We start from the raw sequence: 56,768 nt of genomic DNA, 5'->3' as shown, positions 1-56,768 counted from the left end.
CGCGGAGACCAGCGAGCGCCGCCGTTCCATCTCGTCCACGACCCCGGCCCACACCTGTGACAACTCGAAGCCGCCGGGCCGTTCGAAGGGCTGCTCCGTGACCTCCGCCTCGATGATGCGCTCCACCCGGAACGTGCGCTGCCCCCGTTCGGTCCCGGCCACGAGATACCAGATGTCGTCCTTGTCCACGAGCCCCCAGGGGTCGACCAGCCGCCGGGTGCGCTCGCCGGGGCGGCCCTCGTACACGAGGGTGACCCTGCGCCGGCGTACGGTGGCGTCCTGCAGCAGCCGCACCAGCTCGGGCCGCTCAGGATCGCGCGCTCCCCACCCGGCGGGATCGATCACCACGGCGTCGGCGGCCGCCTCGGCGTCGGCCCGGAACGTCTGAGGCAGGGCCCGCACCAGCTTCCGCAGCGCGGACCTCACCTCGGGCGCCGCGCCGGACGCCGCACCCGACGCAGCGCCCACCGCTGGGCCCACCAGCAGGAACAGCGCGCGGGCCTCGTTCGCGGTGAGCCCGCTGAGGTCGGTCCGCGCGCCGCCCACCAGCGACCAGCCACCACCCCGTCCCGCCTGCGGATACACCGGTATGCCCGCCGCGGACAGCGCTTCGAGGTCGCGGCGCGCGGTGGCCACGGAGACCTCAAGCTCCTTGGCCAGCTCGGCCGCCGTCACCTGGCCCCGGGACTGCATGAGCAACAGCGCGGCCACAAGACGATCGGCTCTCATGAGGCGATTGTCCCCGCATAAGTGCTCATTCAGTGAGCACTTCAACCAGCGGAATCGCCGCCAGAACAGAAAGGCCGCTTCCGGTCATCGGAAGCGGCCTGTCAGAATTGTTTGTGGAGCTATGGGGATTCGAACCCCAGACCTCCTCCATGCCATGGAGGCGCGCTACCAACTGCGCCATAGCCCCTTGCGATCACCAAGTGTATCGGAGTCCGGGAGCCCTTGTGTCACACCGCGGACCCTGTGATACGTCTATGGGTTCATGTCGACCTTTGAGGAGCATCGGAGCCTGCTGGTCGGGGTCGCCTACCGGATTCTCGGCAGCGTCGCCGACTCGGAGGACGTCGTCCAGGAGGCGTGGCTGCGCTGGTCGACGGTGGACGAGGCGGGTGTCACGGATCCGAAGGCGTACCTGATCAGGGTGACCTCGCGGCTGGCGATCGATCGGCTGCGGTGGGCGAAGTCGCGGCGGGAGTCGTACATGGGACCGTGGCTGCCCGAGCCGATCAGCACCGCGCCCGACCTCGCCGAGCACGCCGCGCTGGCCGACTCGGTGGAGATGGCGCTGCTGGTGGTGCTGGAGACGTTGTCGCCGCTGGAGCGGGCCGTGTTCGTGTTACGGGAGGCGTTCGACCTGCCGTTCGCCGAGATCGCGGAGGTCATCGGGCGGGCCGAGCCGGCGACCAGGCAGCTCGCGCGCCGGGCCAGGGAGCACGTGCAGGAGAAGCGGCCGCGGTTCGACGTGGACAGGGGCGAGCGGCGGCGGATCACTGAGCGGTTCGTCAACGCCTCCGCGAACGGGGATCTCGATGGGCTGATCGAGTTGTTCGCCGGCGAGGTGACGATGGTGAGCGACGGCGGCGGCAAGGCCAGGGCCGCGCTGCGGGAGATCACCGGGGCCGCCAACGTGAGCCGCTATCTGGTGTCGCTCAATACGCCGCTGAACATCGGGCGGTTCATGGCTTCGATCGGTCTGGCGGAAATTTCGGATCTGTCGATCGGGATGGCCGTGGTCAACAACGCTCCGGCGATGGTCCTGTCCGTGGAAGGACGGGTGGTCACCGTGGTGACGCTGCTGATCGCGAACGGCAAGATCGAGACGATCTATCTCATCGCCAACCCGGAGAAGATCGCGCATCTCACCCCCTGAGCCGCCGGACCGCTCAAGCCACCGGAGCCACCGGACCGCCGGATGCGAGCGGACCGCCCGATACAGGCGGGGCGGCGGCTCCGGGGATGTCGTCAGGCGGTGCGGCGGCTGGGGATGCCGGCCTCGTGCACCAGCGCGGGCAGGTTCACCCCGGCCCCCCGCAGGATCCCGGCGGCGCCGTTGGCGGGGTCGGCGAGCAGGCCCCACAGCAGCCGCTCCCCCGTGACGGGCCCGGGCCGCCACATCGCCACCTCGATCACCTTCCTGGCGTGCATGGCCAGCGGGATCTCCCCCAGCGGCCCGTACAGGACGACCCGCAGCGGCCGGATCCGCGAGCGGCGCAGGCTCCACAGGCCGGGGACGCCGGCGCCGGGCAGGGTGCGGCGGCGCACCTGGTCGAGGTCGATGCCCAGCGTGGCGAGCAGCGACCGCGCGTCGGGGACGTCCACCCGGGCGCGTACGTCGGCCTCGGAGGCGGTGAACGACGACAACGCGAAGGGCCGCACCTCGGCCAGCCCCAGCAACAGCAGATCGGCGTCCAGCGCGGGCCGCCCGGCGTCGAGCGCGCGGATCCCCGCCGCGACCACGGCCCGCCGGGCGCCTTCGGTGAATCTGGCGAACACGCGCTACCTCCCCGTCCTTCGAGCGTGCTTACGATGCGCGGACTGCCGCCGAACCCCCAGCGCGTCGGCGATCTGCTCCCACGACCACCCTTGCGCGCGGGCGTTAGAGACGTGCACCGCCTCCAGCTCCTCCAGCAGCGCCCTGAGCGCGGCCACGGCCCCGAGCCCCACGCCGGGGTCGCGGTCGGCGGCCGCCTCGGCCAGTTCGGTGACTTCCATGGCGTCAGCATGTGCTGACAAGCACCCGCTTGTCAACATCTGCTGACACAGTTCAGGGCGAGCCGCAGCTCGTGCGCATGGTGAGGGCCGCGTCCTCCGGCACGAGCTCGACCTCCACCAGGCCCAGCTCCGCCGTGTTCGCCACGTGGGTGCCGCCGCACGGGATGGCGGCCTCGCCCTCCGGCAGCGCGCAGTGCCACATGCGGCGGGCCGTCAGCCCCGGCCCCGGTACCTCCAGCCGGACCGGCGCACCGGCCGCCACCCACGCCGCCAGCCGGTCGTTGACCTCCCGCGCGACCACCGGCCAGTCGAGCCCTTCCGCGCTGAACCCCTTCTTGCGCAGCGACTTGCCCAGCCGGTAGACGTCCACGCTGCCGCGCGGCTCGATCCGGGAGGAGGTGATCGCCGCCTGATCGAAGTCGGGATGACCGAGCTGATCGGACGGCGCCTCCTTGCGCCACCGGCCGGCCAGGGCGGCGTTGAGGGCCAGCGCCGCCAGATGACAGGCGGTGTGGCCCGCCGAGAGCGCCGTGCGGAACGCGGCGTCCACGTCGAGGTCCACCTCGGCCCCCACCGGCAGCGGCGCCTCGGTCACGTGGACGACCAGCCACTCCCAGCCCTCGGTCCCGCGCCGCACCGGAACGGCGTCGCCGAGGAAGACCTCGCCGGAGTTCGACTGTGCCCCTGTCACGCAGTCGACGACCGGCAGGCCCCCGATGGCGCCCCGGTCGGCGGGCTGGTCGGGCCAGGTGTGGTCGAGGGGATGGAACGGCGTCTCGGCGACGACGAGACCATGCCGGTCCCCCACCGGCACGGCCCCGACGATCGGGGAACGACCGCGCACGCGGCCGTCGGGGAAGGTGACTACGGTGGATCTCACCCGGCCATTGTCTCGTCTTCCAGGAAACGCTCACGGCCGGCGTACAGGCCGGTGAAGAGCTGCACGGCCAGCACCACGAAGATCAGCGTGTACGGCAGCGCCCACCCGCCGGTCATCTCGTGCAGCACGCCGACCAGCAGCGGCCCGGCCCCGGCGATGAGATAGCCGGCGCTCTGCCCGAACGCCGACAGCGCGGCCGTGGACTCGGCCGTGCGGGTGCGCAGCGCCAGCATCATCAGCGCCAGCGGGAACGACCCCATCCCCACGGCCACGAACACGATCCAGACCATCGCCAGCGAAAGGGGCCCCGCCCAGAGCCCGAGGAAGCCGACCGCGTAGAACGCGACGAGCCCGACCACCACGGGACGCTGGTCGCGGAAGCGGGAGGCGACGATGGGCACCAGGATGGAGACGGGGATGTTCAGCGCGGTGAAGACGCCGAGCACCAGCCCGGCCTGCCCGGTGGTGAAACCCCCGTCGGTCAGGATCGTGGCGAGCCAGCCGAACATGATGTAGGCGATCATCGACTGGGTGCCGAAGTAGACCGCCACCATCCAGGCCAGCTTGCTCCTGACGAGCCCGCGCAGGCCCATGCCCCGGCCCGCCGTCTCCCGCTCCGGCTCACTGCGCAGCAGCGCAAGCCACGGAATGGCGGCGACGGCGGCCAGGGCCGCCCACACGCCGAGCGCGATGTGCCAGTCGCCTGACGCGCGCTCGATGGGCACGGTCGCGGCGGCGGCCAGCATGGTGCCGGTCGCCAGCGCCGTGGTGTAGACGGTGGTCATGATCCCGGTGCGGGCCGGGAAGTGACGCTTGATCAGCGTCGGGATGAGCACGTTGCCGACGGCGCCGCCGGACAGCGCGACCGCGCTGCTCAGCAGGAACACCGGCGCCGATCCGACCAGCGACCGGACCAGCAGCCCGGTGCCCAGCGTGACGAGCGCCAGCAGCACCAGCCGGTGCTCGCCGATCCGCCTGGACAACGTCGGCGTGATCGCGCCGACGCCGGCGAAGGCCAGCACGGGTAGCGTGGTGAGCAGGCCGGTGCCGACGCTCGACATGCCGAGCCCGGCGGCGAGCTGGTCGAGCAGCGGGCCGACGCTGGTGACGGCGGTGCGCAGGTTCAGCGCGGCGAGAACGATTCCCAGCACGAGAAGCCAGGCGAGAGGCGCGGTCCTGCGTCCGGTACCGGCGGTCCGGGACCCTTGGGCGAGCACGCTCATGCTGGGGTGGTCCTCCACTCATCAAATCATGGGATGAATCACCACCCTAACAGGACCGAAACAAGGATTTATTCCTGCACTTCGCGCCCGAGCGAAAGCCCTCGGCCATCGCGGCCGAGGGCTTTCGCTTCCGCTCACAGGACGGGACTGGGGCCCTCCGGGGGGTCGCTACGCGGGGGAACCGGTCCGGGCGGGGGAAGCGTCGCGCCGGGGCCGGGGTCGTTCCCGCCGATCGTGCCGGGCGGCACGTTCCTGGCGCTGTCGCCGTAGGTGGAGCCATGCTCGTGCCGGCCCCGGGTGCTCTGGTCTTCGGGATCGCGCCGGAGCCCGCCGTCGGCGGGGCGCTGCGGCGCGCCTTCGGTGTCGTGCTGGTGCGCGCCTTCGGCGTCGTGCTGGTGCGCGCCTTCGGTGTCGTGCTGGTGCGGGCCGGGCACCTCGCCGCGCCAGCCGCCCGTCTCGCCGCCGCGCGACTCGATGAACTGCTTGAACCGCTTCATGTCGCCGACGACACGCATGCGGACGATCTGCAGCCAGTCGCCCGCGGTCTCGAGGAGGCCCTCGGGGTCGTACTCCATCTGGAGGGTGACCCGGGTCGTCTCCGCGTCGATGCGGTGGAAGGTCACCACACCCGCCTGGTGCGGCCTGTCGGTGGTGCGCCAGGCCACGCGCTCGTCCGGATGCTGCTCGGTGATCTCCGCCTCGAACTCGCGCCTGACTCCGGCGATCTCGGCAACCCAGGCGGTACGCGTGTCACCTAGCTGCTTGACCGACTCCACGCCTTCCATGAATTCGGGGAAGCTCTCGAACTGCGTCCACTGGTTGTAGGCCACCCTGACGGGGACCCTCACGTCTTCTGAGTGCTCGATCGTGCTCATGGGAGGTGCCACTGCCCGGCCCCGCCGGACGTTAACGCCTGCGCAGCAGCCAGTAGAGGCCCACGACGGGCAGCACGAGGGGGATGAACAGGTAACCCTTGCCGTACGCGGACCACACGGTCTCGTCGGGGAAGGCGGCCGGATCGAGCACGCTGAGGGTGCCGACGACGAGCACGCCGGCCAGCTCGATGCCGAGCGCGACCAGCGCGAGGCGGCGCGCCCCACGCCAGAGCGCGACGGTGAGCAGGATGTAGACGAGCGCCGCGAAGGCCGACAACGAGTACGCCAGCGGCGCCTCGCCGAACTTGCCGGCGATCTGGACCGCCGCCCGCGCGCCCGCGGCCAGCGAGAACAGCCCGTAGACGGCGATGAGCGCCCGCCCGGGACCGGCGCCGATCGAGGTGGTCACGCGACCCCCTGCCAGATCTGCAGCAGCCGCGCCGTCATCACCGCGATCGCGAACCCGGCCACGGCCAGGATCGCCGGGCCCCACCGGCTCCGCTCGGCCAGCGCCAGGAACACCCCGGCGGGCGGGATCAGCACCTGACCCCCGATATAGCCGAACAGCGTGCCCTTGCTGCCGGGCCCCGCACCGCCGCTCACCGCCGCGATCACGAAGCCCGCCTGCACCAGCACGGCCAGTTCGAGGAGGGCGAAGCCGACCAGCAGCACCATGCCCATCGGCCGGTTCCGGACGGCTACGACCAGGCTCGCCAGCATCAGCAGCAGCGAGCCGGCGATGACGATCGTGGAGACGGTGGTGTTCATCGGGGGTAAGGCTATCGCCAGGGCCGGTCGCCCCTCGGACGACCTCACCCTGAGGACAACTCGCCCGCGATCCCGTCCAGCATCCAGTTGAGCCCGCGCTCGAAGTTGTCGTCCGCGCCCCGCACGCCGTCCTCGATCAGCGGCGCCAGCCGGGGGAACTCCCCGCCGCCGACCAGCTCCTTGACGTACGGCTCCGCCACGGCCGCCCGCTCGGCGTCGTTGACCCCGTCCCGCCTGGGGACCGCGCGTTCCAGCGACTCCCTGATCACGAACCCGGTCATGTAGTCGTTGAACGCCGCCAGGAACCGCCAGGCCGTCAGCCGGTCGATCCCCAGCCCGTCGAACGCCGACAACTTCTGCTCCACATGCCGCAGCCCGCCCGGCCCCACGGCCACCGGCTGCGAGATCAGCTCGATCCGCCACGGATGGCGGCGCACCAGCTCGCGCTCGCGCCCGGCCAGCAGCAGCAGCGCCTCCCGCCAGCCCGCCGGCAGCGGCTCGTCGACCAGCACCTCGGCGGCGATCTCGTCGAGCATCAGCGCGAGCAGGTCCTCCTTGCGCTCGATGTAGGAGTAGAGCGTCATGGCCCGCGCGCCCAGCTCGGCGGCCACCCGCCGGATCGAGACGGCGGCCAGCCCCTCGGCGTCGGCGATCGCGATGGCCGTCGCCACGATCGCCTCCCGGCTCAGCACGGGGCGGCGGGGCGGCGTCGGACGCGTCCAGATCGAGCTCACCGTCCGATTCTAGACACCGTACGAAAGTGTTACGGTGTACGGCATGCGATACGGCGTACGAAACCCACTCCGGGCCACGGGCCTGGTGGTCCTCCTGGGCGTCGTCATGACGATGCTCGACACCACGATCGTCAACGTCGCGCTCGGCACCCTGGCCCGCGACTTCGGCACGACGCTCGCCACCATGCAGGGCGCGGTCACCGGCTACCTGCTGGCCCTGTCGATGGCGGTCCCCATCACGGGCTGGGCGGCGGGCAGGTTCGGCGGCAGGAACGTCTGGCTGGTCTCGCTCGCGCTCTTCATCGCGGGCTCCGCGCTCAGCGCCGCCGCCTGGTCGGCGGGCAGCCTCGTCGCCTTCCGCGCGGTGCAGGGGCTGGGCGCGGGCCTGCTCCTGCCCGTGGGCCAGATGATGCTGGCCGGGGCGGCGGGCAAGGAGCGGATGGGCCGGGCGATGGCCCTGATCTCCGTGCCCGCGATGCTCGCGCCCGTGCTCGGGCCACCGCTCGGCGGGGTGATCGTGGCGGGGCCGGGCTGGCGGTGGCTCTTCCTGGTGAACGTGCCGATCTGCGCGGTGGCACTGGTGGCCGCGTTCCTGCTGCTGCCCCGCGAGCCCGGCGCGCGGCCGCGGCGCCTCGACGTGCTGGGGCTCGCGCTGCTCTCCCCCGGCCTGGCCGCCGTGGTCTACGGCCTGACCGAGGTGGGCAACGGGGCCTCCCCGCTGCGGCCCGCGCTGTGGGCCGGGCTCGTGCTGCTCGCCGCGTTCGTGCTGCGGGCGCTGCGGGTTCCGGGGGCGCTGGTGGATCTGCGCCTGTTCGGCGATCGGACGTTCGCCGCGGCGGTGGCGGCGCTGGCGTGCTACTCGGCCGCGACGTTCGGCGTCACCGTGCTCGTGCCCCTCCACAGCCAGCTCGTACGGGGCGGGAGCGCGCTGGAGGCGGGGCTGCTGCTGGCCCCGATGGGGATCGGCGCGGCGATCACCATGCCGGTCGCGGGCAAACTCACCGACAGCAGGGGGCCGCGCGGCGTGGGCGCGGCGGGCATCGTGATCGCGGTGGCGGGAGTGGCCGCGTTCGTGGCGTTCGGCGGCCCGGTGCCGATCTTCGTGCTCGGGCTGGGGCACGGGCTCGTGTCGGCGTCGGTGATGGCCGCCGCGTTCAGGACGCTCGCGCCGGCCGCCGTCCCGGGCGCGACCACGCTCGCCACGATCGCGGTACGCGTGGCAGCGCCGCTCGGGGTCGCGCTGCTCACCGTGCTGTTGCAGGCGTTCACCAGGGCCGGTGCGGCGCAGCCGTTCACGTACGCGTTCTGGTGCGCGGCCGTCCTGGCGGCCGGTGCGCTGGTCCCGATCGCACTCATAGGATCGAAGCCGTGGAACGCATCCTCGTCAGCGCCTGCCTGATGGGCCGCAAAGTGCGCTACGACGGCGGCGCCAAGACCAGCTCCGACGCCTGGCTCGCCGCGTGGCGCGCGGAGGGGCGGCTGGTGCCGTTCTGCCCCGAGGTGGAAGGCGGGCTGCGGATCCCCCGGCCGGCCGCCGAGATCGAGGGCGGCGCGGGCGGGGCGGCCGTCCTCGCGGGGGCCGCCCGCGTGCTGGCGGCGGACGGCTCCGACGTGACGGCCGAGTTCCTGGCGGGCGCCCGGTCGGCGCTCGCGGCCGCGCGGGCGGCGGGCATCCGGCTGGCGGTGCTCAAGGAGGGCAGCCCGTCGTGCGGCGCCCTGTCGATCTACGACGGCACGTTCGAGGGCGGCCGGGTCGCCGGGCAGGGTGTGACGACGGCGCTGCTGGAGCGGCACGGAATCCGCGTCTTCAACGAGGACCACGTCTCCCAGGCGGCCGACTACCTCCGGGTCCTGGAGACGTAGAAGGAGCCCGCGAGCCCGGCGGCGAGCACGGCCGCCATCACGCTGTGATACCAGCTCAGCAGCGTGGTCGTCGTGTCAGCCGCCCCCAGCGCCACCGCCAGGATCCCCATCAGCACCCCGGCCAGCGCAGCGGCGTGGGTGTAGAGCAGCCCGTCCCACGCCCACCCCCGGCCGGCCAGCGCCCCGTACGCCCCGGTGAGCAGCGCCGCGCCGCACAACGTCTCCACGATCGCGGCCGACACGATCACGGGCTCGCGCAGCGGGCCGGCCACGACCCCGGCGTGCGCCAGCGCGAACACGACGAAGATCAGCGCGTAGAGCAGCGAGAGCGCGCCCAGAGTACGGCGGAGTGCGTCCATGCCCTCACGGTCGCATCCTGGCGCGCCGGCGCAATCGTCCGCAGGAAGGCGGTGCCGCTACACCGCCGGCGGTAGGGAGCGACTGATCGGGAAATCGAACCGGCCGGAATTCGGGAAACTTTCTCGCCTTCTCAGGAGTCGTACTGATGGGGCGCGCCGGAAAACAGGGGACTCATGGAGTCCCCTCCCCTGCGGCGCGTTAGGGGGCCCGATTTCATTTCGGGAACGGGGAAGGGACTCGACAATGCCTGTCGACCTGAACAACGCACTACCCCTGGCCTGGGACTCGCCCGCGCTCGACGCGGACACCAAGGCCATGCTCGACAATCTCCAGCCGAACATTCTCCGCGCCCACGTGCGCGAGTATCTGTCCGTGCTGTTCGTCCGGTTCAACGACGTGGCCGAGGGCAAGGCGTTCCTGCGTCACGTCGCGACCACCAAGATGAAGTCCGCCCGCAAGCACCTGGAAGAGGTACGCGACTTCGCGGCGAGCCGCCGCCGCGGCACGGCGTACGTGGGCATCGGCATCAGCAAGGCCGGATACCGCGATCTCGGCCACTCGGTCGAGGACGTGCGCAAGTTCGACGACCAGGTGTTCCGCGACGGCATGAAGCGCCGGATCGCCGAGGTCGACGACCCGCCGGTGGACCAGTGGGAGTGGACCTTCCAGCGGGAGATCCACGCCGTCATCCTGATCGGCGACTCCGAGCCCGGCCCGGTCGCCGCGCTGCGCGAGGAGATCCTCGGTGAGCTGCCGGAGAGCGCCAGGCTGCTGGGCGAGGAGATCGGCCAGGGCATGCGCAACCCGGCCGGCGACGGCATCGAGCACTTCGGATACGTCGACGGCCGCAGCCAGCCGCTGTTCGTGAAGGACGAGGTGGACAAGGAGCCGAAAGAGCACTGGGACCCGGCGTTCCCGCTGAGCAACGTCCTGGTGCCCGACCCGTTCTCGCCGAACCCCAAGCGTCACCACGGCAGCTACCTGGTCTTCAGGAAGCTGGAGCAGAACGTGCGGGCCTTCAAGGAGATCGAGGCGGAGCTGGCCGACGACCTCGGCCTGGCCGGCGCCGACCGCGACCGGGCGGGGGCCCTGCTCGTCGGCCGGTTCAAGGACGGCACGCCCGTGACCAGCAAGGCCAAGGCGGGCGGTGGACCGGTGGCCAACGACTTCACCTTCGACGGTGACGACGAGGGCACCAAGTGCCCGTTCTCCGGCCACATCAGGAAGACCAACCCGCGCTCGTTCGGGCGCGAGGTGCTGATGGCCAGGCGCGGGCAGACCTACGGCGAGCGGACCGACCGGCCATGGGACGACGCCCCGCCCGAGGACCGGCCGAGCGGGGAGGTCGGGCTGCTGTTCATGGCGTTCAACGGCAGCCTGCTGAGCCAGTTCGAGTTCACCCAGCAGAGCTGGGCGAACAACGCGAACTTCGAGAACCCGTCGACCGGCCACGATCCGGTCATCGGTCAGGGCGATCGGGACATCAAGGTCACCTTCCCCAAGACCTGGGGCAAGCCTGGACTGTCGGCTCCGCAGGCCCAGGTGACGCAGACGGTCACGATGAAGGGCGGCGAGTACTTCTTCGCGCCGTCCCTGGCCTACCTGCGCAACCTGTAAACCCGGGCGGCACGCCCGCACTGACGCACACCGCCTCGCCGGCGCCCGGGTGGGCGCCGGCGAGGCGGTGTGCCGCCGACCAGGGTTCAGCAGGTGATGACGACCTTGCCGGCGGCGTGCCCCTCCTCCTGATACCTGACGGCGGACGGGATCTCCTCGAACGGGTAGCTCCGGTCGAGCACCGGGGTGACCTTGCCGCTCTCGATGAGCTCGGTCAGCGTGATCAGGTTGCGCCGGTTGTCCTGGCACCTGACCACGTCGGCCCGGGCGATGCGCTGGGAGACGAACGGCCCCGCCGCGATCGTCGCGATCATCCGGCCGATGGGCTTCAGCCACCGGCTGGACGGCCCGCCGACGATGACGTGCACGCCGTCGGCGGTCAGCACCCGGCGGCAGGCCGACCCCGAGCGGCTGCCCGCGCTGTCCACGACCACGTCGTAGCGCTGCCCGGCGCGGGTGAAGTCCTCCTTGGTGTAGTCGACGACCTCGTCCGCGCCGATCGAGCGGACCAGGTCCACGTTCTTGGGGCCGCAGACGCCGGTGACATGTGCGCCGAACGCCTTGGCGAGCTGCACGGCGAACGTCCCCACGCCACCGGAAGCGCCGTTGACCAGCACTCTGTGCCCCGGCCGCACCTGTCCTTCGTCACGCACGGCCAGCAGGGCGGTGTTGGCCGCCATCGGCACCGCGGCCGCCTCCTCGAACGTCAGGTTCGCCGGCTTCGGCGCCAGCTCGGCGGCCGGGACGCAGGCGTACTCGGCGAAGCCGCCCTGCTTGGACATCGCGTACACCTCGTCGCCCGGCCCGAACCCGGTCACCCCCTTGCCCACCGCCTCGACGACGCCGGCGAGGTCGGCGCCGAGGATGGCGATCGAGGGCCTGCGCAGGCCGGGGCCGCCGCTCATCATGCGGGCGACGTACGGCTCGCCTCTCATGAGATGCCAGTCGTAGGGCTGGACGGAGGTGGCGCGTACCCGGACCAGCACCTCGTCGTCGCGGGGGACGGGCTTGGGCAGGTCGGTGAGGTCGAGGGCGCTGGGCGGGCCGTACCTGTGCAGAACGAACGCCTTCATCACAATGTCCTCATCCATGAGGGGAGCGGCTGATGCCATCAGTGTGGGCGTGAGCCGCACCGTCGCTCAACGGGCGAAAGTACGACCTTCGCCCCGGCTGATCGGCCACCCGAGCGGGGCCGTTGTGCCGATGAGCCGTGGCCGGTCAGCTCTTGACGCGCTTGGTCTCGTAGGCCCACATCGCGATCTCGACGCGGTTGCGTACCCCGATCTTGGTCATCAGGCTGGCGATGTGGCTCTTGACGGTGCTGAGCGAGATGTGCAGCTCGTCGGCGATCTCGCTGTTGGTGCGCCCGCGCGCCACGGTGACCAGGATCTCCTCCTCCCGCACCGTCAGCGCCTCGATGGGCTGCGCCGGGCGCGCCGGATGGCCGGCGCCGGCGAAGGCCTCCAGCAGCCGCGCGGTGACGCTGGGCGCGATGAGGGCGTCGCCGCCCGCGGCGGCGCGCACGGCCTGGGCGAGCAGGTCGGGGCCGGCGTCCTTGAGCAGGAAGCCGCGGGCGCCGGCCCGGAGGGCGGCGTAGACGTACTCGTCGAGGTCGAACGTGGTGATGACGACGACGGCGACCGGATCCTCGACGTCCGGCCCGGCCAGGGAGCGGGTGGCCTCGATGCCGTCGAGTCGCGGCATGCGGATGTCGAACAGGCACACGTCGGGGCGCAGGCGCCGGGCGAGCTCGACCGCCCGGCGTCCGTCGCCCGCCTCGCCGATGACCTCGATGCCCGGCTGGGCGTCGAGGATCATCCTCAGCCCGGTGCGGGCGATCTCCTGGTCGTCGGCGACGATCACGCGGATGGTCATGTGGCGGCTCCGGTCCTGGGCAGCACGGCGGTCACGGTCCAGCCCCGGCCCGGATTCGGGCCGGCCTCACAGGTGCCGCCGAGCAGGCCGGCCCGCTCCATCATGCCGAGGAGCCCGTAGCCGGGCGCGGCGACCGGGCGCGCGGCGGTGCTGTCGCCGTCGTCGCTCACCGATAAGCGCACCACCGTGTCGTCGGCGGCGACCCGCACCTCGACGCGGGTGGCGTGGCGGGCGTGCCGCCGGGCGTTGGTCACCGACTCCTGCGCGATGCGGTAGATCGCCGCGCCGAGCGAGGGCGCCAGGTCGTCGAGGTCGCCGATGATCCGCACGTCGACGCTCGGGCCCACGCGGCCCGTGGCGGCGAGCTCTTCGAGATCGGCGATGTGCCGGCCGGGCGTCAGCTCCACGGGCCGGCCGCGGCGCAGGACGCGGACCATGGCCCGCATCTCGGTGAGGGTGCGCGACGCCTCGGCCTCGATCACGCGCAGCGCGTCGGTGGCGGCGTCCGGATGCGTCGCCGCGGTGGCCAGCCCCGCCTGGGCGCGGATGGCCATCGCCGAGACGTGATGGGCGACGGTGTCGTGCAGGTCTCGGGCCAGTTGCTCGCGTTCGAGCAGCTTGACCTGGTCGAGCTCGCGCAGCCGCGCCCTGGCCCGGTAGCGGAACGCCACCGCCAGGGCGATGCCCGTCGACATGACGATCAGCGCGGCGCCCGCGTCGCCCAGCACCAGGTCGTAAAAGGCCAGCGAGAGGCCGACCGCGGCGATCATGGTCGCCAGCCCGATCGCGGCCTCCCGCCCGGACCCCCACCGGAACAGCGCGTAGACCAGGATCAGCAGGAAGGCCTGCGTGTACGTCTCCGTGCGGACGCCGCCCGTCAGCAGCGGCGCCAGGGACGTCGTGCCGAAGACGAGCAGGATCATCTGCAGCGGCCTGGTGCGCCGCCAGAGCAGCGTGGGGATCAGCACGAGGGTGACGGTCACCGAGAGGGCCCGCCACGGAAGGTCCGGCCGCGACACTGCTTCGAGCAGCACGATCGGCACGAGCACACCGGCGAGCGCCCAGTCCCGCCACGACCGGGCCGGTGCGCCGGGGGGACGCGGCTCGTTCCACACGGAGTTGAGAACAGCGCGCACCCTGACATCGTACGAGAGCACGTGCCGCCCCGTACCCGCGAGATCGCGCACCCTAAGATCGATCTTTCGGGGGGAGTCACGAGATGTTGCGAGCGTTCCTGAGGACCGAGGCGGGCAGCACGAGCATGCTGCTGGCCGCCACCGTGCTGGCCCTGCTGTGGGCGAACTCGCCGTGGGCCGGCACCTACGAGACCTTCTGGCACACGCCGATGGGCCTCTCCTTCGCCGACGCCTCCTTCTCCCTGGACCTGCGCCACTGGGTCAACGACGGCCTCATGAGCGTGTTCTTCTTCCTCATCGGGCTCGAAGTCTCCTACGAGGTCCGGCTCGGGCAACTCCGGGACCGGCGGCTGATCGCGGTGCCCGCCGTCGCGGCGCTCGGCGGCATGCTCGTGCCGGCCGCCGTCTACCTGCTGCTCAACGCCGGCGGGCCCGGCGCCGGCGGGTGGGGGGTGCCGATCGCCACCGACACCGCCTTCGTGCTGGGCCTGCTCGCCGTGGTCGGGGCCCGGTGCCCCGATCCGCTGCGGGCGTTCCTGCTGACGCTGGCCATCGTGGACGACGTGCTGGCGATCATCATCATCGCGCTCTTCTACACGGCGAGCCTGTCCGTGCCCGCGCTGGTCATCGCCGCCGTGCTGCTCGCGGCCATCGTGACGCTGCGGTGGCTGAAGATCTGGCGGGCGCCGGCGTACATGCTGCTCGGGTTCGCGCTCTGGGTGGCCACGCTGGAGAGCGGGATCCATCCGACGCTGGTCGGCATCGCGCTCGGCGTCCTGGTGTTCGTCTACGCCCCCACCGACCAGAAGCTGCTGCTCGCCGGGGAGGCCGTGCAGGAGTTCACCAGCGAGCCGAGCGCGCAGGCCGCCAGGGAGGCCACGCGGCGGGTCCAGCGGGCCGTCTCGGTGAACGAGCGGCTGCAACTGCGGCTGCAGCCCTGGAGCGCCTACGTCATCGTGCCGGTGTTCGCCCTGGCCAACGCCGGGGTGCGGCTCGACGGCGAGAGCCTGCGCGCGGCGATCACCTCGCCGGTGTCGATCGGCGTCGCGCTGGGGCTGCTGGCCGGGAAGTTCATCGGCATCTCGCTCGGCACGTGGTTGCCGCTGCGCCTGCGGTGGGGCATCCTGCCGGGCAACCTGGTCTGGGGCCAGCTGCTGGGCGGGGCCGCCGTGTCCGGGATCGGGTTCACGGTGGCACTGTTCATCGTGGAGCTGGCGTTCGACGACCGGGCGATCCAGGAGCAGGCGAAGATCGGCATCCTGGCGGGGTCGCTGATGGCGGCCCTGCTGGGCTGGGTGATCTTCAAGCTGGCCTGGGACCGGGGCGGGGTGTGCGCACCGCCCGACGCCGAGCCCGAGGAGGTGCTGCCCGAGCTGCTGACCGTGCCGGTCGGGCCCGGCGACCACGTGCGGGGGCCCGGCGACGCCAAGGTGACGCTCATCGAGTACGGCGACTTCGAGTGCCCCTACTGCGGCCGTCTCCATCCGGTCCTGGAGGAGCTGCGCAGGAAACATCCGAAGGACCTGCGGGTGGTCTTCCGGCACTTCCCGCTGCGCACCCTGCATCCCCGGGCCGGCTCCGCCGCGCTCGTGTCCGAGGCGGCGGCCGACCAGGGCAAATTCTGGGAGATGCACGACATCCTCTACGACAACCAGCGCTTCCTCACCGACTCCGACCTGGAGCACTACGCCGCCGAGCTGGACGTCGACCCGTGGACGAACCTGCCGGACCACGCCGCCAGGATCGCCCTCGACGAGACCTCGGGCCACGACAGCGGCGTGCGCGGCACCCCGACCCTCTTCCTGAACGGCCGGCGCTACCAGGGCTCCCTGGATGCGAGGTCGATCGAGCGCGCACTGGAGAAGATCCGCGATACCCCGTAACGTCAACTAGTCCCCGCTAACCGCCGGAGTTGCCGCTGATGATCCAGACCTCCATATCCATCGCCAACATCATCACGCTCCTCGTGATGGCCGTCCTGTTGATCACCGGCATCGTGCTGATGGCGAGGGGCCGGCGCATCCATGGCTCCGCCGCCATGATCGGCCTGGCGGGCTGCGTCCTGCTCCTGCTCGGCGTGGCGTTCAACGCCGTACAGGGCCTGCTGTACGAGTTCTTGGCCGAGACGCTCGGTATAAGGCTGAGCCTGGTCTTCTTGATCGCAGCCGTGATCTCCCTGCTCTTCAGCGTGAGCGGCACGGCGCTGCTGATCTGGGCCGTGGTCGCCCGGCGCCAGCCCGCCCAGCCGCAGCAGCAGCAGCAGCAGCAAGGCTGGCAGCAGCCGGCGGCGAACTGGCAGCAGCCGCAACCCGGGTGGAACCAGCCTGCGCAGCCCGGGTGGCAGCCCCCGCAACAATCACCACCCGGATGGCAGCCCCCGCAACAACCGCCCGGATGGCAGCCCTCGCATCAACCGCCGCCGCCCGGGGGGCAGCCCCCGCAACAGCCGCCGCCCGGGGGACAGCAGCCCCAGCCCCAGCCTCCGCCCTCCGGCGAAGGCCAGGGCTGAGCTCAGCGCTCGCGCAGGTAGCGCCGCCAGGTGCTCAGGTCCGCCACCACCCATCGCACGCTCCCGGCCGGGGGCCTGGCGGCACGGCCGGCCGCCCGCACCTCCAACCCGGCTTCGACCAGTCTTTTGAGCACGGCTCTGCCGAGCCGCCCGCTGCCGCCTGTCACGAGTACCGATGTCATGCATCCTCGACGGGACAGCGGGCAGAGATGTGACAATGTCCGCGTAAGCGACACTCCGCAGCAGCGCCTGAGGGGATCATGACGCAAGAGCAGCCCGGCCGGCCCGAACCTGATCCCCATCAGACGATCAGGCACCGCTTCCCCCATCCCGAGCAGCCACGGGATCAGGGACAGCCGGAGGCGCACCTGACGCAGCGGCTGCCGTACACGCCGGACATGCTCCCCGACGTGCCCCTCTACGAGACCAAGCCGCCCAGGTCGGCCTGGTGGTGGGTGATCGTGGCCGGCGGGCTGGTGTTGCTGATCGCGGCCGTGGCGGTGGCGGCGCTCCTGTGGGCGCGCGGCAACGCCGATGGCGCGTCCCGGGCGCTCCCGGCCGGGAGTGTCGTCACGCTCGCGTGAGGTCCATGGTCCAGTTCGTCTCCCAGGTCAGGCCCTCGTCGGTGGAGAACGCCTGCTCCCACCGGGCCGCGTCCGGCCCGGCGACGGTCCACAGGAACCGGCACCGCACCGGCGTGCCCTCGTGGTGGTCGTCTCCGTAGAACTCGCCCTGGCCGCCCGTCCACGCGCCCACCATGGGGGTGGGGTCGAGCACGCCCCGGGTGCTGCTGGCCCAGTAGATCGCCCACTGGCTCGTCTCGTGGTTGAACACGCGGACGGTCAGCCCGCTGAACCCTTTCGTGGGGAAGGTGATCTCGTCGAAGTTCGCGCCCCCGTCGAAGTGCCGGGTGGCGACCGAGTGGCCGGGGAACTCGTCCCATTCGTCACTGCCGGCGAGAGCCTTCACGAGGCGCCGGTTGACGACGTTCCAGTGGCCGGACAAGAAGTCGAAGTCGTTCATGCGGACGAACATAAGCCGTGACCACTGACAGGTAGTGTCAGCGATTGTGCGCGCTTCCCGCCTGGTCTCGATCCTGCTGCTGCTGCAGACGCGCGGCCGGATGACGGCGCGGGAGTTGTCGGAGCGCCTGGAGGTCTCGGTCCGCACCATCTACCGCGACGTCGAGTCGCTGCACGCCGCCGGCATCCCCCTGTACGGCGACGCGGGCCCCAAGGGCGGCTACCAGCTCCTCGACGGCTACCGCACCCGGCTCACCGGCCTGACCACGGACGAGGCCGAGTCCCTGTTCCTCGCCGGCCTGCCGGGACCGGCCGCCGAGCTGGGCCTGGGCGCGGTCGTCACGGCGGCCCAGCTCAAGCTGATGGCCGCACTCCCCGTCGAGCTGCGCGACCGCGCCGGCCGCATCCAGGAGCGCTTCCACCTCGACGCGCCCACCTGGTTCCGCGACCGGGAGCCGGTGACCTATCTGCCCGCCGTGGCGGACGCCGTCTGGAACGAGCGCCGTGTCCAGGTCCGCTACCGCCGCTGGCAGGCGCCGCAGGAGGTGGAGCGGCGGCTGGACCCGTACGGGCTGGTCGTGAAGGCCGGACGGTGGTATCTGGTCGCGCGGGCCGGCGAGCGCGTGCGCACCTACCGCGTCTCGCAGATCCTCGGCCTGCACCCGCTCGCCGAGGGCTTCACCAGGCCCGATGACTTCGACCTGGCGACCTACTGGCAGGGTTACCTGGCCGAGTTCGAGGCCCGGCTGCGGTGGGGCGAGGCGGTGGTCCGGCTGTCGCCGCGCGGGCTGGAGCGCCTGACCGACCTCATGACGCCGGGCGTCGTGGCGGCGGCGGCGGAGAGCGCGCAGCCGCCCGACGCGGCGGGCTGGACGCGGGTCACGGTGCCGATCGAGTCGGTGGAGCACGCGGTGGCCGAGTTCCTGCGGCTGGGCACGGACGCCGAGGTGATCGCGCCCGGCGAGCTGCGCGAGCGGCTGCGGGACACGGTGAACACCCTCGCCGACCGCTACCGCACAGCCTGAACCCGTCCCGCACGAACCGTGCGGGACACCCCGGTCTCACTCAAATCGTCTGGGACACCCCAGACCCGCTCAAACCGGGTGGGACGCCTCGGCCTGCCAGCAGTGCGTCCAGCGGCCCTCCCCCAGCTCGGTACGCCCCGGCGCCTCGCTGGAGCACACCGGCAACGCCACCGGGCAGCGCGGATGGAACCGGCACCCGCCCGGCGGATCGATCAGGCTGGGCGGCTCGCCGTGCCGCGTCGCCTCGGGCGGTGTCAGCCGGTCGGGGTCGGGCGCGGAGTCCAGCAGCAGTTGCGTGTACGGATGCCGGGCCGCCTGCGTGAGCTCCTCGCCGGGCCCGCTCTCGATCAGCCGCCCCGCGTACATCACGGTGATGTCCTCGGCGAAGTAGCGCGCGCTGGCGATGTCGTGCGTGATGTACAGCAGCGCCAGCCCGCTCTCCTCGGTCAGCCGCTCCAGCAGCCGCAACACGCCGAGCCTGATCGACACGTCGAGCATCGACACGGGCTCGTCGGCGATCAGCGCGACCGGCCGGACCGCCAGCGCCCGCGCGATCGCCACCCGCTGCCGCTGCCCGCCGGACAACTCGTGCGGCAGCTTGTCCATGAACTGCTCGACCGGCGTGAGGCTGACGCGTTCGAGCAGCTCGGCGACCAGCTCCTGTTCGTGCGCGTCCGAGCGCACATGTCCGTGGATGCGCAGCGGCCTGGCCAGGTGATAGCGCACCCGGTGGAAGGGGTTCAGGGACGCGAACGGGTCCTGGAAGATGAGCTGCACCTGCCGGCGGTAGTCCTTGAAGCCCGCCCCGCGATGCGCCCGCACCGGCTCGCCGCGCAGCAGCACCTCCCCTGACGTCGGCGGATACACCTGCGCGAGGAGCCGCGCGACCGTGCTCTTGCCGCAGCCGCTCTCCCCGACGAGCGCCGTCACCGAGCCCGCCCGCAGCGCGAGCGACACGTCCTCCACCGCCCGCACCGGCGGCCGCCTGCCGAACCGGCCCCGGGGGCCGCGCGCGGCGGTGAAGTGCTTGGTGAGGTTCCGGCCCTCAAGAACGATCATGACTCTCCAAACCGTGGCCGCCGTTCAGCAGGCACGCCACCCCGTCGTCGAACACGGGCGGCTCCGTGGAGCAGGCCGTCATGGATCGCGCGCAACGCGGATGGAAGGCGCAGCCGGCGGGCAACGACCGCAGGTCGGGCGGCGTGCCGGGAATGCCGGGCAGCTCCGCACGCGGCCCGCGCAGGCGGGGGAACGAGCGGAGCAGACCCAGCGTGTACGGGTGGCGCGGCGCGTGGTGCAGCCCCTTGGCGGTGCCGGTCTCGACGACCCGGCCCGCGTACATGATGGCGATCCGGTCGGAGATCTCCATGAGCAACGACAGGTCGTGCGTGATGAAGACGACCGCGAAGCCGTACTCCTCCCGCAACTCCCTGATCTCGTGGAGGATGTCGCGCTGGACCACCACGTCGAGCGCGGTCGTCGGCTCGTCCATGATGATGATCTCGGGGTTGAGCGCGAGCGCGATGGCGATGGCGGCGCGCTGCCGCATGCCGCCGGACAGCTCGTGCGGGTAGGAGCGCCGCCGGTCGGCGCTGATGCCGACGCGTCGCAACAACTCCACCGTCCGCTCCGCGCGCTCCTTGCGCGGCATCGCGGGCAGGTGCGCGCGCAGGACGTCGTCGATCTGGGCGCCGACCGTGCTGACCGGGTTGAGCGCGTTCATGGCGCTCTGGAAGACGACGGCCAGCTCCTTCCAGCGGAAGGCTCGTAGCTCCTTGGCGCGCAGCCCCAGCACGTCCACGGCGGAGCCGTCCCTGCGGTGGCAGACGACCGAGCCGGAGGTGATCGCGGCCGGCGGGCGCAGCAGCCGGGCCACCGCGTTGGCGAGCGTGGACTTGCCGCTGCCGCTCTCCCCCGCCAGGCCGAGGATCTCGCCGCGCCGCAGGTCGAGCGAGACGCCGTCGACCGCGTGCACGTCGCCGGAGCCCGCCAGGTAGTCGACGGACAGGCCGCGGATCTCCAGGACGTTCTCGCGCGTGTCCTCCGACGAGCCTTGGACGCTCCCACTAGAGCCTTGGACGTTCTCGCGGGTATCCTCCGGCGAGCCTTGGACGTTCATGCGCGTGCCTTCCGGCGAGGTTTGATCGTGCGCAGCCGGGGGTTGGCGATCTCGTCGATGCCGAAGTTCACCAGCGCGAGGCCGGTGCCGATGAGCGCGATGCACAAGCCCGGCGGGACGAACCACCACCAGGCCCCGATGAGCAGGGCCTGCCCGTTCTGCGCGAAATACAGCATGCTGCCCCAGCTCACGGTGGACAGGTCGGCCAGCCCGAGGAACGACAACCCCGCCTCGGCCAGGATCGCGCCGACGACGGTCGCCAGGAAGCTGGTGGCGATGACGGGCAGCAGCACCGGCAGGATCTCGAAGAACACGATGCGCAGCGGCCCCTCCCCGGCGGCCCGCGCGGCCTGGACGAAGTCGCGCCGCCGTACGGACAGGGTCTGGGCGCGCAGCACCCGGGCGCCCCACGCCCAGCCGGTGACCGCGATCACCACGGCCACGGAGGCCACGCCGCGCTGCGGCAGGTAACCGGCCAGCACGATGATCAGCGGCAGCGCGGGCAGCACCAGGAAGATGTTGGTCAGCACGGAGAGCGCCTCGTCCACGGCTCCGCCGGCATAGCCGCCGACCAGCCCCACCGCGACGGCGACCACGGTGGCGATCACCGCCGACAGCAGGCCGACGCCCATCGAGACGCGGGAGCCGTACACGATCTGGACGAGGATGTCCTGCCCGGTCTGCGTGGTGCCGAGCCAGTGCGCCGCCGACGGGCCCTGGAGGCCGTCGGCGCTGGTCGCGGCCGGGTCCGCGCCGATGAGCAGCGGGCCGAGCAGCGCCGTCAGCGTGAAGAAGGCCAGGATCCCGATCCCGATTTTGATCTTCATTCGGACTCCTGCCTGGTGCGCGGGTCGAGCAGCACGTACGCCAGGTCGGCCAGGAAGTTGGCGACGAGCACGGCCAGCGAGATGACGAGGAAGATGCCCTGCATGAGCGGGAAGTCCTCGTTCTCCACCCCTTTGAGGAGCATCGACCCGATCCCCGGATAGGAGAAGACGATCTCCGTCAGCACCGAGCCGCCCACCACGAAGCCGAGGGACAGGGCGAAGCTGGTGATGTTCGGCAGGATCGCGTTGCGGGCGGCGTACGCCCACATGACCCTCCGGCTGGTCAGCCCCTTGGCCTCGGCCATCACCACGTAGTCCTCGCCCAGCGTGGTGACCATGACGTTGCGCATGCCGAGGATCCGGTCGGCCATGGAGGCGATCACGATCGTCACGGCGGGCAGCACCGCGTGGTAGAGCACGCTGCCCGCGAACTCCCCGGTGAAGCCGGGCATCACGTCCAGCCCGTAGGCCCGGCTGACCGGGAACCACTGGAGCGTCACCCCGAAGACGAACACGAGCGCCAGCGCGACCCAGAAGTACGGCACCGCGTGCATGAACGTGGCGGCCGGCAACACGCCGTCGAGCCAGGTGCCCCGCTTCCACGCCATCAGCACGCCGAGCGACGTGCCCACCAGGTAGCTGATCAGCGTGGCGATCCCGACGACCCCGACCGTCCACGGCAGGCTGCCGGCGATCACCGTGGTCACCTCGGCGGGAAAGAAGGTGATCGAGCGCCCCAGCTCCCCATGAGCGAGATTGCCCAGATAATCCAGATACTGCTGCCACATTCCCGCGTCGCTGATGCCGAACGCCCGCCGCATCGCCTCGATGGCGGCCGGCTCGACGTTCCCCTTCATCCGGGCCACCAGCAGCTCCACCGGATCCCCCGGCATGAGCCGGGGGATCAGGAAGTTGAGCGTGACGGCGGCCCAGGCCGTCAGCAGGTAGAAGCCGAGCCGCCGGGCCAGGAACCTCATGCGGCCTTGAGGTGCAGCAGCACCACGGCGGCGTCGGGTGAGGTGTACGGCGACGGCATCGCGTACGGGTCCTGCTCGGAGGGCCAGCCGACGTACTTGTCGGTCCTGAACTGCGACCAGGCCGGGCTGTAGAACAGCGGCAACACCGGCAGCTTCTCCACCATGATCTTGCTGAGGCCCTGTGTGGCCCGCTGCTGCTCGGTCTCGTCCTCGGTGGCCGCGTAGGCGTCGATCAGCCGGTCGGTCTCGGCGTCCTTCCACCGCTGGTAGTTGCCGGTGGCGGCCTCGCCGACGGGCTTGACCAGGGCGCCGTAGAGCAGCGAGCGGAACTGGAAGTAGGGGGTCGGCCCGGCGGGGGTGGCCCTGATGGACAGGTCGAAGTCGCCCTTGCCGACCTTGGACACCCAGTCCGCGAAGGCCACGCCCCTGGTCTCGACCGTGATGCCGACCTTGGCCAGGTCCTCGCGGATGAGCTGGGCGGCGTTCACCCAGTCGGTGAACGGCGACGGCACCAGCAGCGTGAACTTCAGCTTCGCCGGATCGATCCCCTTCAGCAGCTCCTTGGCCGCCGCCACGTCCACCTTGAACGCCGCGCTCTGGTGTTCCTGCGGCACGTACGCCGCCCCGCCCGGCATCGCCACGCCGCTCGGATGCGCGACCTTGGTGTAGCCCCGCTCGGCCACCTGGACGATCTTGTCCCGGTCGACGGCGAGGCTGATGGCCTGCCGCACCTCCGGCTTGCCCAGGATGGGGTCGGTGAGGTTCGGCAGCAGCGACACCACGCCCTCGGGCGGGAAGAAGAACTTGTTCTGCTCCGGCTTGTCGCGCACGAAGATCTTCTGGATGTCCGGCACGAACGCGCCCGCCCAGTCCACCTCACCCTGCTGGAGCGCCGTCTGCAGGGCGTTGGCCGTGTAGGCGGGGAACCGCAACACCGGCACCTCCGGCTTGCCCGGCTGCCAGTAGGACGGGTTCTTCGCCATCTCGTAGAGCTGCGCGGAGAACGCCGACAACGTGTAGGGCCCGGTGCCGACCGGCTTGGTGTTGGCGAACGTGGCCGGATCGGCCTGCTTCTCCCACAGGTGCCTGGGCACGATGGGCGAGCTGCCGGCGATGTCGACGAGCTTGGCGTAGGAGGTCTTCGCGAAGTCGATCCGCACCGTGTCCGGTGTGAGCGCCTTCGCGCCCTCGATCTCCAGCGCGCTCTTGTTGAGCTGCGGATGGTCCTTCAGCATCTGGAACGTGAACGCGACGTCGTCGGCCGTGAACGGCTGCCCGTCGGTCCATTTCACGCCCTGCCGGAGCGTGAAGGTGACCGACTTGCCGTCGCCGGACCATTCGTGCTTCAGCGCCAGCCAGGGCGTGATCTCGCCGGGCTTGAGCTTGTTGAAGTACATGAGGGTCTCGTAGATCATCCCGCTCGTCCCGAAGTTCACGCCTTCGAGGTGGTACGGGTTGAAGTCCTCCTGGAACGTACCCGCGTCCACGGCATGGATGATCAACGGGGGTGCTGCGCCGGCGGCGCTCTTGCCGCCGGTCGCGCCACCACTCGAACAGCCCGCGACGGCCAGGGCCGCGAGTACCGCCAAAATGCGTTTCATCGGGGGGTTGCCTTTCCGAAATACTTCGTCCGGAGGTCACGCGAGCCCTTCGGGGCGGCGAAAGCCTGCGCGCGGCCGAATCCGGCTGGTGCGCCGCGCACGATCGTCAGCGCGCGGTAGTACTCGACGTACGGGAAGCCGTAGGTCTCGCCTCGGGCGTAGGCGTAGCCGGTGATCGCCTGCGACCAGAGCTCGTACGCCTCCTCGCTCAGCTCCACGAACACGTCGGGCGTGAAGCCCGCCGCGTCCTCCCAGTTGTCGGCGTAGTAGAGCTCGCTCGCCCAGTAGGCGGGCAGCTCGCGTTCGAGCGTCTTGAGACCGCCGTAGAAGCGGGCGTCCTCGACGATCCGGTGGGTACGAGCGTGATCTTTATGGATGGACGCGCTCCAATGGGTCAGGATGACGTCCGGGCGCAGCTCCCTGATGAGGTCGCCGACGCGCAGCTTGACCTCCTCGTCCTCGGGCAGCAGCCCGTCCTCGTAGTCGAGGAAGCGCACGCCCGCCCCGATCGCGGCGGCGAACGTCTCGGCCTCCGCGCGCTTCTGCGCGGCGTAGTCGGCGAGGGACATCCGGGGATGGCCGCGCTCGCCGAGCGTGAGGTGCAGGAGCGTGGCCCGGTCGCCGGCCAGGACGTGCTGGGCGAGGACCGCGCCCGCCGTGAGGTCGAGGTCGCCCGCGTGGGCGCCGATCGCCAGGACGTGGGTCACGCGGACCGCCTCATCACGTGGAAGCGCCGGGTGACCTCATAGCCCGCCCGGGTGTAGAGGTGGCCGGCCGGGCTGGTCTCACCGGTCCACAGGAACCACGACGAGTGCAGCCCTTCGGCCCGCATCATGGTCATGGTCAGGTGGAGCAGGATCTTGCCGAGGCCGGTGCCCCGCAGGCCGGGATCGACGCCGAAGGGGCCGAAGCGCTCGGGGACGCCCCGGTAGGCGGCGTACAGGGCGAACCCCACGATGATGTGATCCTTTTTCGCGATGACGATGCGTTTCGGGTCGCGGTGCTGCCGGATCGCCTCCCCCCAGTCGGGGTTGAAGGCGCCGGCCGCGAAGCGGATCAGCTCGGGCAGCTCGCCGTCCGCAGGGGCGCCGAAGGCGTACCCCTCGCTCTCGCGCTTGCCGCGCAGCTCGTGCACCTCGTCCGGCGTCACGTAGCCGACGAGCGTGCGGTCCATGGCGACCGGCGAGTACAGCGTCGTGAACCCGAGCCCGCCGAGCAGGCGGAACCCGTCCGGGTAGAGCTCGGCGTCGGCTCCCGGGAGCACATAGTTCGGCGTATAGGACGAAAAATCGACTTTCGTCCGCCCGGTGCTCTCCAGGAACGCGAGCGCCTCGCCCACCAGCCGCCGCCCCAGCCCGCCGCCGCGATGCTCCGGGGTCACGAAGAAGAACGGGATCCAGCCGGTCTCCGGCTCCAGGTCGGTGCCGGGGGCCAAGGGGGTGAGCCGGCGGACACCGTACGCGCAGCCCACCACCCGCCCGTCCGCGACGGCCACCCGCAGGCCGCCGGGATCGAAGTTGGGGTCGAGCAGCACGCAGTCGCGGAACCAGCCGGAGGTCGTGGGGTCGCCTGGCATGCTCCGATTCCAGGCGTCCACCAGGGAGTTCTCATCGCCGGACACGAAGGCGCGGACAGTGACCATGCGTAGGGGGGTCCTTTCACTGCAGCTTCTCCCGCCACAGCTTTCCCACTGTCAACCATGCAGGTCAAGCACATTCCGGCATAAATTTTCTTCTTCATCCGATAACTAGAAATTTCTTTTCAGTCGAAAGTTTCAGACAACCGCTCGCTTGGCCCGAGCCCTACCCCAGGTCATCCCACCCGTACACGCGCCTACTCACCAGGCATATTGCGCCACTGAAAGTTTCACTTCAAAATCGCAATGTTTCAGGCGAACGAGAGGATGACGATGAACGTGAGAGCTCGGATCGCAGGTGGCCTGATCGCCGCCGTGACGCTCATCGTGGCGGCGCTGATCGCGGCGCCCCCGGCCGCGTCGGCACAGCTCACCGAGGTGACCGGTTTCGGCACGAACCCCACCGGCCTGCGCATGCACCTGTACGTCCCGGACGGCGTCGGGACCCGCCCGCCGCTCCTGGTGGCCGTGCACTACTGCACGGGATCGGGCCCGGCCTTCCACTCCGGCACCGAGTTCGCCTCGCTGGCCGACCGGTACAAGTTCATCGTGATCTATCCGTCGGCGACCAGGAGCGGCGCCTGCTTCGACGTCTCCTCACCGCAGGCGCTGCGGCACGACGGCGGCAGCGACCCGGTGGGCATCGTCTCCATGGTCAGGTACGTCCAGCAGCGCTACGGCGCCGACCCGGAGCGCACGTACGCGGCCGGGGCTTCGTCGGGCGCCATGATGACGAACGTCCTGCTGGGCGGCTATCCCGACGTGTTCAAGGCGGGCGCGGCGTACATGGGCGTGCCGTTCGGCTGCTTCGCCACCACGGACGGGTCGAGCTGGAACAGCGCCTGCGCCAACGGCCAGGTCACGAAGACCCCGCAGCAGTGGGGCGACCTCGTACGCGCCGCGTACCCCGGCTACAGCGGCCCCCGCCCGCGCATGCAGGTGTGGCACGGCACCGAGGACGCCACGCTGCGTTACCCGAACTTCCAGGAGGAGATCAAGCAGTGGACCAACGTCCACGGCCTGAGCCAGACGCCGAGCCGCACCGACACGCCCCAGTCGGGCTGGACCAGGACCAGGTACGGCAGCACCGGCACCACCGCGCCCGTCGAGGCGATCAGCCTTCAGGGCGTCGGGCACAACCTGCCCATGAGCGGGATGGCCGCCGCCACGATCGCCTTCCTCGGCCTGGACGCGGGCGGCCCGACCCAGACGCCCACCCCCACACCCACACCCACGCCCACACCGACCCCCACACCGACGCCGCAACCCGGCGCGTGCCGCGTCACGTACACGGTGAACCCCTGGAACACGGGCTTCACCGCCGCCGTCACGATCACCAACACCAGCTCGGCGCAGCTCTCCTCCTGGGCCCTGGCCTTCACGCTCCCGCAGGGGCAGACGGTCACCTCGCCCTGGAACGCCACGATCTCGCCCACCAGCGGCGCGGTCACGGCCAGGAACGCCGGCTACAACGGCACCGTCGCGGCGGGCGCCTCCGTCTCGTTCGGCTTCCAGGCCACCCACACCGGGAACACGGCCGCGCCGACGGCGTTCGCCCTCAACGGCGCCGCCTGCACCTGACGACCAGGCAAGATCGCCATTGATATGATCATCGACTGAAAAATGCCCTAGGTTTTGGGAGCGCTCCCGAAAGTGCTTCTGTTATGACCGAAAGGGCACCACCTTGTCCCCTCTGCACACCCGGCTCGCGGCCGCCTTATCCGGCTTCGCGCTCGTGCTCACCGCCGGCGGCGCACCCAGCGCCGCCACGCCGCCCGACCGGGCGGCGACCGTGGCCGCCGAACCCGCTGAAACCCAGCGGGCCGGCGCCGCCACCCTCACCCTCATCACCGGCGACGTCGTCGAGTACACGCCGGCCCAGAGCGGCGGCGTCCCCTCCGTCGCCATCAGGCAGGCGCCCAGGGCGGACGGCGCGGCCGTCACGTTCGCCACGCTGCCCGGCAAGGACGGCGGCTACCTGGTCCTGCCCTCGGACGCGGCCGCGCTGGTCGCCGCCGGGACGCTCGACGAGGAGCTGTTCGACGTCGAGACGCTGGCGCGGGACCAGCGCACCGAGGCCATCCCGCTGCTCGTCACCTACCCGGGCGACCAGGCGCCGGCCGCGCTGACGCGCTCGGCCGACGCCCTCCCGGCCAGCGAGAACGTCCGCGCGCTCGACAGCGTCAACGGCGCCGCGATGACCGTGCGAGCCGACCAGGCGGACACGTTCTGGGCCGGGCTGCGCGGCGACGGCAGCACCCTGGGCAGGTCGGCCGGCGGGATCCGGAAGATCTGGCTGGACCGCAAGACCGAGGTCTCGCTCGACCAGAGCGTGCCGCTGATCGGCGCGCCCACCGGCTGGGAGCGCGGCTTCGACGGCAAGGGTGTCAAGGTCGCCGTGCTCGACACCGGCATCGACGTCAACCACGCGGACTTCGCCGGCCGCATCCTCGCCACCGAGAACTTCTCCGGCGCCTCCGGCATCGCCGACAAGCAGGGACACGGCACGCACGTCGCCTCGACGATCGCGGGCGCCGGCGCCAGGTACAAGGGGGTCGCGCCCGCCGCGTCCCTGCTGGTCGGCAAGGTGCTCGACGACAGCGGCCACGGCGACTGGTCGTGGGCCATCGCCGGCATGGAGTGGGCCGCGGCGCAGGGCGCCGACGTGGTCAACATGAGCCTCGGCAGTTGTTGCGGCAACGGCACCGACCCGATGAGTGAGGCGCTGAACGAGCTCACGAGGAAACACGGGACGCTGTTCGTGACGGCCGCGGGCAACGAGTCCGACCCGCTCACCGTGGGCGTGCCCGCCGCGGCCGACGAGGCGCTCGCCGTGGGTGCGGTGGACAAGACGACGGGCACGACCCTCGCGGACTTCTCCAGCAGGGGCCCCAGGCTGGACGACGCGGCGGTCAAGCCGAACATCGTCGCCCCCGGCGTGGACATCGTCGCCGCCCGCTCCGCCGAGTCCTCCCTCGGCGGCATCCCCGGCGACGACAGGTACACCTCCTTCAGCGGCACCTCCATGGCCACGCCGCACGTGGCCGGAGCCGCCGCGATCATCGCCCAGCAACATCCCGCCTGGCAGGCCGGCGAGCTGCGCGACGCGCTCACCTCGACGGCCGCGCGCAACGACGGTCACAACTGGTTCGAGCAGGGCAGCGGCCGGGTGGACGTGGCGCGCGCGGTCACCCAGACCGTGTTCGCCACGTCCGTCGTTGACTTCCACCTGCTCGGCAAGCCCGCCACCAGGCAGGTCACCTACCGCAACACCGGCAAGGAGCCGGTGACGCTGGCCCTCTCGCTCGTCACGCGCGGCTGGAGCGGCAACCCCGCTCCGGACAAGGCGATCAGCCTCGGCGCCGAGAGCGTCACCGTCCCCCCGGACGGCACCACGACGGTGGACCTCGCGGTCGATCCGGCGGCGGGCCGGACGGGGGCCTACGGCGGCTGGGTGACCGCGAGCGGCGACGGCGACGTGCGGCTGGTCACCCCGTTCAGCTACTACACCGGCCCGGCCACGCACCGGCTCGGGGTGTCGCTGGTCAACTCGTACGGGACCAAGGAGTTCTTCCCCGGTTACCAGGCCGAGCCCATCGTCTACACGATCCCGCTGAAGCGCGGCAACAGCCCCGAGGACCCGTTCAACCCGTACGGCTACTACTTCCTGCACACCGACTACTCGGGCAACGGCGAGTTCTACCTGCCGGCGGGCGACTACGAGGTGATCGGCGTCGCCGGTGAGAACCGGATCAGCAACCGCAACAGCTGGGTGATCCAGAACGTCTCCCTGGACGGGGACGAGACGGTCACCCTGGACGCCCGCAAGACGGTCCCGATCCGGCCGGAGACCCCGAAGGCGCTGGACGGGGGCGGGCAGGCGTTCTACGTGCGCACGTTCACCGACCGCAGCTCGCCGGTCTCGCTGTACGCGGGCATGGTGGGCGGCGGGCACGACCTGTTCGTGACGCCGGTGCCGTCGGTCAAGACCGGCAAGGTGCGGCTGTCCCACCAGTGGAACCTGCAGCCGCCCGTGCTGACCTCCGCCACGGCGGGCAAGGTGAAGCTGCGTCCCGCGTACGACATGGACGCCCTGCGCAAGCTGACCACCACCACGACGTATCCCGTCGTCCCGGTCGGGCAGGGACGCCCTGAGGACTTCGACGGCGTGGACGTGGCCGGCAAGGTCGTCCTGGCCGGGATCCCGGTCGAGGACGGCGCCACGCCGTACGTCACCGCCGGCGCGCAGATGGACCAGGCGGCGCAGAACGCCCTGCGGCGTGGCGCGGCCGGCATTCTCGGCTATCTCGACGCCGACGGGGCACGGGCCCGGGTGCCGGGCTGGGCTTCGTCGTTCCACGCACTGGGCCTCGGCGCCGCCGAAGGGCGGGCGGTGCGGGCCGAGCTGGACAAGGGGCCGGTGTCGTTGCGGCTGGAGCCGTACACGGGGCCGGACGTCACCTACCACCTCCGCTTCGACGAGCGCGGCCGGGTGCCCTCCCGTCCGGAGAGGGTGGACATGGGGCGGGTCGTCCGCGTCGACACCGCGTACCATGCCGACCAGCCGGACACCAGCGGCTGGGAGTACGGCGAGTCGACCACGGGTGAGGAGCCCGGCCGCATGGTGTACGGCGGCTCGCTGCGGATGCCCGTCGCTCGCACCGAGTACTTCGGCCCCGTCTCCGACGACGTCCTCTGGTCGCGCACGATCACGAACCAGAGCCTGATCCTGAACTCCCACGACCGGTTCACCGCGCGCGACCGGCGGCTTTCCGAGCAGTGGTTCAAGGCCCCCCTGGTCCCGGGCGCCGCCGACGTGCCCGCGTCCTACCCGGTCACGCCGCCGTGCGCCCTCTGCCGGGACGGAGACCGGTTCGTCCCCGCCGAGCAGTGGCTGGACTCCGATCCCCGTCACTACAGCGACCTCAGCCCTGTCACGTCGGCTCCTCGGCTGTTCGCGGGCGACCAGGAGCTGCCGGTGAAGGGCCGCGCCCCGCGCTCCTTCACGGTGCCCGCCGCGGCCGGCCCGTACCGGCTGGAGGAGGTCGACACCACCGACCGCGCACTGTCGAGAAAGGTGACGACGAGCTCGCGCTTCGCCTCCACCCCGCCGTCGCCGGGCGCTCCCCGCGGCTACTCCTGCACCTTCGGCACGGCCTGCGCGTTCCAGCCCGCCATCCAGATCACCTACGACCTGCCCCTGGACCTGCTGAACCGGGCGGCGTCCGGCACGGCCTTCGCCTTCGACCTGCGTGCGCGCCCGCACTCCGGCGTGCGCCGCGCCCCTGAGGTCGGCCGGGCCAAGGTCGAGTACTCCACCGACGACGGGGTCACCTGGCGGGAGGCGGCCAAGGTGAAGAAGCGGGGCGACGGCCGCTTCCGGGTGGAGCTGACGCATCCCGCGCTGGCGCAGACGTCCGGGTTCGTGTCGTTGCGGGTCACGACGTCGGACACGGCGGGCGGCTCGGTCACCCAGACGATCGATCGCGCGTACGCGCTGAGATGACCCACGAGGGACGGCCGACGGGTGAATTCCACCCGCTGGCCGTCCCCTTTCCGTCGTCCACCACCGGCAGCCCCACCTCTACCCTGTCCGGCATGACCTTCGCCGGCACGCCCCGACCGCGCCCACGCTGGTATCACGCCCGGACAGACCTGGAGGACTTCGCGATCATCAGCTACCGGGTGGCACCCGACGCACTGGCCCGGCACCTGCCCCGGGGCTTCTCCCCCACGGAGATGACCTTCGACGACGGCCCCGGCGCCCTCGTCTCAGCCGTCGCCTTCCGGGACCGCGACTTCCACTTCCGTTTCCTCCCGCAGATAGGCATCACCTGCGGCCAGATCAACTACCGCGCCTACGTCACCGCGAACGGCACACCAGGCGTCTGGTTCTTCGGCACCAGCCTCGACCATCCCGTCGTGGCCATCCCCCAGCACCTCTGGGGCATGCCCTGGAGCCGCGCTCACATCAGCATCGAGGCGACCTGGGACACCGTCCCCGCCCACTGGCGTCTGGAAGCCGGCGACGCCCACTGCACCGCCATCGAGCTCCCCCAGCCGCTCGCCGCCCTGGACGGCTTCACGGACGAGTCCGACTGGCTGGAGCATCTCACCCACCCCACGCAGGGCTGGTATCGCCGCCGGGACGGAACGGCAGGCGTCTACAGCATCTGGCACCCGGTGATGCGTCCCCGCCACCTGAGCGCCGCTTCCGCCCGCTTCCCCGTCTTCGAACGCCTCGGGCTGATCACTCCCGACAGCCGGCCGCACTCGATCCTGGCTCAGCCGCGGCTCGCCTTCGACATTCACACCCCGCCCCGGCGCTTCACCCCATGAAGACCGTTCAGCCACAGGGAAAGCCGGGGCGCTCTGCTCAAAGCAGGCCAAGACCCGCCGAGCACCAATCAGGGTGGAGCTATGGGGATTCGAACCCCAGACCTCCTCCATGCCATGGAGGCGCGCTACCAACTGCGCCATAGCCCCTGGTCACCGCTCCGAGTCCACCCGTTGCGGCGCTCCGAGAGCATATAACCATCCGCGCCCATTCGCCTAATCGCGCCACAAGCCCCACACGCCCCGAAATTCAGCCCCGCTGCGCGGCCCGCCCGGCATGCAACTCCCCGGGAAGCATGACCGCACAGCGCGATGACCGCATGTCCATCGGCACGACCTTCCGACGTCAGCGGCTTGCCGACGCCGGCGATCTTCGAGTGCCGGCGATCTTCCGGCGCCGGCGATCTTTGGACGTCGCAGCCGGCCAGGCGTCAGCGACAGCCCGGCGTCAGCGGCTCAGGAGCCGTGCCTGAGCCTCGGACGGCCCCCGAGCCGTACGAGCTACGCCTGAACCTCGGCATCCGGCCTGTCGTCGCTGCTGACGGGCTCGGGCAGGGTGCCGGCGTTGTGTTCGAGCAGCCGCCAGCCCTTACGCCCTTCCTCCAGCATGGACCAGGAGCAGTTGCCCAGCCCGCCGATCGCCGACCACAACTCCTCGGGCAGTCCGAGCAGCTCGCAGATGCCGAGCCGGAGCGCGGCCCCGTGCGAGGCCACGACCAGCAGGCCGCGGTCGTCGAGCCGGGCCGCCCAACGGCGCATGGCGGCCGCCACCCTGACGGCCACCTCGGCGACGGGCTCCCCGTCGGGCGCGTCCCAGGCGATGTACTCCTCGGGCCAGCGCGCGGCGATCTGGTCGCGCGTCAGCCCCTCCCATTGGCCGCCGCCGCGTTCGCGGAAGTCCTTGTCCACGGCGACGTCGAGCCCGGCGACACGCCCGAGTGCGAGGGCGGTGTCGTTGGCCCGCTGAAGATCGGAGGAGACGATCAGAGTCGGCCGCAGCGAGGCCAGCAGCGACGCCGCCCTGGCGGCCTGCGCCACGCCGGTCTCGTCGAGGGGAATGTCGGAATGTCCCTGGAAGCGCTTCTCAACGTTCCACAAGGTCTGCCCATGACGCAGACATACGATCCGTCTGCTCAAGTGCGTGCCCGCTGCAGGTTGGCCTGCATGACGCTCTCCGGCAGCGCGATGGCCGGGCAGTCCTTCCACAGGCGCTCAAGCGCGTAGAACGTGCGGTCTTCCTCGTGCTGCACGTGCACGACGATGTCGAGGTAGTCGAGCAGCACCCAGCGGCCCTCACGCTCGCCCTCGCGGCGCGCGGGCTTGGCGTCGGCCTCGATGCGCAGCCGGTCCTCGATCTCGTCGACGATGGCGCGTACCTGGCGGTCGTTGGTGGCGGAGCAGAGCAGGAAGGCGTCGGTGATGACGAGTTGCTCACTCACGTCGTAGGCGAGGATGTCATCGGCCAGCTTGTCTGCCGCGGCCTCCGCGGCGATGCGCACGAGCTGGACGGCTCTGTCAGATGCGGTCACGATGCGGGTCTGTCCTCCTGTGTCGGCAGCATGCCTATACGTTGAGGGTACCCTTTCAGGCCGAAACCCCTCACCTATGGCAGGGAGACCTTCACCTCTCGGCCTGATACAGGCCACGTTTGTTGATGTACTGCACGATTCCGTCGGGCACCAAATACCAGATCGGCTCCCCTTTCTCCACCCGCTGACGGCACTCCGACGACGAAATGGCCAAGGCGGGAATCTCCAGCAATGTCACCCTGCCCTCAGGCAGTCCGGGGTTGCGCAAGGTGTGCCCGGGACGCGTGCATCCGACGAAGTGGGCCCGCTCGAACAGCTCGTCGGCGTCCTGCCAGCCGAGAATGGCGTCGAGGGCGTCGGCCCCCGTGATGAAGAACAACTCAACCTGCGGACCGTAAATTTCCGCTATATCGCGCAAAGTATCGATGGTGAACGTCGGGCCGGGACGATCTACGTCCACCCTGCTGACGGAGAAGCGGGGGTTCGACGCGGTCGCGATGACCGTCATCAAATAGCGGTCCTCAGCCGCCGAAACCTCGCGCTCAGCCTTCTGGTACGGCCGTCCCGTCGGCACGAAGACGACCTCGTCAAGATCGAAATGGTGGGCCACCTCGCTGGCCGCGACAAGGTGCCCGTGGTGAATGGGATCGAACGTCCCACCCATCACCCCCACTCGCCGCATCCCCTGCACGCCAGGCACGTTCATCATGAAACGGACCTTACGCGGACGACGTACCACAACATGATGGCACCCCCCTGAGTGATGACCGCGCATCGCCTCCTTCGCGGACGTAGCATGCCGGGCATGACGACCACCCCGGACCGCAACCGCGTCCAACTGCCCGGCATCTCGTCCCGAGCCTACGAACACCCCGCAGACCGGTCAGCCCTGGTCGCTCTGCGTAAGTTGAGTGGGTTCGACACCGTTCTCAAGCAGATGTCAGGCCTCGTCAGCGAGCGCCGGCTACGCCTGATGTACCTGGCGTCGGCCGTGCGCGTGGGCGAGACCCAGTTCCGCTCCCTCTACGACATGGGCCGCGACGCCGCCTACACCCTCGACCTGCACCGGATCCCCGAGATCTACGTCCAGCAGGACCCGCGGGTCCAGGCCAAGGCCATCGGCTTCGACGACCCGTTCATCGTCGTGACCACCGGCCTGCTCAACCTCATGGACGATGAGGAGCAGCGCTTCGTCATCGGCCACGAGACCTCCCACATCCTGTCGGGGCACGCGGTCTACCGGACGATGCTCGACATCCTCACCACCCTCGCCGCCCGCGTCGCGTGGATCCCGCTCGGCTACATCGGCCTGCGGGCGATCGTCGCGGGCCTGGAGGAGTGGTACCGCAAGTCCGAGCTCTCCTCCGACCGCGGCGGCCTGCTCACCGGGCAGAACCCCGAGTCGGCCAAGCGCGCGCTGATGAAGCTCGCCGGTGGCGCCTACACCCACGAGATGAACATCGAGGCGTTCCTGGAGCAGTACCAGGAGTACGACACCGCGGGCGATCTTCGCGACGGCTTCCTCAAGGTGCTCAACCTGCTCGGCACCACCCACCCGTTCGCGGTCGTGCGCGTGGCCGAGCTGGACAAGTGGCAGCGCAGCGGCGACTACGAGCGCATCCTGGGCGGAGACTACCCCCGCAGGGAGGACGACCCCAACGCGCGGGTGACCGACGAGATCAAGGCGGCGGCGGAGTCCTACCGCGCGTCCTGGTCGCAGTCGCAGGACCCGTTCATCGGTGTGCTGCGCGACGTGGCCGAGGGCGCTGTCAACGCCGGCGAGCGCATCTTCAACCGCTTCTCCCGTCGCGACGGCGGCCAGGGCTAGCCCGGATCGCGGCCGATCCGCTTGATCAGCCGCGACGCTCCGCCGCAACCGCCGTCAAAGACGACCGTCACCCGAGACAACCGTCAACCGGGAAGACCGTCAGCCCAGACGACCGTCATCCGAGGCGACCGTCTTCGGACGACGACTGTCAGCAGACGTGCGGCGGGTCAGAGCAGGAGGGCGATGGCGCGCACGGCGGCCGCGCACAGGGCGACGAACCCGCCCAGCACGGCCAGTGCGCGCAGCCCCTCCCTCCGCAGATCCGGCAACCGGTGGCCGATCCGCTCGATCTCCCGCCCGGTGATGCCACCGCACAACATCCCGAACACCACGCCCGCCACCGTCACGGGCGCGGGCTGCTGCCACCAGTCGGAGGCGATCTGACCGCCGCCCGTCACCCACAGGGCGCCACCCGACGCCACCGCGACGGGCAGCCCCGGCCACACCACGGCGGTCGCCGCCGCCCCGGCGAGCGCGAGCGGGAAGAGCAGCACGCGTAGCGTCATCCGCGTGCGCCGTGCGCTGCGCTTCCTGACCAGCCAGTGGCTCATCCAGAGCGTCCTGGTCAGCACCACGAGCACCGTCGTGATCACGATCGAGGCGATCGGCCAGATCACCGAGGTCACCACGCACGGCACCGCCAGCACCGCGAGCAGCAGCAGGGCGCCGTTGCCGGCGGGCAGCGTGGTGGCCGACTCCGCCTTGAGCGCGGCCTTCCGCCTGACGTCCGTCCGGCTCCTGACGGCCGCCGCCGTACGCTGGCGCGGCGCCGTCGCCTTGCCCCGCGTCGTCGCGGCCTTGCCGTCGGCGCCCGTCCTCGCGCGCGCCGCGCCGGTCTTCCCGTCAGCGGTCGTACGGCCACGCGGCAGCGCGGCCTTGCCGTCACCGCCCGTCCGGCCGCGCGGCGCGGGCACCTTGCTCTCCGCGGCCGTCCTGGCGCGGGCGGCCTCCGCGCCGGCCCGCGACCGGGGCGGCGGCACCTTCCCCTCCGCGCTGTTCGGCCTGCTCCGCGAAGGCTTGGCCTCGCTGCGGGCCGCCTCCTCGGTGGTACGGCCGCGGGCCGCCGTGCCCTTGCCCGCCTCGTCGGCCGCGTCGGCGGCCCGCCCACCGGCCGGTGTGGCCTCCGGATCGGGCCCGCTCGTGGCCTTGACCAACCGCGACAGCCGATCCGCCAGCAGCGCCGCGGTGGGCCGCTTGCCGGGCTCCCGGTTGAGCGCCGCGCGCACCAGCGGCAGCAGCGCCACCGGGACGCCCTTGAGATCGGCCTGCCCGTTCAGCACCGCGTACATCTGCGCCTCGGCCGTCCCGCGCCCGAACGTCGGCCGCCCGGTCGCCGCGAACGCCACCGTGGCCGCCCACGCGTGCACGTCCGCGGGCGAGTCGACGTGCTCGTCGGCGAAGATCTCCGGCGCGGTGTAGCCGGGCGTGCCGAGGAACGTGCCGGTCATCGTGAGCCGGGTCGCGTCGAGCACCTGCGCGATGCCGAAGTCGATGAGCACGGGCCCTTCGGCGCCCATGATGATGTTGCCGGGCTTGAGATCGCGATGCACGACCCCGGCCGCGTGGATGATGGCCAGCGCGGCGGCGATGCCCTGGGCCAGGCCGACGAGCTGGGTCACGTCGAGCGGGCCGTTCTGGCGGACGCCGTCGAGCAGCGTGACGCCCTCGATGTGCTCCATGACCAGATAGGGCCGCGCGCAGCTCAGGTCGGCGTCGAGCACCTTGGCGACGTACGGGCTCTCGACCCGGCGCAGCGCTCGGACCTCGCGCTCCAGCCGGATGCGTGAGGTCTCGTCCTCGGCCAGGTCGTGCAGGACTTTGAGTGCGACGTGCTCACCGCGGCGGATGCTGGCGAGGTAGACCTCGCCCATCCCGCCCCGGCCAAGCCGCTCGACCAAGGTGTACGGCCCGACCTTGCCGAGCTTGCTCACCGTCCCTCCCCGCCCGGCGCGCCCATAAGGGGCACAACCCTAGCGCCGTAACCTGAGTCACCGCTTGAGGCACGCCGAGGGTTTAACGACGAGTGTGGTCGGACAGCATGCTGTCGAGCCCGGCCGTGGGCTCCTCCGACAGCGGCCGGCGGCTCTTCCTGCGCCAGTTGACGTGACCCCGGCTCTCCAGCCAGAGCAGCAGCCGGTCGGCGCCGAGCAGCACCACGGCCGAGAAGACAAGGGCGACCACGATTTCCATGGTTCCCAGTCAACCCAGGCCGCCCGGTGCAGGTCAGGCCGACACGCCGACTAACCGGCCACCACCGTGCCCTCTGACGTGCGCAAATGCCCCTCACCGGTATAGACCCACTTGGTCGACGTCAGCTCGGGCAGGCCCATCGGCCCGCGCGCGTGCAGCTTCTGCGTGGAGATGCCGATCTCCGCCCCGAACCCGAACTCGGCCCCGTCGGTGAACCTGGTCGAGGCGTTGACCGCCACGGCCGCCGAGTCGACCAGCGCGACGAACCGGCGCGCGGCCCGCTGCGACCTGGTGACGATGGCGTCGGTGTGGCCGGAGCCGTAACGCCTGATGTGCGCCACCGCCTCCTCCAGCGAGCCGACGACGGCGGCGGCGATGTCGAGTGAGAGGTATTCGGCGTAGAAGTCGTCCTCGGTGACGGGCACGACGCCGGACCCGTGCGCGGCGATCCGCTCGTCGCCGTGCACGGTCACGCCCGCCGCACCCAGCGCCCGCAGGGCCTGCGGCACGAACGCGTCCGCGACGTCGGCGTGCACCAGGAACGTCTCCGCCGCGTTGCACACCGACGGCCGCTGTGCCTTGGCGTTGACCAGGATCTGCACGGCCAGGTCCAGGTCGGCCTCGGCGTCGACGTAGACGTGGCAGTTGCCGACGCCGGTCTCGATCACCGGCACGGTCGACTCCTCGACCACGGAGTTGATCAGCGACGCTCCGCCGCGCGGGATCAGCACGTCGACCAGCCCCCGGGCCCGCATGAGCTCCTTGACCGAGTCGCGGCTCTGCCCCGGCACGAGCTGGACGGCTCCCGCCGGCACCTCGGTGCCCGCCAGCGCGCCCTGCATGACGCGCACCAGGGCGGTGTTGGAGGTATAGGCGCTCGACGACCCTCTCAGCAGCACCGCGTTGCCGCTCTTGAGGCAGAGCGCGGCGGCGTCGACGGTGACGTTGGGGCGGCCCTCGTAGATGATGCCGATCACGCCCAGGGGCACCCTGAGCTGGCGCAGCTCCAGCCCGTTGGGCAGCGTGGAGCCGCGGACGACCTCGCCGACCGGGTCGGGCAGGTCGGCCACCTGCCGCACGGCCTCGGCGATGGCCGCGATCCTGGCCTCGTCGAGCCGCAGCCGGTCGATCATCGCCTCGGCCGTGCCCTGCGACCTGGCCCGCTCGACGTCCGCGGCGTTGGCCTCGACGATCTCGGCCGCGTGCGCGACCAGCGCCTCGGCGATGGCACGCAGCGCGGCGTCCTTGGGCGCCCGCGGCAACGGGGCCAGCTCGGCGGCGGCCTCTCGTGCCGCTTGGGCCACCTTCAGGAAGTCATCGGACATCGCGCGCTCCTCGCAGGGCTGTCACTTAGTTGGCTTCCAGTATGACGATGTCGTCACGGTGGATCAGCTCACGTTCATATTCCGGACCGAGGGCGCTGGCCAGCTCTCTGGTGGAGCGGCCGAGCAGCTCGGGGATCTCGACGGCGTCGAAGTTGACCAGCCCGCGGCCCACCACGAGCCCCTGAGGCCCGCACAGGTCCACGGGATCGCCCGCCGCGAACTCCCCCTCCACCGACGTCACCCCCGCCGGCAGCAGGGACATGCGCCGGGTCACGATGGCCTCGACCGCCCCCTGGTCGAGGTGGAGCCGGCCCCGGCCGGTGGCGGCATGGGCCAGCCACAGCAGGCGGGTGCCGGGATGGCGCCCGCCTGGGTGGAAATAGGTGCCGACGTCGGAGCCGCTGAGCGCCTGGGCCGCGTGGGCGGCGGCGGTGAGGACCACGGGCACTCCGGCTCCGGTGGCGATCCGGGCCGCCTGCACCTTGGTCACCATGCCGCCGGTGCCGACCGCCGCGCCGTTCTTGCCCAGCTCGACCCCGGCCAGGTCCTCGGGGCCGCGGATCTCCGCCAGCCGCCGCGAGCCGCTGCGGCTCGGCGGGCCGTCATAGAGCGCGTCCACGTCCGAGAGCAGCACCAGGGCGTCGGCGCGGATGAGGTGGGAGACCAGCGCCGCCAGGCGGTCGTTGTCGCCGAAGCGGATCTCGTCGGTGGCCACGGTGTCGTTCTCGTTGACGATGGGGACGATGCCGAGCTCCAGCAGCCTCGCCAGCGTGCGCTGCGCGTTGGCGTGGTGCGCGCGCCGCATCATGTCGTCGGCGGTCAGCAGCACCTGGCCGACGCGCAGGCCGTAGCGGGCGAAGGAGGAGGTGTAGCGGGCGACGAGCACGCCCTGCCCGACGGAGGCCGCGGCCTGCTGGGTGGCCAGGTCGCGCGGTCGCGTGCTCAGGCCCAGCGGGCCGAGCCCGGCGGCGATGGCGCCCGAGGAGACCAGGACCAGCTGCGTCCCGGCGCGCCGGCGCGCCGCCAGCACGTCCACGAGGGCGTCCACCCGGTCGACGTCGATCATGCCCTGGGGGGTCGTGAGCGAGGAGGAGCCGACCTTGACGACGACCCTCGACGCTGAGCTGATCTGTTCCCGCACGACAGGCAGCCTATCTGAGGCCGGACCCCGCAATCAGCGCGCGGCCGGCCCCCGCGACCGCCCCGGACCGCGGGGCCGCCCTCCGCACCTGGCTGCTAGAACCGGTTGTCAGACCCCCGAGGCCCCTGCCGGATGGACTCGGCGCGGAGCGTGGGCTGCCAGTCGAAGATGTAGCCACCCTCCATCGGCCCGATCACGATCTCGGCCCCGGCGGTGGCGCCGGCCTTGGCCAGCTCCTCCTCCACCCCGAGCCGCTCCAGCCGGTCGGCGAGGTAGCCCACGGCCTCGTCGTTGCTGAAGTCCGTCTGCCGGATCCACCGCTCGGGCTTCTCACCGGTGATCTGGAACATGGTGTCGTTGACCCGCCGCACCTTGAACCCGGCGTCCCCGAGCTGCTTCGGCCTGATGACCAGCCGCGTGGGCTCCTCGACCGGCTTGCGGGCGCGGGCCGCCGCGACCCACTCGCCCATCGCGTACGTGAGCTCCCGCAACCCGTCATGCGTGGCCGCGGAGATCGTGAACACCTGCAGCCCCCGCTCCTCGAAGTCGGCCTTGACCAGCTCGGCCAGCTCCCGCGCGTCGGGCACGTCGGCCTTGTTCAGCACGACCATCCGCGGCCGGTCCTCCAGCTTCCCGTACGCCCGCAGCTCCGCCTCGATCACCTCGTAGTCCGTGATCGGGTCCCGCCCCGGCTCCATGGTGGCGCAGTCGATGACGTGGACGAGCATGTCGCACCGCTCCACGTGCCGCAGGAACTCGTGCCCGAGCCCCTTGCCCTGCGACGCCCCCGGGATCAGCCCGGGCACGTCGGCGACGGTGAAGATGTTGTCCCCCGCCGTCACCACACCCAGGTTGGGGATCAGGGTCGTGAACGGATAGTCCGCGATCTTCGGCCTGGCCGCGCTCAGAGCGGCGATCAGCGAGGACTTCCCGGCGCTGGGGAACCCGACGAGCGCCACGTCGGCGACGCTCTTCATCTCCAGCATGACGTCCAGCCCGTCCCCGGGCTCTCCCAGCAGCGCGAACCCGGGCGCCTTGCGCTTGGTCGAGGCCAGGGCCGCGTTCCCCAGCCCGCCGTGGCCGCCCTGGGCGATGACGTAGCGGGTGCCGGCTCCCACGAGGTCGATCAGCACCTCACCCGTGGCCGCGTCCTTGACCACGGTGCCGTTCGGCACGGGCAGGATCACGTCGCCCCCGTTGGCGCCGTCCCGGTTGGACCCCTGGCCCTGCTTGCCGTTCTCGGCGTTGCGATGCGGCCGGTGGTGGTAGTCGAGCAGGGTCGAGGTGTTGGCGTCGACCTCAAGCACGACGTCACCGCCGCGCCCCCCGTTGCCGCCGTCGGGGCCGCCGAGCGGCTTGAACTTCTCCCGGTGGATGGAGGCGCATCCGTTCCCCCCGTTACCAGCCGTGATGTGAAGAACTACCTGGTCCACAAAGTCCGGCATCCCGCACTCCTCCATCTCATTACCACAAATAAGGGCCTACCCGCCCCCGAAGCAGCATCAGGCAGACCCAAGAAAAGCCAAGGGGTGGATCGAGTCACTCGATCCACCCCTTGGCAACAAACGGCAAAGCTGGGAGTGCTACTCCGCAGCCGCGACCGGAACGATGCTCACGGCCTTGCGGCCGCGCTTGACGCCGAACTGCACGTGACCGGCGGACAGCGCGAACAGCGTGTCATCGCCGCCGCGGCCCACGTTGTCGCCAGGGTGGAAGTGCGTGCCACGCTGACGAACGATGATCTCGCCCGCGTTGACAAGCTGGCCGCCGAAGCGCTTGACGCCCAGGCGCTGAGCATTGGAGTCGCGGCCGTTCCGGGTGGACGACGCGCCCTTCTTGTGTGCCATCTCTCTACTCCCCGATCAGGCCTGGTCGATACCGGTGATCTTGACCTGGGTGTACCGCTGGCGGTGACCCTGGCGCTTCTTGTAACCGGTCTTGTTCTTGTACTTGAGAATGCGGATTTTCGGGCCCTTGGTCTCGCCCAGAATCTCGGCGCTCACCAAGAACTTGCCCGCCTCGGTGGTCACGTCGCCTTCGTTGACGACGAGCACCGTCGGCAGCGAAACCGAAGAGCCGACCTCGCCGGCGACCTTGTCCACCTCGAGGACGTCACCGACGGAGACCTTCTGCTGCCTGCCGCCGCAACGAACGATCGCGTACACCGCGGAACCCTTCTACTGACTCACTGTTGTTTTCGAACATCAGTCACCTCACGGGGAGATAACCGCCGAATGCTGCGCCTGGTCATTCGATCTGTCGCAAAACCCGACGAACCGAGTAAGCGCGCCAACAGGGCACGTCACCTGACGCACCGATTCACCAGGGTACCGGTTAACGGTGCCCTAGGCGAACCGGACGGAACGTCGGAAGTCTGCCGAGTTATTCGGCGGACTTGGCTCGGCGAGAGCGTCGCCGCCCTCTGCCAGAAGTCTGACCAGCCTGGTCGTCCTCAACCGGGACGTCTTCAAGCGCACCGGTCACGGTATCACGGCTGGAAGAGTCCTTGGCCGCGGACACCTTGTCCGAGACCGCCTTCTCGATGGCCATCTTCCCCTGCGTGCCACGCGGCTCCGGCTTGCTCTCCACCGGCTCCGTGGACACGATCAGGCCGCGCCCGTTGCAGCAGTCACAGGGCGTCGAGAACGCCTCCAGGAGCCCCTGTCCGACCCGCTTACGCGTCATCTGGACCAGCCCCAGCGAGGTCACCTCGGCCACCTGGTGCTTGGTCCTGTCGCGGGCCAGGCACTCCAGCAGCCGCCGCAGCACCAGGTCACGATTCGACTCCAGCACCATGTCGATGAAGTCGATCACGATGATGCCGCCGATGTCGCGCAGCCTGAGCTGACGGACGATCTCCTCGGCCGCTTCCAGGTTGTTCCTGGTGACCGTCTCCTCCAGGTTGCCGCCCTGGCCGGTGTACTTGCCGGTGTTGACGTCGACGACGGTCATCGCCTCGGTACGGTCGATCACCAGCGAGCCACCGCTCGGCAGCCACACCTTGCGCTCCATCGCCTTGCTGAGCTGCTCGTCGATCCGGTACGACTCGAACACGTCGCCCTGACCGGTGTCCCACCGCGACAGGCGGTCGGCCAGGTGCGGCGCGACGTACTGGACGTAGTCGTCCACCGTGTCCCAGGCGTCCTCGCCCTGCACGACCAGCGAGGTGAAGTCCTCGTTGAACACGTCGCGCACGACTCGGACGGTCAGGTCCGGCTCGGCGGACAGCAGCTCGGGCGGGCTGGCCGCCTTGGTCTTCTTCTGGATGCTCTCCCACTGCGCGGACAGCCGGGCCACGTCGCGCGCGAGCTCCTCCTCCGAGGCGCCCTCGGCGGCGGTACGCACGATCACGCCCGCGTTCTCCGGCATGACCTTCTTCAGGATGCTCTTGAGCCGCGTGCGCTCCTTGTCGGGCAGCTTGCGGCTGATGCCGGTCATCGACCCGTCCGGCACGTATACCAGGTAACGCCCCGGCAGGCTGATCTGCGAGGTCAGCCGGGCGCCCTTGTGCCCGATCGGGTCCTTCGTGACCTGCACGAGCACCGACTGCCCCGACTTCAGGGCCGCCTCGATGCGCTTGGGCTGCCCTTCCAGCCCGGCGGTGTCGAAGTTGACCTCACCGGCGTACAGGACGGCGTTGCGGCCCTTGCCGATGTCCACGAACGCCGCCTCCATCGACGGCAACACGTTCTGCACCTTGCCGAGGTAGACGTTGCCCACGTAGGACTGGCTGGCCTCGCGGTTGACGTAGTGCTCGACGAGCACGCCGTCCTCCAGCACCGCCATCTGCGTACGGTCGCCCTGGCGGCGCACCACCATCATCCGGTCGACGGACTCGCGGCGCGCCAGGAACTCCGACTCCGTGATGATCGGCGGGCGCCTGCGGCCCAGCTCGCGCCCCTCACGGCGGCGCTGCTTCTTGGCCTCCAGGCGGGTGGAGCCGCGCACGCTCTGCACGCCGTCGGTCGCGGTCTCCAGCGCGGCCGCGCGTCCGGAGCGCGGCGCGCGGATGCGCACCACGGTGTTCGGCGGATCGTCGCTGGCCGGCTCGGCGACCTCTTCGGTGCCCCGGCGACGGCGGCGGCGACGGCGGCGCGAGGAGGAGCCCTCTTCTTCCTGGGCCTCCTCGCCCTGCTCCTCGTCGGCGTCCTCGTCGGTGTCCTCGCCGTCCTCGGCATCGTCCCGCTCGCGGGACTTGCCCCGGCCCCTGCCGCCACGCCTGCGGCGACGGCGGCGGCTGCCGCCTTCCTCTTCCTGCTCGTCGGAGGTGTCGGCGTCGGTGTCCGCCTCGTCCTCGGTCACCACCTCGTCGACCGGCTCCTCGGCCTCCTCGACCTCCGCGGGCTCCTCAACGGGCTGCGGCGGCTCGGGCCGCCGCAGCGCGGCGGGCTTGGCCTGACTCGGGTCGGGCGCCTGGAACAGCGGCGCGAATATCGCGGCGGGCCGCTGGAACGCGGCTCCCGGCTGGTCCTGCCGGCGCGCGGTCAACCCGAACGGGTCGGCGAGCAGGCTCGGCCGGCCGTTGTCCTCGTCGAGGTCCTCGCCCGCGGGCTCGTCGTCGAGCGGCTCGTCCTCGGGCAGGATCTCCATGATGTCGTCGTCGGCGTCGTCAGCGGCCTTCGCCGCCTCGTCATCGCCCCGAGCAGCCTCAGCCGCCCGCTCAGCACCACCACCGACAGCACCGCCGACAGCAGCACCGCCAGTCGCACGGCCACCAGCAGCGCCGCCGATGGCCTCAGCCTCCGCGGTGGCCGCCGGCGCTTCGCCACCGGCCTCCCCGGCTCCCGCGCCCCGGCCCTTGCGGGTGGTGGCCCGGCGCCGCGTGGGCCGAGCCGTGGCGGCGTCCGCCTCCTCCGCGCCGAACGGCGCGGCGGCCTCGCCACCGCCAGAGGGCGCCACGACCTCGGTGTCCCGGTCAGCGGCCCGCGTCGCCGCGACATCGCCGGCCTGGGTCACGCCGCCCGCATCGACGACGGCGGACGCCCCGGCGTCCTCCGCCTTCTTGCGAGTGGTCCGGCGCCGCTTCACCGGCTCATCCTCGGCGACCGCCGCGCCCCCCTCGGGGAGCGCTTCCTCGTCCTCCGCCTCGGCGGCCTTCTTCGTCGTACGGCGCCGCGTAGTCGTCGCGGTGGACCGCGTACGCGCAGCCCTCTTGGGCTTCTCCTCGCCCTCGGCCTCAGCCACGGCACCGGCCACAGCGGCCTCCACCGGACTCTCCGCCGCGGCCCCTGTCACCCCGGCCCCAGCACCGCCGGAAGCACCAGCACCAAAAGCACCGGCACCACCAGAAACACCAGCGGAACCGGCAGCACCGCCACCGGAAGCAGCGGTCTTGTCAGCGGCGGCCAGCAGCTCCGGCGCGGGCTCTCCCGCGGCACGCTGCGCCGCGGTCCTCCTCCGAACCGGCTGCACTTCCGCCACCGACGGCGCGGTCTGGGCCGCCGAAACGGTGACCGGCACGGAGGCCGGCTCCTCCGGCAACTCCGGAGGGGGACCTGCGGGGCGGCTGGCGGAACGGCGACGCGCGGTCACCTCGGACTGTTCAGTTGTCTCCCCGTCGGGGCCTGTGGCCCCGGCGTTGGGCTCGTTGTCGAGCATGCGGGCGCTCTCCCGTCAGCTCCCGGGCGCGTCGCCGCGCCGCGCAGGAGCCCTCGTGTCTCGTTGTCCGCCGGCACCTCCGAGGATGGAGGCGTCGACGCCAAGTCCTGTCAGCGGTTGTGCCCAGCTCGCGCCGGGCCTTCCTTAACCGTCGACGTGCTCACCCGCCGGTCCCGCCTCGCCGCCGCGCGTTTTATCGCGGTCCAGGTCGAGCGGGTCGGCAAGCGCACCGGTGCTGACGTCCAGCGGCCCCTGCGCCAGCCTGGTCACCTCGGGGGGAACCGGCGGCGCGAAGTCGGCCACAAGGCGCAGCCCTGTGAGCACATCGTCGGGTCGAACGGCAGGCGTCATGTGCCGAACAACCATGCGCAGTATGACACACGGTTCTCCATGCACTTGAGCTGCGGTTCTGTCTGTTGCCTCAGAAACCTTGAGCTCCAGGACGGCCTCCCGCGCGTCGAAACGGCGGGGACCCTTCTTGGTGAGGCGCTCTACCTCCACAGTGCCTGCCGCGAGGAACTTCTCCGCCGCCACCTCGGCGAACTCGCGATCGGTACCGGGAAGCCGCACCTCCCAGTCGGAGACCTCCAAGCGTTCGGCCAGCCCACCCTGACCAGCCTCCACAACGTCGAGCACATCGAGCCCAGGCGGCAACGACTCGTCCAGGCTCTGTCTGACCTGGCCGGGATCGCACGGCGTGGTAACACCGATCTCGAGGTATTCGGCTTCGCTGGCGACACCGGTCGGCGCCGCTCCCGCGTAGGAGATCTTCGGATGGGGTGAGAAGCCCGCGCTGTAGGCCACCGGAATACCGGCACGGCGAACCGCCCTCTCGACGGCTCGTGAGATGTCGCGGTGGCTTGTGAAGCGCAGTCGGCCGCGCTTGGCGTAACGCACACGCAGGCGTTGCACCGTTGGCGCGGGCGGAGGCCCTTCTGGAACAGGTTTCAGAGCTTGTCGTCCTTCCCTTGTAAGAGTTCCTACGTCCCAGGATAAGCCGCTCCGGTGCGTGAACGTGTACACCGAGGCACGGCTCGCCCACTGAGCGCGCTAGACCACCGTAAGAGGAAGGAGTTTTCGCCCTGTGGGGCCGATCTGAATCTCGGTGCCCATGGTCGGGCAGACGCCGCAGTCGTAGCACGGAGTCCAGCGGCAGTCTTCGACCTCAGCGCCGGAGACGGCCTCCTGCCAGTCCTGCCACAACCATTCGCGGTCGAGCCCGGCGTCGAGGTGGTCCCACGGCAGAACTTCGTTCTCTTCCCGCTCGCGCGTGGTGTACCAGTCGACGTCGATCCCGGCCCGCTCGGCCGCCGCCATCCAGCGCTCGTAGGAGAAGTGCTCGCTCCACCCGTCGAACCGGCCGCCGTCCTCCCAGACGGCTCTGATCACGGCGCCGACCCGGCGGTCGCCCCGCGAGAGCAGGCCTTCCACGATGGACGGCTTGCCGTCGTGATAGCGGAAGCCGATGGCGCGGCCGAACTGCCTGTCGCCTCTGAGCGAGTCGCGCAACTGCTTGAGCCGCCGGTCGACGGTCTCGTGGTCGGCCTGACCGGCCCACTGGAACGGCGTGTGCGGCTTGGGCACGAATCCGCCGATGGAGACGGTGCAGCGGATGTCGCGGCTGCCGGTGACCTCGCGGCCCGCCTGGATGACCTTCTTGGCCAGGTCGGCGATGCCGAGCACGTCCTCGTCCTGCTCGGTGGGCAGGCCGCACATGAAGTAGAGCTTGACCTGCCGCCACCCCTGCGAATAGGCGGTGGTGACGGTGCGGATCAGGTCTTCCTCGGTGACCATCTTGTTGATCACCTTGCGCATGCGCTCCGAGCCGCCCTCGGGCGCGAACGTCAGGCCCGATCGCCTGCCGTTTCTGGAGAACTCGTTGGCCAGGTCGATGTTGAACGCGTCGACCCTGGTCGAGGGCAGCGACAGCGAGGTGTTGGTGCCCTCGTAGCGATCGCCCAGGCCCTTGGCGATGGCGCCGATCTCGGAGTGGTCGGCGGACGACAACGACAGCAGGCCGACCTCGTTGAAGCCGGACTCCTTGACGCCGTTCTCCACCATGGCGCCGATCGTGGTGATCGAACGCTCGCGCACCGGGCGCGTGATCATGCCTGCCTGGCAGAACCGGCAGCCCCGCGTGCACCCGCGGAAGATCTCCACGCTGAACCGCTCGTGCACCGTCTCCGCCAGCGGCACCAGCGGCTTCTTCGGATAGGGCCACTCGTCGAGGTCCATCACGGTGTGCTTGTGCACCCGCCACGGCACCTCGGCCCTGTTGGGGGCGACGCGCTTGATGCGCCCGTCCGGGTGATAATCGACATCGTAAAATTTCGGCACATAGACCCCACCCGACTCGGCGAGCCGCATCAGCAACTCGTCCCGGCCGCCGGGCCGGCCCTCGGCCTTCCACTCGCGGACGACCTCGGAGATGGCGATGGAGATCTGCTCGCCGTCGCCGAGCACGGCCGCGTCGAGGAAGTCGGCGATCGGCTCGGGGTTGAAGGCCGCGTGGCCACCGGCGAGCACGATCGGGTCGTCCTCACCGCGCTCCACGGCCAGCAGCGGAATGCCGGCCAGATCGAGCGCGTTCAGCATGTTGGTGTAGCCGAGCTCGGTCGAGAACGACAGACCGAGCACGTCGAAGGCGCGAACCGGCCGGTGCCCGTCCACGGTGAACTGCGGAACGCCTTCGGCCCGCATGAGGGCCTCCATGTCCGGCCAGACGGCGTAGGTCCGCTCGGCCAGCGTCGCCGGCAGCTCGTTGAGGATCTCGTAGAGGATCGCCACGCCCTGGTTGGGCAGCCCGACCTCGTAGGCGTCCGGATACATCAGCGCCCACCGCACATCGGCGGAGTCCCAGTCCTTGACGGTCGAGTTGAGCTCACCCCCGACGTACTGGATAGGCTTCTGCACCTTGGGCAGCAGCGCTTCCAGGCGGGGGAATATCGACTCGGCAGACATGGTGTCCAGCGTAGCGGCGCTCAGACGGTGGCAGGGCCCGTGATGTCGATGTCATTTCCGCCGAGCACCATGAGGTGGTGCCCCTCGTAGCAGGTCAGCTCCACGGCGATCACCCCGCTGGCGAGGTTGTGCACGGCCACGACATGGCTGGCGGGCAGCAGGAAGCGATCTTCGCACTCATCGCAATATGCCAAGAACATACCTCTAATTAAACGACTGTCTGCGCATTCTGATGGCTTGAAGTAGCCCAACCGCAATGAGATTGGCGAAGGTCGCGGTGCCGCCGTACGAGACGAACGGCAGCGGCAGCCCGGTGATCGGCATGATCCCGATCGTCATCCCCACGTTGATGAACGTCTGGAACGCGAACCAGCACACGATCATGCCCGCCACCATGGTCCCGAACCGGTCCTCGCACTGCCTGGCGATCTTCAGCCCGCGCAGCAGCACCACGCCCAGCAGCAGCACCACGGTCACCGAGCCCAGGAACCCGAACTCCTCCCCCGCCACCGTGAAGATGAAGTCGGTGTGCTGCTCGGGCACGAACCTGCCGGTCGTCTGCCCCCCGCCGAGCAGCCCCTTGCCCAGAAGCTGCCCCGACCCGATCGCGATCAGCGACTGCGTGCTGTTGTAGCCCACCCCGCGCGGATCGACGCTCGGGTCCACGAACGCGGTGAACCGCGCCACCTGGTACGGCTCCAGCATCTGGAAGTAGAACACCATGAACACCCCGGCGCCCGCCACCAGCGACAACACCATGATCCACCGTTTGCGCACCCCCGCGATCACCAGCCCAGAGGCCATGATCACCGCCAGCACCAGCGCGGTGCCGAGGTCGGGCTGCAACATCACCAGCCCCATCGTGATCACCGCGGCGATCAGCGCCAGCACGACGTCGAGCCCTCGTGGCCGATCGGACCCCTCGGCCGGCTGCGCCAGCAGCATCGCGATGATCAGCAGCAGCCCTACCTTGGCGAACTCGGACGGTTGTACCGCGAACCCCCCGCCGAGCAGAATCCACGAGTGCGAGCCGTTGATCGTGGCCCCCAGCGGCGTGATCACCAGCCCCAGCCCCATCAGCGACACCGCGAACACCAGGGGCGCGTACGCCCGCATCGCCCGATGGTCCACCGTGGCCACGACCCCGCACAGCGTCACCCCGATGACCTCGTTGAGCAGATGCTTCTTCACCAGCCCCGTGGCTCCCGGCGCCCAGGTCCTGGTGGACGACCACACGAGCAGCGTCCCGATCACGCACAGCCCCGCCACCGCGACCAGCATCAGCCCGTCGAGCCGCCGCACGGCGGAGTCCTCGCCGGCGATCCGGCGCAACAACGAGGGCTGCCGCATGGCTGCGCTCCGAGCACTCATCCCTCAGCCCCCGCCCCACCATCCCGAGCACTCATCTCCCAGCCCCCGCAGCCCCGCCACCCATCCCGCGACTGTCGACGTCAACCGTCCGGACGGTCATCACCCTCTGGCCACCGTTCCATCGGGCCGGAACATCGGCAGCTTCGTGGTGAGCCGCCCGCCCGGCACCGCCTCGGGCCGTTTGATGCCGTAGATCCCTTCATAGATCTCCCGCACGGCCGGCGCCGCCGTCTGCGCCCCCATCCCACCCTGGGACACCATCACGACCACCACGTACTGCGGATTCTTCGTAGGCGCGAACGACGCGAACCACGAGGTGTCCTTCTTGCCCCAAACCTCGGCCGTACCGGTCTTGCCACCGATGCGCACCTTGTTCATCGGGAATCCGGCGAAGGCCCCCGCCGCGGTGCCGTCCTCGGCGACCTGACTCAGCGCGTTCTTGATGTAGAGGCGCTCCTTCTCGCTGATCGGCAGCTTGCCCACCACGGGCACGGGGATCGTCCTGACTACCTTGCCGTCCGGCCGCACCTGCGCCCACCCGATGCGCGGGCTGCGCACCTTGCCATCGCTCACCAGCGCCATGTAGGCCCTGGCCAACTGCATCGGCGTGACGAGCACGTCACCCTGGCCGATGGAGAAGTTGGCCGAGTCACCAGGCCGCAGCAGGAACCCCTCGGTGCAGTTCTCCAGCGCCAGCCGCTTCAGGAACTCGGCCCGCGCCCGGTCCTTCACCTCGGGATACCCCTTGCGCGACCGCTCGCAGTTGATGGCGCTGGTCCTGTTCCACAGGTCCTTCTTCCAGGCGCGGTCGGGGATGCGCCCGGCTGACTCGCCGGGCAGGTCGACACCGGTCCGGCCGCCGAACCCGAAGGCCCGCGCCGTGTTGGCGAACACCTCCTTCGTCGGCCTCTTCGGGCTGCGCCCGCCGTCCTTGAGGTACTGCTCGTAGGCCGCCCGGTAGAAGATCGTGTCGCACGACTTGACCAGCGCCGTGTGCAGGCTGAGCGAGCCGAGCGCGATGCCGCGGAAGTTGTTGAACGCCCTGCCGCCCACCGCGTAGGACCCCGGACAGGAGTAGGTGCCGTTCAGCGGATAGCCGGCCCGCAACATCGCCGACACCGAGGAGACCTTGAACGTCGAACCGGGCGCGAACTGCCCGTTGATTGCCCGCGAAACAAGCGGTTTGCCGGACTTCTCCGACAGCAGCCACTGGTATCCACGCGTCGAGATCCCGCCCGCCCAGATCGCCGGATCGTAACCGGGCGCACTGGCCAGCGCCACCACCCGCCCCGTCCGGGCGTCGAGCACCACTCCGGCCCCGCCGTCGGCCCCCGGCGCCGACTTCATCGCCTTCCCCAGTGCCTTCTCCGTGATGGTCTGCACCCGCGAGTCGATGCTGGTCACCAGGTGATCGCCGGGAATGGGCATCACCTGCTCCTCGACCCCGAGCGCCTTGCCCATCCGGTCGACCTGCACCCGGCGCAGCCCGGACTTGCCGCGCAGCGCGTCGTCGTAGATGTATTCGAGGCCGTCACGCCCGGCCAGGTCCACCCCGGAGAAGCTCGCCTTGAGCCCTTCGCGCGCCTCAAGCTCCGCCTCGGTGACGGGCTGCAGGTAGCCGAGCATCTGGGCGCCGGCCCGGCCTCCGGGATACTGCCGCACGGAATGGATCTCCGCCGTCACCCCGGGAAAATCCTCCTGCCGCTCCAGAATCTGCAGCGCCTGCCGGGTGTCGACCTTCTCGTCGAGCGGCACCGGCTGGTACGGCGACCCGGTCCAGCACGGCTTGCTGACCCCCGGCCCGCACGGCGTGATGCGCTGCTGCAACTGCGCGACCGGCCGGTGGAGCACCGCCGAGAGCTTGCCCAGCACCTTCAGCCCGGCGTCGGGCATCCGCGACAACCGGGTCCTGTCCACGGAGACGACCAGTGCCGTCTTGTTGCGCACCAGCGGCCGTCCCGACGAGTCGAGGATCTGCCCCCGCACGGCCGGCACGATCACGGCCCGCGTCCTGGTCTCCGTCGCCCGTGTCACGAACTCCTGCCCCCGCACGACCTGCACCTGCCACAAGCGCGTGGCCAGCACGACGAGCAGCGTCAGCACGAGCACGTGCAGCACGAGCAGCCGGGACCGCATCCTGATCATGTCGAGAACCTCGCGTGTCTGCCCCTCGTGGCCAGCCAGATGACGATCGGAGAGACGAGCAAGGTGTAGACGACGGTGACGGGCACCTGCTCGGTCAAGGTGGACACCGTCACGCGCGGATCGGAGATCAGCCCGCCCACGGCCGCCGCCAGCAGCGGAGCCACCAGGACACACAGCACCACGGTCGTCACGGGACCACCCGCGCCGCGTCCAGCGATGAAGCCCACGAGCGCCAGCACGAACGCGTACTGGCCCATCAGGTGCGCGCTCGGCGGCATGATGTCGACCAGCAGCCCGGCGAAGAACCCGAAGACCGCCCCGGAGGCGGGCCCACGCGCCAGCGCCGCACCCACCACGGCCAGCAACACCAGATCAGGCGCGCCACCCGCCGGCAACGACACCCGATTGACCAGCATGACCTGCGCCAGCAACGCCAGCAGCACGGTCAGCCCCCCGATCACCGCATCCCCCTCCCGCACGTCACCATGAACGGCCCCCTGCGAACCGCCCACCACGTGAGCCCCTCACGAACCGCCCACCACTCCAGCCCCTCGCAAACCGCCCACCGCCCCGCCGGAAACCGCCAGCCACCTCAGCACCTCGCGCTCACGAACCGCCAGCCACCTCAGCACCCCACGCTCACGAACCGCCAGCCACCTCAGCACCCCACGGACCGCCCGGCCACCTCGGCACCCCTCGAACCGTCTTCGCGAATCGCCTGCCACGCCGTGCCGCACGAGCCGATGTCGCGAGCCGCCCGTCACCAGCCGCGCCGCACCAGCCGACCCCGCGAACCGGACCCCACCCACGACCGACCGAACCCCACCTACCGCGCCGCACGAGAGCCGTCCCCGGCTCACCGCGCGCCCTCCTTGGCAGGCAGCACCGCGTCCCGTGGATCCCGCTTGGGCGCCTCCACCACCACGCCCACCACGTCCAGGGCCGTCAGATCCGCGTACGGCTTGGCGTACGCGATGCGCGTCAACTCCCCGGGCGTCGACTCCACCCGCTCGATCACGCCGATGGGCACGCCGGGCACGTACGGGCTGCCGTTCTCGGACCCGAAGCTGATGATCCGCCCGCCCCTGGTCAGCGGCGCCGTGGAGTCGAGCAACCGGAACTGCACGAGCCGCCCGTTCTCCCCCACCCCGTGCACGACCCCGATCTCCTTGCCGCCCTCCAGCCGCCCCCCGGCGGCCGAGGCCGGGTCGCTGAGCAGCACCACTGTCGAGGTGTGCGACGAGGCATGGATGACGCGCCCGATCAGCCCGTCACCGTTGAGCACCGTCATGTCCCGCCGGATCCCGTCACCGGAGCCCGCGTCGATCTGCACCGCATCCTCGAACCCCGGCTGACCGCGCCGCGCGACCACATTGGCCGTGACGACCTTGTATCCGCCGGTGCCCGCCAGCCCGAGCAACTGCTTGAGCTCCTTGGCGCGGGTCGCGTCGAGTTGCCCGGCCAGCAGGCCGGCCCGCAGTTTGGCGTTCTCCGCCGTGAGCACGTCAATGCGCTGCTGCGCTCCCGGCGCGCTCAGCAGGGCGCTCACGAACCCGCCGACGGGCCGCACCACTCCGCCGCCGAACCGCTCCGCCGTCCCGAACAACCACGACCCGGCCGCACGCAGCGGGCGCATCGGTGAGCTGTCGCCGGTGCGATGGTCGATGGTCAGGATGACCAGGGCCGCCGACAGCAGCGCTCCGAGGATCAGCCGGGCCTGGCGCGAGTCTTTCATCAGTGCCGCGACTCCGGCACCAGAACCTGCTGCAGCGCCTCGAACTCCTCGGCGCACCTGCCGGACCCGATGGCGACCGAGTCGAGAGCGTTGTCGACCAGGTGCACGGGCATGCCCGTCTCGGCCTTGACCCGCTCGTCCAGCCCCTTGAGCAGGGCGCCGCCACCGGTCAGGACGATGCCGCGGTCCATGATGTCGCCGGACAGCTCGGGCGGGCACTTGTCGAGCGTGGTCTTCACCGCGTCCACGATCGCGTTGACCGGCTCCTCGGTGGCCTTCCTGATCTCTTCGCTGGACACGATGATGGTCTTGGGCAGCCCGCTGATCAGGTCGCGGCCGCGAATCTCGGCATGCGACTCCTCGCCGTTGGGGCACGCGGACCCGATGGCCATCTTGATCTCTTCGGCGGTGCGCTCGCCGAGCATCAGCGAGAACTCCTTCTTGGCGTACGTGATCACCGCCTGGTCCAGCTCGTCGCCGCCGATCCTGATCGACTGGCTGGTGACCATGCCGCCCATCGAGATGATCGCCACCTCGGTGGTGCCGCCGCCGATGTCGACCACCATGTTTCCGGTCGGCTCGTGCACCGGCAGCCCGGAGCCGATGGCGGCCGCCATCGGCTCCTCGACGATGTAGACCTTCCTGGCGCCGGCCTGGTAGCCGGCCTCCTTCACCGCACGCTGCTCTACGCTGGTGATGCCGCTGGGCACCGCGATGATGATGCGCGGCTTGGCGAAGTGCCGGCGTTTGTGCACCCGCTGGATGAAATAGCGCAACATCCGCTCGGTGACGTCGAAGTCCGCGATCACGCCGTCCTTGAGCGGGCGGACCGCGATGATGTTGCCAGGCGTACGGCCAATCATTCGCTTGGCCTCGATGCCGACCGCCACGATCTTCCCGGTGGTGGTGTTGATCGCTACGACTGACGGCTCGTTGAGCACGATGCCCCGGCCGCGCACGTATACCAACGTGTTGGCGGTGCCCAGGTCGACCGCCATGTCACGGCCGAGAAACGCGAGCTTGCTGCCCATGGGGAACGGAGCCCTCCGTAACGTCGTTCGCGAATGACTACGGATTGAATTCGAATCGTAACGTGACGTACCCACCGATGGGCGCAATGAGCCGTCGCGCCCCACAAAAATCTCCAGCCCCTACCTCAACCGCAATTTTGCTCGCAATGCGCTACAACATCCGATTAACTCTTGGAACGCTCCAATATCGGACAAAAGCCACCACTTACATTCGGCCACAAGAGCCCGCAGGAACCCTCGCACACGCCTGCAACCTTACGGGAGGCGCCCGACAAAAACCGGCGCCCGCACAGCTCGAACTGTGCGGGCGCCGGCCGGAGCGGAAACGGCTAGAACCGGTCCGGGAAGAAGATCTTGATCTCCCTGGCGGCCGACTCGGGCGAGTCGGAGCCGTGCACGATGTTCTCGCTGATCTCCAGGGCGTGGTCGCCGCGGATCGTGCCGGGGGCAGACTTGACCGGGTCGGTGGCGCCGGTCAGCGCGCGGAACGCCTCGACGGCGCGCGGGCCCTCAAGCACCAGGGCGACCAGCGGCCCCGACGTGATGAACTCGACGAGCTCGCCGAAGAACGGCCGCTCGGAGTGCTCGGCGTAGTGCGCCTTGGCGGTGTCGGCGTCGAGGGTGCGCAGGTCCATGGCCACGACCTTGAGGCCCTTGCGCTCCACGCGGGCGATCACGTCACCGATGAGGCCGCGCTTAACCCCGTCGGGCTTGATCAGGACAAGAGTGCGCTCGGACACTTGAAGTTCTCCTTCGAAAGAGTGAGTCGCGGCAACAGACCGCCGCGAGCGATGCTTCGCGGGGCCACGGGCCCACGCGTAGCCGTGGCTGGGCTCAGCTTACCGTCCCGAACCCCACCCGATTTCGCCAGAAGCTAGGAACCGGCGGGGTCCTCGGGCGAATGCGCCTGCGGCGGAACCGCCGGCGGCGTCCCGGCCGGCTCGGAGGCCGCGTCCTCCTCGCGCGCCGGCTCCGCCTGGTCGAAAGCCGACACCGGCAGCACGACCCGTGGCACCACCCCGGTGGGCGCGTCATCGTCCTCAGCCCCACCACGACGCGCCGCTACGGACCCGGCATCGCCACCCAATGCCTCCGCAGAACCGGCCACACCAGAGAACCCACCTGCTGAGCCGGCCACACCTGCAGCCGTACCCACAGAGCCGGCCACACCGGCGGCCGTATGTGCCGAATCAGCCACCTCGGCAGCCGTACCTACAGAACCAGAGGACGCACTCGCGGACTCGACCGCAGCACGCGACCCCCGCACATCGTCATCAGCAGGCCCCTGCACGAGCAGCACGTCACCCGAAGCCCGCGAACCGGCGCACGGCACCTCCACCTTCACCGGAGCCACCTTCACGGGCCGGCGAGCCATCACGGCGGCCAGCACGATCACCGCCACCACCAGGAACCCACCGACCAACGACCACCAGTGCAGCGCACCCACGAAGCTGTCGACCAGTTGCTGCGCCGACGTCACGCCGTCCAGCATCGCCATCTGCACCCCGGTCCCGAGCAAGAACCCCGCCAGCACCCCGGCCAAGCACAACGACAACCCGAACACCGCGGCCCCCGCCCCCACCTCCTGCCACGCCGCCGTCAAGGCCACCGCCGCGCCCACGGCCAGCAGCGTGAAAGGCACGGTCAGCACGAGCCCGTCGGCCGAGGGCACCACCACCCGTACCGAGCACAACCCCACGACCATGGCCAGCAGCCCCAGAGGCGTCAGCCACCGCCCGGCGGCCCGCGTGAGCAGCCGCACCGCGACGGAGGCGGCCACGGCGAGCAGCCCGGCGACCTCGTAGGGCAC

Annotated in this window: 55 protein-coding genes and 2 tRNA genes (1 of these 57 running past the window's edge); 12 read left to right on the top strand and 45 right to left on the bottom strand. The window is 70.6% G+C overall.

Annotation, left to right across the window (positions count from 1 at the left end):
- Both ACWD0F_RS18650 and ACWD0F_RS18645 read right to left on the bottom strand, forming a co-directional pair.
- Window positions 1-729: the 5' portion of a helix-turn-helix transcriptional regulator gene (locus tag ACWD0F_RS18650; protein WP_449876946.1), read on the bottom strand. It extends 321 nt beyond the left edge of the window; the window shows 729 of its 1,050 coding nt (coding positions 1-729); the start codon lies at window positions 727-729; its stop codon lies beyond the left edge, outside the window.
- Window positions 730-843: 114 nt separating this feature from the next.
- Window positions 844-916: transfer RNA gene (locus tag ACWD0F_RS18645), tRNA-Ala, on the bottom strand.
- A gap of 75 nt (window positions 917-991) precedes the next feature.
- Here ACWD0F_RS18645 and sigJ point away from each other — a divergent pair.
- Window positions 992-1,879, top strand: a complete 888-nt coding sequence (sigJ, locus tag ACWD0F_RS18640) for an RNA polymerase sigma factor SigJ (protein WP_449876944.1) — start codon at window positions 992-994, stop codon at window positions 1,877-1,879.
- A gap of 92 nt (window positions 1,880-1,971) precedes the next feature.
- Here the strand turns inward: sigJ and ACWD0F_RS18635 are convergent, their stop codons facing one another.
- From ACWD0F_RS18635 to ACWD0F_RS18600, 8 genes are all read right to left on the bottom strand, one after another.
- Window positions 1,972-2,502: a Clp protease N-terminal domain-containing protein gene (locus ACWD0F_RS18635; protein WP_449876942.1), complete on the bottom strand. Its 531-nt coding sequence runs from the start codon at window positions 2,500-2,502 to the stop codon at window positions 1,972-1,974.
- Between the two features lie 3 nt (window positions 2,503-2,505).
- Window positions 2,506-2,721 carry an RNA polymerase subunit sigma-70 gene (locus ACWD0F_RS18630; RefSeq protein ID WP_449876940.1) on the bottom strand — a complete coding sequence of 72 codons (216 nt, stop codon included), beginning with the start codon at window positions 2,719-2,721 and terminating at the stop codon, window positions 2,506-2,508.
- Window positions 2,722-2,773: 52 nt separating this feature from the next.
- Entirely contained in the window at window positions 2,774-3,601 is an 828-nt protein-coding gene (locus ACWD0F_RS18625; RefSeq protein WP_449876938.1) for a metal-dependent hydrolase, read from the bottom strand.
- A complete protein-coding gene (locus ACWD0F_RS18620; RefSeq protein ID WP_449876936.1) occupies window positions 3,598-4,752 on the bottom strand; it encodes a CynX/NimT family MFS transporter in 1,155 nt (384 codons plus the stop codon). The genes ACWD0F_RS18625 and ACWD0F_RS18620 overlap by 4 nt, the downstream gene beginning before the upstream one ends.
- A 206-nt stretch (window positions 4,753-4,958) precedes the next feature.
- Window positions 4,959-5,699 carry an SRPBCC family protein gene (locus ACWD0F_RS18615; RefSeq protein WP_449876934.1) on the bottom strand — a complete coding sequence of 247 codons (741 nt, stop codon included), beginning with the start codon at window positions 5,697-5,699 and terminating at the stop codon, window positions 4,959-4,961.
- Window positions 5,700-5,730: 31 nt separating this feature from the next.
- A complete protein-coding gene (locus tag ACWD0F_RS18610) occupies window positions 5,731-6,108 on the bottom strand; it encodes a hypothetical protein (protein WP_449876932.1) in 378 nt (125 codons plus the stop codon).
- The gene (locus tag ACWD0F_RS18605; protein ID WP_449876930.1) at window positions 6,105-6,467 is read right to left on the bottom strand and encodes a hypothetical protein; all 363 of its coding nucleotides are present in this window, start codon (window positions 6,465-6,467) and stop codon (window positions 6,105-6,107) included. Before ACWD0F_RS18605 ends, ACWD0F_RS18610 begins: the two co-directional genes overlap by 4 nt.
- A gap of 44 nt (window positions 6,468-6,511) precedes the next feature.
- A complete protein-coding gene (locus ACWD0F_RS18600) occupies window positions 6,512-7,201 on the bottom strand; it encodes a TetR/AcrR family transcriptional regulator C-terminal domain-containing protein (protein WP_449876928.1) in 690 nt (229 codons plus the stop codon).
- A gap of 43 nt (window positions 7,202-7,244) precedes the next feature.
- On the opposite strand from ACWD0F_RS18600, the gene ACWD0F_RS18595 reads away from it, so the two are divergent.
- Together ACWD0F_RS18595 and ACWD0F_RS18590 are read left to right on the top strand one after the other, a co-directional pair.
- Window positions 7,245-8,600 carry a DHA2 family efflux MFS transporter permease subunit gene (locus tag ACWD0F_RS18595; protein ID WP_449876926.1) on the top strand — a complete coding sequence of 452 codons (1,356 nt, stop codon included), beginning with the start codon at window positions 7,245-7,247 and terminating at the stop codon, window positions 8,598-8,600.
- Window positions 8,570-9,064 carry a DUF523 domain-containing protein gene (locus ACWD0F_RS18590; protein WP_449876924.1) on the top strand — a complete coding sequence of 165 codons (495 nt, stop codon included), beginning with the start codon at window positions 8,570-8,572 and terminating at the stop codon, window positions 9,062-9,064. The genes ACWD0F_RS18595 and ACWD0F_RS18590 overlap by 31 nt, the downstream gene beginning before the upstream one ends.
- On the opposite strand, the gene ACWD0F_RS18585 is transcribed toward ACWD0F_RS18590, so the two are convergent.
- The gene (locus tag ACWD0F_RS18585; protein ID WP_449876922.1) at window positions 9,040-9,423 is read right to left on the bottom strand and encodes a hypothetical protein; all 384 of its coding nucleotides are present in this window, start codon (window positions 9,421-9,423) and stop codon (window positions 9,040-9,042) included. The two genes, ACWD0F_RS18590 and ACWD0F_RS18585, sit on opposite strands and share 25 nt — an antisense overlap.
- Window positions 9,424-9,667: 244 nt before the next feature.
- Between ACWD0F_RS18585 and ACWD0F_RS18580 the strand changes: the two genes are divergently transcribed.
- Entirely contained in the window at window positions 9,668-11,041 is a 1,374-nt protein-coding gene (locus ACWD0F_RS18580) for a Dyp-type peroxidase (RefSeq protein ID WP_449876920.1), read from the top strand.
- An 86-nt stretch (window positions 11,042-11,127) separates the two neighbouring features.
- On the opposite strand, the gene ACWD0F_RS18575 is transcribed toward ACWD0F_RS18580, so the two are convergent.
- From ACWD0F_RS18575 to ACWD0F_RS18565, 3 genes are all read right to left on the bottom strand, one after another.
- Complete coding sequence (locus ACWD0F_RS18575; RefSeq protein WP_449876918.1) at window positions 11,128-12,114, bottom strand: NAD(P)-dependent alcohol dehydrogenase; 987 nt, start codon at window positions 12,112-12,114, stop codon at window positions 11,128-11,130.
- A 145-nt stretch (window positions 12,115-12,259) separates the two neighbouring features.
- Complete coding sequence (locus ACWD0F_RS18570; RefSeq protein WP_449876916.1) at window positions 12,260-12,916, bottom strand: response regulator; 657 nt, start codon at window positions 12,914-12,916, stop codon at window positions 12,260-12,262.
- Window positions 12,913-14,052, bottom strand: coding sequence for a sensor histidine kinase (locus ACWD0F_RS18565; RefSeq protein ID WP_449876914.1), 1,140 nt, complete (start codon window positions 14,050-14,052; stop codon window positions 12,913-12,915). The genes ACWD0F_RS18570 and ACWD0F_RS18565 overlap by 4 nt, the downstream gene beginning before the upstream one ends.
- 83 nt (window positions 14,053-14,135) lie before the next feature.
- On the opposite strand from ACWD0F_RS18565, the gene nhaA reads away from it, so the two are divergent.
- Window positions 14,136-15,935, top strand: a complete 1,800-nt coding sequence (nhaA, locus tag ACWD0F_RS18560) for a Na+/H+ antiporter NhaA (protein WP_449876912.1) — start codon at window positions 14,136-14,138, stop codon at window positions 15,933-15,935.
- Window positions 15,936-15,973: 38 nt separating this feature from the next.
- The gene (locus ACWD0F_RS18555) at window positions 15,974-16,561 is read left to right on the top strand and encodes a hypothetical protein (RefSeq protein ID WP_449876910.1); all 588 of its coding nucleotides are present in this window, start codon (window positions 15,974-15,976) and stop codon (window positions 16,559-16,561) included.
- Between the two features lie 2 nt (window positions 16,562-16,563).
- Here the strand turns inward: ACWD0F_RS18555 and ACWD0F_RS18550 are convergent, their stop codons facing one another.
- Window positions 16,564-16,743, bottom strand: a complete 180-nt coding sequence (locus tag ACWD0F_RS18550) for an NAD-dependent epimerase/dehydratase family protein (protein ID WP_449876908.1) — start codon at window positions 16,741-16,743, stop codon at window positions 16,564-16,566.
- 78 nt (window positions 16,744-16,821) lie between these two features.
- Between ACWD0F_RS18550 and ACWD0F_RS18545 the strand changes: the two genes are divergently transcribed.
- Window positions 16,822-17,145, top strand: a complete 324-nt coding sequence (locus ACWD0F_RS18545) for a hypothetical protein (protein ID WP_449876906.1) — start codon at window positions 16,822-16,824, stop codon at window positions 17,143-17,145.
- Here ACWD0F_RS18545 and ACWD0F_RS18540 read toward each other — a convergent pair.
- Entirely contained in the window at window positions 17,132-17,584 is a 453-nt protein-coding gene (locus tag ACWD0F_RS18540; protein ID WP_449876904.1) for a hypothetical protein, read from the bottom strand. The genes ACWD0F_RS18545 and ACWD0F_RS18540 overlap by 14 nt on opposite strands.
- 46 nt (window positions 17,585-17,630) lie before the next feature.
- On the opposite strand from ACWD0F_RS18540, the gene ACWD0F_RS18535 reads away from it, so the two are divergent.
- Window positions 17,631-18,608: a helix-turn-helix transcriptional regulator gene (locus ACWD0F_RS18535; RefSeq protein WP_449876902.1), complete on the top strand. Its 978-nt coding sequence runs from the start codon at window positions 17,631-17,633 to the stop codon at window positions 18,606-18,608.
- 69 nt (window positions 18,609-18,677) lie between these two features.
- On the opposite strand, the gene ACWD0F_RS18530 is transcribed toward ACWD0F_RS18535, so the two are convergent.
- Genes ACWD0F_RS18530 through ACWD0F_RS18500 form a run of 7 tightly spaced genes read right to left on the bottom strand, consistent with a single transcriptional unit; the run spans window position 18,678 to window position 25,774 of the window.
- Window positions 18,678-19,667, bottom strand: coding sequence for an ABC transporter ATP-binding protein (locus ACWD0F_RS18530; RefSeq protein WP_449876900.1), 990 nt, complete (start codon window positions 19,665-19,667; stop codon window positions 18,678-18,680).
- On the bottom strand, window positions 19,654-20,727 hold the full coding sequence (locus ACWD0F_RS18525; RefSeq protein ID WP_449876898.1) for an ABC transporter ATP-binding protein: 1,074 nt from the start codon (window positions 20,725-20,727) through the stop codon (window positions 19,654-19,656). Before ACWD0F_RS18525 ends, ACWD0F_RS18530 begins: the two co-directional genes overlap by 14 nt.
- Window positions 20,724-21,554, bottom strand: a complete 831-nt coding sequence (locus ACWD0F_RS18520; RefSeq protein ID WP_449876896.1) for an ABC transporter permease — start codon at window positions 21,552-21,554, stop codon at window positions 20,724-20,726. The genes ACWD0F_RS18525 and ACWD0F_RS18520 overlap by 4 nt, the downstream gene beginning before the upstream one ends.
- Window positions 21,551-22,531 (bottom strand): ABC transporter permease, encoded by a 981-nt coding sequence (locus tag ACWD0F_RS18515; RefSeq protein ID WP_449876894.1) that lies wholly within the window; start codon window positions 22,529-22,531, stop codon window positions 21,551-21,553. The genes ACWD0F_RS18520 and ACWD0F_RS18515 overlap by 4 nt, the downstream gene beginning before the upstream one ends.
- Entirely contained in the window at window positions 22,528-24,132 is a 1,605-nt protein-coding gene (locus tag ACWD0F_RS18510) for an ABC transporter substrate-binding protein (RefSeq protein ID WP_449876892.1), read from the bottom strand. Before ACWD0F_RS18510 ends, ACWD0F_RS18515 begins: the two co-directional genes overlap by 4 nt.
- Complete coding sequence (locus ACWD0F_RS18505) at window positions 24,129-24,839, bottom strand: PIG-L deacetylase family protein (protein ID WP_449876890.1); 711 nt, start codon at window positions 24,837-24,839, stop codon at window positions 24,129-24,131. Before ACWD0F_RS18505 ends, ACWD0F_RS18510 begins: the two co-directional genes overlap by 4 nt.
- Window positions 24,836-25,774, bottom strand: coding sequence for a GNAT family N-acetyltransferase (locus tag ACWD0F_RS18500; RefSeq protein WP_449876888.1), 939 nt, complete (start codon window positions 25,772-25,774; stop codon window positions 24,836-24,838). Before ACWD0F_RS18500 ends, ACWD0F_RS18505 begins: the two co-directional genes overlap by 4 nt.
- A gap of 267 nt (window positions 25,775-26,041) precedes the next feature.
- On the opposite strand from ACWD0F_RS18500, the gene ACWD0F_RS18495 reads away from it, so the two are divergent.
- From ACWD0F_RS18495 to ACWD0F_RS18485, 3 genes are all read left to right on the top strand, one after another.
- On the top strand, window positions 26,042-27,349 hold the full coding sequence (locus ACWD0F_RS18495) for an extracellular catalytic domain type 1 short-chain-length polyhydroxyalkanoate depolymerase (protein WP_449876886.1): 1,308 nt from the start codon (window positions 26,042-26,044) through the stop codon (window positions 27,347-27,349).
- Between the two features lie 103 nt (window positions 27,350-27,452).
- Entirely contained in the window at window positions 27,453-31,274 is a 3,822-nt protein-coding gene (locus ACWD0F_RS18490) for a S8 family peptidase (protein WP_449876884.1), read from the top strand.
- A gap of 92 nt (window positions 31,275-31,366) precedes the next feature.
- Window positions 31,367-32,107 (top strand): DUF2071 domain-containing protein, encoded by a 741-nt coding sequence (locus ACWD0F_RS18485; protein ID WP_449876882.1) that lies wholly within the window; start codon window positions 31,367-31,369, stop codon window positions 32,105-32,107.
- 74 nt (window positions 32,108-32,181) lie between these two features.
- Here ACWD0F_RS18485 and ACWD0F_RS18480 read toward each other — a convergent pair.
- The 4 genes from ACWD0F_RS18480 to nadD all read right to left on the bottom strand — a co-directional run bounded on the left by ACWD0F_RS18480 (window position 32,182) and on the right by nadD (window position 34,342).
- Window positions 32,182-32,254, bottom strand: a tRNA-Ala gene (locus ACWD0F_RS18480).
- Between the two features lie 351 nt (window positions 32,255-32,605).
- On the bottom strand, window positions 32,606-33,241 hold the full coding sequence (locus ACWD0F_RS18475; RefSeq protein ID WP_449876880.1) for a histidine phosphatase family protein: 636 nt from the start codon (window positions 33,239-33,241) through the stop codon (window positions 32,606-32,608).
- Window positions 33,238-33,633 carry a ribosome silencing factor gene (gene rsfS / locus ACWD0F_RS18470; protein ID WP_449876879.1) on the bottom strand — a complete coding sequence of 132 codons (396 nt, stop codon included), beginning with the start codon at window positions 33,631-33,633 and terminating at the stop codon, window positions 33,238-33,240. Before rsfS ends, ACWD0F_RS18475 begins: the two co-directional genes overlap by 4 nt.
- Before the next feature lie 91 nt (window positions 33,634-33,724).
- On the bottom strand, window positions 33,725-34,342 hold the full coding sequence (gene nadD / locus ACWD0F_RS18465) for a nicotinate-nucleotide adenylyltransferase (RefSeq protein WP_449876877.1): 618 nt from the start codon (window positions 34,340-34,342) through the stop codon (window positions 33,725-33,727).
- Window positions 34,343-34,429: 87 nt separating this feature from the next.
- On the opposite strand from nadD, the gene ACWD0F_RS18460 reads away from it, so the two are divergent.
- Complete coding sequence (locus ACWD0F_RS18460; protein ID WP_449876875.1) at window positions 34,430-35,461, top strand: M48 family metallopeptidase; 1,032 nt, start codon at window positions 34,430-34,432, stop codon at window positions 35,459-35,461.
- Between the two features lie 167 nt (window positions 35,462-35,628).
- On the opposite strand, the gene ACWD0F_RS18455 is transcribed toward ACWD0F_RS18460, so the two are convergent.
- The 18 genes from ACWD0F_RS18455 to ACWD0F_RS18370 form a co-directional block, all read right to left on the bottom strand.
- Window positions 35,629-37,392, bottom strand: a complete 1,764-nt coding sequence (locus tag ACWD0F_RS18455; RefSeq protein ID WP_449876873.1) for a protein kinase domain-containing protein — start codon at window positions 37,390-37,392, stop codon at window positions 35,629-35,631.
- Window positions 37,393-37,474: 82 nt separating this feature from the next.
- A complete protein-coding gene (locus ACWD0F_RS18450) occupies window positions 37,475-37,651 on the bottom strand; it encodes a hypothetical protein (protein WP_449876871.1) in 177 nt (58 codons plus the stop codon).
- 50 nt (window positions 37,652-37,701) lie between these two features.
- Window positions 37,702-38,976 carry a glutamate-5-semialdehyde dehydrogenase gene (locus ACWD0F_RS18445; RefSeq protein ID WP_449876869.1) on the bottom strand — a complete coding sequence of 425 codons (1,275 nt, stop codon included), beginning with the start codon at window positions 38,974-38,976 and terminating at the stop codon, window positions 37,702-37,704.
- Window positions 38,977-39,001: 25 nt separating this feature from the next.
- Entirely contained in the window at window positions 39,002-40,117 is a 1,116-nt protein-coding gene (gene proB, locus ACWD0F_RS18440) for a glutamate 5-kinase (RefSeq protein WP_449876867.1), read from the bottom strand.
- A 95-nt stretch (window positions 40,118-40,212) separates the two neighbouring features.
- Window positions 40,213-41,562, bottom strand: coding sequence for a GTPase ObgE (obgE, locus tag ACWD0F_RS18435; RefSeq protein ID WP_449876865.1), 1,350 nt, complete (start codon window positions 41,560-41,562; stop codon window positions 40,213-40,215).
- Between the two features lie 138 nt (window positions 41,563-41,700).
- A complete protein-coding gene (gene rpmA, locus ACWD0F_RS18430) occupies window positions 41,701-41,964 on the bottom strand; it encodes a 50S ribosomal protein L27 (RefSeq protein WP_449876863.1) in 264 nt (87 codons plus the stop codon).
- A gap of 15 nt (window positions 41,965-41,979) precedes the next feature.
- A complete protein-coding gene (rplU, locus tag ACWD0F_RS18425; RefSeq protein ID WP_449876861.1) occupies window positions 41,980-42,282 on the bottom strand; it encodes a 50S ribosomal protein L21 in 303 nt (100 codons plus the stop codon).
- A 217-nt stretch (window positions 42,283-42,499) separates the two neighbouring features.
- Window positions 42,500-45,325 (bottom strand): Rne/Rng family ribonuclease, encoded by a 2,826-nt coding sequence (locus ACWD0F_RS18420; RefSeq protein WP_449876859.1) that lies wholly within the window; start codon window positions 45,323-45,325, stop codon window positions 42,500-42,502.
- 534 nt (window positions 45,326-45,859) lie between these two features.
- A complete protein-coding gene (locus ACWD0F_RS18415) occupies window positions 45,860-46,612 on the bottom strand; it encodes a TIGR03936 family radical SAM-associated protein (protein ID WP_449876857.1) in 753 nt (250 codons plus the stop codon).
- A 153-nt stretch (window positions 46,613-46,765) separates the two neighbouring features.
- Window positions 46,766-48,676: a TIGR03960 family B12-binding radical SAM protein gene (locus tag ACWD0F_RS18410; protein ID WP_449876855.1), complete on the bottom strand. Its 1,911-nt coding sequence runs from the start codon at window positions 48,674-48,676 to the stop codon at window positions 46,766-46,768.
- A gap of 20 nt (window positions 48,677-48,696) precedes the next feature.
- The gene (locus tag ACWD0F_RS18405) at window positions 48,697-48,876 is read right to left on the bottom strand and encodes a hypothetical protein (RefSeq protein WP_449876853.1); all 180 of its coding nucleotides are present in this window, start codon (window positions 48,874-48,876) and stop codon (window positions 48,697-48,699) included.
- A gap of 4 nt (window positions 48,877-48,880) precedes the next feature.
- Entirely contained in the window at window positions 48,881-50,026 is a 1,146-nt protein-coding gene (rodA, locus tag ACWD0F_RS18400; protein WP_449876851.1) for a rod shape-determining protein RodA, read from the bottom strand.
- A 120-nt stretch (window positions 50,027-50,146) separates the two neighbouring features.
- On the bottom strand, window positions 50,147-52,192 hold the full coding sequence (gene mrdA / locus ACWD0F_RS18395; RefSeq protein WP_449876849.1) for a penicillin-binding protein 2: 2,046 nt from the start codon (window positions 52,190-52,192) through the stop codon (window positions 50,147-50,149).
- Complete coding sequence (mreD, locus tag ACWD0F_RS18390; RefSeq protein ID WP_449876847.1) at window positions 52,189-52,671, bottom strand: rod shape-determining protein MreD; 483 nt, start codon at window positions 52,669-52,671, stop codon at window positions 52,189-52,191. Before mreD ends, mrdA begins: the two co-directional genes overlap by 4 nt.
- 377 nt (window positions 52,672-53,048) lie before the next feature.
- Window positions 53,049-53,927: a rod shape-determining protein MreC gene (gene mreC / locus ACWD0F_RS18385; protein ID WP_449876845.1), complete on the bottom strand. Its 879-nt coding sequence runs from the start codon at window positions 53,925-53,927 to the stop codon at window positions 53,049-53,051.
- A complete protein-coding gene (locus ACWD0F_RS18380) occupies window positions 53,927-54,958 on the bottom strand; it encodes a rod shape-determining protein (protein ID WP_449876843.1) in 1,032 nt (343 codons plus the stop codon). Before ACWD0F_RS18380 ends, mreC begins: the two co-directional genes overlap by 1 nt.
- A gap of 329 nt (window positions 54,959-55,287) precedes the next feature.
- The gene (ndk, locus tag ACWD0F_RS18375; RefSeq protein ID WP_449876841.1) at window positions 55,288-55,698 is read right to left on the bottom strand and encodes a nucleoside-diphosphate kinase; all 411 of its coding nucleotides are present in this window, start codon (window positions 55,696-55,698) and stop codon (window positions 55,288-55,290) included.
- 134 nt (window positions 55,699-55,832) lie between these two features.
- Window positions 55,833-56,768, bottom strand: a 936-nt coding sequence (locus ACWD0F_RS18370) for a hypothetical protein (RefSeq protein WP_449876839.1), incomplete at its 5' end; no start/stop codon positions are given.

The sequence above is a fragment of the Nonomuraea sp. NPDC002799 genome, assembly GCF_053592075.1.
Note: the sequence above shows the minus strand (reverse complement) of the source record. Positions and strands in the feature narration are given on the sequence as shown.

Coding starts and splice junctions, on each gene's coding strand:
- ACWD0F_RS18500 (WP_449876888.1), bottom strand. CDS start 25,774: ATGGTCACTGTCCGCGCCTTCGTGTCCGGCGATGAGAACTCCCTGGTG.
- ACWD0F_RS18570 (WP_449876916.1), bottom strand. CDS start 12,916: ATGACCATCCGCGTGATCGTCGCCGACGACCAGGAGATCGCCCGCACC.
- ACWD0F_RS18530 (WP_449876900.1), bottom strand. CDS start 19,667: ATGATCGTTCTTGAGGGCCGGAACCTCACCAAGCACTTCACCGCCGCG.
- ACWD0F_RS18605 (WP_449876930.1), bottom strand. CDS start 6,467: ATGAACACCACCGTCTCCACGATCGTCATCGCCGGCTCGCTGCTGCTG.
- ACWD0F_RS18585 (WP_449876922.1), bottom strand. CDS start 9,423: ATGGACGCACTCCGCCGTACTCTGGGCGCGCTCTCGCTGCTCTACGCG.
- ACWD0F_RS18550 (WP_449876908.1), bottom strand. CDS start 16,743: ATGACATCGGTACTCGTGACAGGCGGCAGCGGGCGGCTCGGCAGAGCC.
- obgE (WP_449876865.1), bottom strand. CDS start 41,562: ATGCCGGACTTTGTGGACCAGGTAGTTCTTCACATCACGGCTGGTAAC.
- ACWD0F_RS18545 (WP_449876906.1), top strand. CDS start 16,822: ATGACGCAAGAGCAGCCCGGCCGGCCCGAACCTGATCCCCATCAGACG.
- ACWD0F_RS18540 (WP_449876904.1), bottom strand. CDS start 17,584: ATGAACGACTTCGACTTCTTGTCCGGCCACTGGAACGTCGTCAACCGG.
- mreC (WP_449876845.1), bottom strand. CDS start 53,927: ATGAAAGACTCGCGCCAGGCCCGGCTGATCCTCGGAGCGCTGCTGTCG.
- ACWD0F_RS18380 (WP_449876843.1), bottom strand. CDS start 54,958: ATGGGCAGCAAGCTCGCGTTTCTCGGCCGTGACATGGCGGTCGACCTG.
- ACWD0F_RS18555 (WP_449876910.1), top strand. CDS start 15,974: ATGATCCAGACCTCCATATCCATCGCCAACATCATCACGCTCCTCGTG.
- ACWD0F_RS18615 (WP_449876934.1), bottom strand. CDS start 5,699: ATGAGCACGATCGAGCACTCAGAAGACGTGAGGGTCCCCGTCAGGGTG.
- ACWD0F_RS18485 (WP_449876882.1), top strand. CDS start 31,367: ATGACCTTCGCCGGCACGCCCCGACCGCGCCCACGCTGGTATCACGCC.
- ACWD0F_RS18525 (WP_449876898.1), bottom strand. CDS start 20,727: ATGAACGTCCAAGGCTCGCCGGAGGATACCCGCGAGAACGTCCAAGGC.
- mrdA (WP_449876849.1), bottom strand. CDS start 52,192: ATGATCAGGATGCGGTCCCGGCTGCTCGTGCTGCACGTGCTCGTGCTG.
- ACWD0F_RS18520 (WP_449876896.1), bottom strand. CDS start 21,554: ATGAAGATCAAAATCGGGATCGGGATCCTGGCCTTCTTCACGCTGACG.
- ACWD0F_RS18445 (WP_449876869.1), bottom strand. CDS start 38,976: ATGTCCGATGACTTCCTGAAGGTGGCCCAAGCGGCACGAGAGGCCGCC.
- rodA (WP_449876851.1), bottom strand. CDS start 50,026: ATGCGGCAGCCCTCGTTGTTGCGCCGGATCGCCGGCGAGGACTCCGCC.
- nadD (WP_449876877.1), bottom strand. CDS start 34,342: ATGATGAACGTGCCTGGCGTGCAGGGGATGCGGCGAGTGGGGGTGATG.
- ACWD0F_RS18580 (WP_449876920.1), top strand. CDS start 9,668: ATGCCTGTCGACCTGAACAACGCACTACCCCTGGCCTGGGACTCGCCC.
- ACWD0F_RS18405 (WP_449876853.1), bottom strand. CDS start 48,876: ATGTTCTTGGCATATTGCGATGAGTGCGAAGATCGCTTCCTGCTGCCC.
- ACWD0F_RS18460 (WP_449876875.1), top strand. CDS start 34,430: ATGCCGGGCATGACGACCACCCCGGACCGCAACCGCGTCCAACTGCCC.
- ACWD0F_RS18495 (WP_449876886.1), top strand. CDS start 26,042: ATGAACGTGAGAGCTCGGATCGCAGGTGGCCTGATCGCCGCCGTGACG.
- ACWD0F_RS18630 (WP_449876940.1), bottom strand. CDS start 2,721: ATGGAAGTCACCGAACTGGCCGAGGCGGCCGCCGACCGCGACCCCGGC.
- rpmA (WP_449876863.1), bottom strand. CDS start 41,964: ATGGCACACAAGAAGGGCGCGTCGTCCACCCGGAACGGCCGCGACTCC.
- ACWD0F_RS18450 (WP_449876871.1), bottom strand. CDS start 37,651: ATGGAAATCGTGGTCGCCCTTGTCTTCTCGGCCGTGGTGCTGCTCGGC.
- nhaA (WP_449876912.1), top strand. CDS start 14,136: ATGTTGCGAGCGTTCCTGAGGACCGAGGCGGGCAGCACGAGCATGCTG.
- ACWD0F_RS18515 (WP_449876894.1), bottom strand. CDS start 22,531: ATGAGGTTCCTGGCCCGGCGGCTCGGCTTCTACCTGCTGACGGCCTGG.
- ACWD0F_RS18410 (WP_449876855.1), bottom strand. CDS start 48,676: ATGTCTGCCGAGTCGATATTCCCCCGCCTGGAAGCGCTGCTGCCCAAG.
- sigJ (WP_449876944.1), top strand. CDS start 992: ATGTCGACCTTTGAGGAGCATCGGAGCCTGCTGGTCGGGGTCGCCTAC.
- ACWD0F_RS18575 (WP_449876918.1), bottom strand. CDS start 12,114: ATGAAGGCGTTCGTTCTGCACAGGTACGGCCCGCCCAGCGCCCTCGAC.
- ACWD0F_RS18510 (WP_449876892.1), bottom strand. CDS start 24,132: ATGAAACGCATTTTGGCGGTACTCGCGGCCCTGGCCGTCGCGGGCTGT.
- ACWD0F_RS18595 (WP_449876926.1), top strand. CDS start 7,245: ATGCGATACGGCGTACGAAACCCACTCCGGGCCACGGGCCTGGTGGTC.